This is a genomic window from Kitasatospora sp. A2-31, assembly GCF_022288725.1.
In the GTDB taxonomy this organism is placed as follows: domain Bacteria; phylum Actinomycetota; class Actinomycetes; order Streptomycetales; family Streptomycetaceae; genus Kitasatospora.
The window spans coordinates 56281-112903 of the sequence record NZ_JAKNTA010000008.1 but is presented as its reverse complement, the minus strand read 5'-3'; the positions used below and the strand labels follow the sequence as shown (position 1 = coordinate 112903).

Annotated in this window: 56 protein-coding genes, 1 tRNA gene and 2 pseudogenes (1 of these 59 cut by a window edge); 44 read left to right on the top strand and 15 right to left on the bottom strand. The window is 73.5% G+C overall.

From position 1 onward, the window contains the following. Positions 1-226: 226 nt before the first annotated feature. The 3 genes from MCM47_RS22915 to MCM47_RS22905 all read right to left on the bottom strand — a co-directional run bounded on the left by MCM47_RS22915 (position 227) and on the right by MCM47_RS22905 (position 1887). The gene (locus MCM47_RS22915) at positions 227-493 is read right to left on the bottom strand and encodes a hypothetical protein (protein WP_238863562.1); all 267 of its coding nucleotides are present in this window, start codon (positions 491-493) and stop codon (positions 227-229) included. A gap of 112 nt (positions 494-605) precedes the next feature. Next, entirely contained in the window at positions 606-872 is a 267-nt protein-coding gene (locus MCM47_RS22910; RefSeq protein ID WP_238863561.1) for a UBP-type zinc finger domain-containing protein, read from the bottom strand. Positions 873-927: 55 nt separating this feature from the next. Beyond that, positions 928-1887, bottom strand: coding sequence for a helix-turn-helix transcriptional regulator (locus MCM47_RS22905; RefSeq protein ID WP_308222411.1), 960 nt, complete (start codon positions 1885-1887; stop codon positions 928-930). Positions 1888-2137: 250 nt separating this feature from the next. On the opposite strand from MCM47_RS22905, the gene MCM47_RS22900 reads away from it, so the two are divergent. Then, positions 2138-2899: an SDR family oxidoreductase gene (locus MCM47_RS22900; RefSeq protein WP_238863560.1), complete on the top strand. Its 762-nt coding sequence runs from the start codon at positions 2138-2140 to the stop codon at positions 2897-2899. 164 nt (positions 2900-3063) lie between these two features. Beyond that, positions 3064-5589 carry a lysylphosphatidylglycerol synthase domain-containing protein gene (locus MCM47_RS43370; protein ID WP_238863559.1) on the top strand — a complete coding sequence of 842 codons (2526 nt, stop codon included), beginning with the start codon at positions 3064-3066 and terminating at the stop codon, positions 5587-5589. A 70-nt stretch (positions 5590-5659) separates the two neighbouring features. Here the strand turns inward: MCM47_RS43370 and MCM47_RS22890 are convergent, their stop codons facing one another. Continuing rightward, positions 5660-5863 carry a hypothetical protein gene (locus tag MCM47_RS22890; RefSeq protein WP_238863558.1) on the bottom strand — a complete coding sequence of 68 codons (204 nt, stop codon included), beginning with the start codon at positions 5861-5863 and terminating at the stop codon, positions 5660-5662. 248 nt (positions 5864-6111) lie between these two features. Here MCM47_RS22890 and MCM47_RS22885 point away from each other — a divergent pair, with 248 nt between their 5' ends. Together MCM47_RS22885 and MCM47_RS22880 are read left to right on the top strand one after the other, a co-directional pair. Beyond that, complete coding sequence (locus MCM47_RS22885; RefSeq protein WP_238863557.1) at positions 6112-6753, top strand: class I SAM-dependent methyltransferase; 642 nt, start codon at positions 6112-6114, stop codon at positions 6751-6753. Next, a complete protein-coding gene (locus MCM47_RS22880) occupies positions 6750-7325 on the top strand; it encodes a TrmH family RNA methyltransferase (RefSeq protein WP_238863556.1) in 576 nt (191 codons plus the stop codon). Before MCM47_RS22885 ends, MCM47_RS22880 begins: the two co-directional genes overlap by 4 nt. Positions 7326-7446: 121 nt before the next feature. On the opposite strand, the gene MCM47_RS22875 is transcribed toward MCM47_RS22880, so the two are convergent. Continuing rightward, a complete protein-coding gene (locus tag MCM47_RS22875; protein WP_238863555.1) occupies positions 7447-9153 on the bottom strand; it encodes an NAD(P)/FAD-dependent oxidoreductase in 1707 nt (568 codons plus the stop codon). A 564-nt stretch (positions 9154-9717) separates the two neighbouring features. Further along, complete coding sequence (locus MCM47_RS22870) at positions 9718-10749, bottom strand: Lrp/AsnC family transcriptional regulator (RefSeq protein ID WP_238863554.1); 1032 nt, start codon at positions 10747-10749, stop codon at positions 9718-9720. Positions 10750-10877: 128 nt separating this feature from the next. Between MCM47_RS22870 and MCM47_RS22865 the strand changes: the two genes are divergently transcribed. After that, positions 10878-12392 (top strand): MFS transporter, encoded by a 1515-nt coding sequence (locus MCM47_RS22865; RefSeq protein ID WP_238863553.1) that lies wholly within the window; start codon positions 10878-10880, stop codon positions 12390-12392. 68 nt (positions 12393-12460) lie between these two features. Here the strand turns inward: MCM47_RS22865 and MCM47_RS22860 are convergent, their stop codons facing one another. Then, positions 12461-13264, bottom strand: coding sequence for a thioesterase II family protein (locus MCM47_RS22860; RefSeq protein ID WP_238863552.1), 804 nt, complete (start codon positions 13262-13264; stop codon positions 12461-12463). A 734-nt stretch (positions 13265-13998) separates the two neighbouring features. Here MCM47_RS22860 and MCM47_RS22855 point away from each other — a divergent pair. From MCM47_RS22855 to MCM47_RS22830, 6 genes and pseudogenes are all read left to right on the top strand, one after another. Further along, on the top strand, positions 13999-14325 hold the full coding sequence (locus MCM47_RS22855; protein WP_238863551.1) for a PIN domain-containing protein: 327 nt from the start codon (positions 13999-14001) through the stop codon (positions 14323-14325). 159 nt (positions 14326-14484) lie between these two features. Further along, positions 14485-16083: a TIGR02677 family protein gene (locus tag MCM47_RS22850; protein ID WP_238863550.1), complete on the top strand. Its 1599-nt coding sequence runs from the start codon at positions 14485-14487 to the stop codon at positions 16081-16083. Continuing rightward, positions 16076-17350, top strand: a complete 1275-nt coding sequence (locus MCM47_RS22845) for a TIGR02678 family protein (RefSeq protein WP_238863549.1) — start codon at positions 16076-16078, stop codon at positions 17348-17350. Before MCM47_RS22850 ends, MCM47_RS22845 begins: the two co-directional genes overlap by 8 nt. Continuing rightward, positions 17347-21450: a TIGR02680 family protein gene (locus MCM47_RS22840; protein WP_238863548.1), complete on the top strand. Its 4104-nt coding sequence runs from the start codon at positions 17347-17349 to the stop codon at positions 21448-21450. The genes MCM47_RS22845 and MCM47_RS22840 overlap by 4 nt, the downstream gene beginning before the upstream one ends. A gap of 14 nt (positions 21451-21464) precedes the next feature. Further along, positions 21465-22718: a TIGR02679 family protein gene (locus MCM47_RS22835; RefSeq protein WP_238863547.1), complete on the top strand. Its 1254-nt coding sequence runs from the start codon at positions 21465-21467 to the stop codon at positions 22716-22718. Between the two features lie 47 nt (positions 22719-22765). Continuing rightward, positions 22766-23071, top strand: a pseudogene (locus MCM47_RS22830) (alpha/beta hydrolase fold domain-containing protein); the annotation flags it as partial. Between the two features lie 449 nt (positions 23072-23520). On the opposite strand, the gene MCM47_RS22825 reads toward MCM47_RS22830, so the two are convergent. Further along, positions 23521-23604 (bottom strand) — tRNA-Thr (locus MCM47_RS22825). Positions 23605-23853: 249 nt separating this feature from the next. Here MCM47_RS22825 and MCM47_RS22820 point away from each other — a divergent pair. Next, positions 23854-24681: an endonuclease/exonuclease/phosphatase family protein gene (locus MCM47_RS22820; RefSeq protein WP_238863546.1), complete on the top strand. Its 828-nt coding sequence runs from the start codon at positions 23854-23856 to the stop codon at positions 24679-24681. A gap of 7 nt (positions 24682-24688) precedes the next feature. On the opposite strand, the gene MCM47_RS22815 is transcribed toward MCM47_RS22820, so the two are convergent. Further along, on the bottom strand, positions 24689-25228 hold the full coding sequence (locus MCM47_RS22815; protein ID WP_238863545.1) for a hypothetical protein: 540 nt from the start codon (positions 25226-25228) through the stop codon (positions 24689-24691). 327 nt (positions 25229-25555) lie between these two features. On the opposite strand from MCM47_RS22815, the gene MCM47_RS22810 reads away from it, so the two are divergent. Next, complete coding sequence (locus MCM47_RS22810; RefSeq protein ID WP_238863544.1) at positions 25556-26479, top strand: DUF5655 domain-containing protein; 924 nt, start codon at positions 25556-25558, stop codon at positions 26477-26479. Between the two features lie 403 nt (positions 26480-26882). Here the strand turns inward: MCM47_RS22810 and MCM47_RS22805 are convergent, their stop codons facing one another. The 5 genes from MCM47_RS22805 to MCM47_RS22785 all read right to left on the bottom strand — a co-directional run bounded on the left by MCM47_RS22805 (position 26883) and on the right by MCM47_RS22785 (position 31879). Continuing rightward, the gene (locus MCM47_RS22805) at positions 26883-27695 is read right to left on the bottom strand and encodes a hypothetical protein (RefSeq protein ID WP_238863543.1); all 813 of its coding nucleotides are present in this window, start codon (positions 27693-27695) and stop codon (positions 26883-26885) included. 119 nt (positions 27696-27814) lie between these two features. Then, positions 27815-28690: a hypothetical protein gene (locus MCM47_RS22800; RefSeq protein ID WP_238863542.1), complete on the bottom strand. Its 876-nt coding sequence runs from the start codon at positions 28688-28690 to the stop codon at positions 27815-27817. A gap of 170 nt (positions 28691-28860) precedes the next feature. Then, entirely contained in the window at positions 28861-29748 is an 888-nt protein-coding gene (locus MCM47_RS22795) for a DUF317 domain-containing protein (RefSeq protein WP_238863541.1), read from the bottom strand. Positions 29749-29787: 39 nt separating this feature from the next. Then, complete coding sequence (locus MCM47_RS22790) at positions 29788-30993, bottom strand: DUF317 domain-containing protein (RefSeq protein ID WP_238863540.1); 1206 nt, start codon at positions 30991-30993, stop codon at positions 29788-29790. Positions 30994-31105: 112 nt separating this feature from the next. Further along, complete coding sequence (locus tag MCM47_RS22785) at positions 31106-31879, bottom strand: DNA methyltransferase (protein WP_051816684.1); 774 nt, start codon at positions 31877-31879, stop codon at positions 31106-31108. 703 nt (positions 31880-32582) lie between these two features. Here MCM47_RS22785 and MCM47_RS22780 point away from each other — a divergent pair. From MCM47_RS22780 to MCM47_RS22725, 12 genes are all read left to right on the top strand, one after another. After that, entirely contained in the window at positions 32583-33749 is a 1167-nt protein-coding gene (locus MCM47_RS22780; protein ID WP_238863539.1) for a C40 family peptidase, read from the top strand. Between the two features lie 96 nt (positions 33750-33845). Continuing rightward, a complete protein-coding gene (locus MCM47_RS22775) occupies positions 33846-34163 on the top strand; it encodes a DUF6112 family protein (RefSeq protein WP_030458901.1) in 318 nt (105 codons plus the stop codon). Further along, complete coding sequence (locus MCM47_RS22770) at positions 34163-34861, top strand: hypothetical protein (protein WP_238863538.1); 699 nt, start codon at positions 34163-34165, stop codon at positions 34859-34861. The genes MCM47_RS22775 and MCM47_RS22770 overlap by 1 nt, the downstream gene beginning before the upstream one ends. A gap of 278 nt (positions 34862-35139) precedes the next feature. Next, positions 35140-36357: a type IV secretion system protein gene (locus tag MCM47_RS22765; protein ID WP_238863537.1), complete on the top strand. Its 1218-nt coding sequence runs from the start codon at positions 35140-35142 to the stop codon at positions 36355-36357. 60 nt (positions 36358-36417) lie between these two features. Then, entirely contained in the window at positions 36418-37881 is a 1464-nt protein-coding gene (locus tag MCM47_RS22760; protein ID WP_238863536.1) for an SCO6880 family protein, read from the top strand. 13 nt (positions 37882-37894) lie between these two features. Then, positions 37895-38335: a DUF6238 family protein gene (locus tag MCM47_RS22755; RefSeq protein ID WP_238863535.1), complete on the top strand. Its 441-nt coding sequence runs from the start codon at positions 37895-37897 to the stop codon at positions 38333-38335. 14 nt (positions 38336-38349) lie between these two features. Beyond that, positions 38350-39864, top strand: a complete 1515-nt coding sequence (locus MCM47_RS22750; RefSeq protein WP_374209195.1) for a VirB4 family type IV secretion system protein — start codon at positions 38350-38352, stop codon at positions 39862-39864. Continuing rightward, complete coding sequence (locus MCM47_RS22745) at positions 39861-40091, top strand: hypothetical protein (RefSeq protein WP_238863533.1); 231 nt, start codon at positions 39861-39863, stop codon at positions 40089-40091. The genes MCM47_RS22750 and MCM47_RS22745 overlap by 4 nt, the downstream gene beginning before the upstream one ends. 39 nt (positions 40092-40130) lie before the next feature. Then, positions 40131-40793 (top strand): hypothetical protein, encoded by a 663-nt coding sequence (locus MCM47_RS22740; RefSeq protein WP_238863532.1) that lies wholly within the window; start codon positions 40131-40133, stop codon positions 40791-40793. A 48-nt stretch (positions 40794-40841) separates the two neighbouring features. Beyond that, the gene (locus MCM47_RS22735; RefSeq protein WP_238863531.1) at positions 40842-41249 is read left to right on the top strand and encodes a hypothetical protein; all 408 of its coding nucleotides are present in this window, start codon (positions 40842-40844) and stop codon (positions 41247-41249) included. Positions 41250-41259: 10 nt separating this feature from the next. After that, positions 41260-42024, top strand: a complete 765-nt coding sequence (locus MCM47_RS22730; RefSeq protein ID WP_238863530.1) for a hypothetical protein — start codon at positions 41260-41262, stop codon at positions 42022-42024. Positions 42025-42034: 10 nt separating this feature from the next. Next, positions 42035-42463, top strand: a complete 429-nt coding sequence (locus MCM47_RS22725) for a hypothetical protein (RefSeq protein WP_238863529.1) — start codon at positions 42035-42037, stop codon at positions 42461-42463. A gap of 104 nt (positions 42464-42567) precedes the next feature. On the opposite strand, the gene MCM47_RS22720 is transcribed toward MCM47_RS22725, so the two are convergent. Next, complete coding sequence (locus MCM47_RS22720) at positions 42568-42951, bottom strand: hypothetical protein (RefSeq protein ID WP_238863528.1); 384 nt, start codon at positions 42949-42951, stop codon at positions 42568-42570. 15 nt (positions 42952-42966) lie between these two features. On the opposite strand from MCM47_RS22720, the gene MCM47_RS22715 reads away from it, so the two are divergent. The 19 genes and pseudogenes from MCM47_RS22715 to MCM47_RS22625 all read left to right on the top strand — a co-directional run. After that, positions 42967-43674 (top strand): hypothetical protein, encoded by a 708-nt coding sequence (locus tag MCM47_RS22715; protein WP_238863527.1) that lies wholly within the window; start codon positions 42967-42969, stop codon positions 43672-43674. Next, positions 43644-44186: a hypothetical protein gene (locus MCM47_RS22710; RefSeq protein WP_308222410.1), complete on the top strand. Its 543-nt coding sequence runs from the start codon at positions 43644-43646 to the stop codon at positions 44184-44186. Before MCM47_RS22715 ends, MCM47_RS22710 begins: the two co-directional genes overlap by 31 nt. Positions 44187-44581: 395 nt before the next feature. Continuing rightward, positions 44582-44935 (top strand): hypothetical protein, encoded by a 354-nt coding sequence (locus tag MCM47_RS22705; RefSeq protein WP_238863526.1) that lies wholly within the window; start codon positions 44582-44584, stop codon positions 44933-44935. 89 nt (positions 44936-45024) lie between these two features. Continuing rightward, entirely contained in the window at positions 45025-45411 is a 387-nt protein-coding gene (locus tag MCM47_RS22700; protein WP_238863525.1) for a hypothetical protein, read from the top strand. Between the two features lies 1 nt (position 45412). Then, positions 45413-46012 carry a hypothetical protein gene (locus MCM47_RS22695; protein WP_238863524.1) on the top strand — a complete coding sequence of 200 codons (600 nt, stop codon included), beginning with the start codon at positions 45413-45415 and terminating at the stop codon, positions 46010-46012. Between the two features lie 14 nt (positions 46013-46026). Next, positions 46027-46482 carry a hypothetical protein gene (locus tag MCM47_RS22690; RefSeq protein ID WP_238863523.1) on the top strand — a complete coding sequence of 152 codons (456 nt, stop codon included), beginning with the start codon at positions 46027-46029 and terminating at the stop codon, positions 46480-46482. A 19-nt stretch (positions 46483-46501) separates the two neighbouring features. Next, positions 46502-47305 carry a DUF317 domain-containing protein gene (locus MCM47_RS22685; protein ID WP_238863522.1) on the top strand — a complete coding sequence of 268 codons (804 nt, stop codon included), beginning with the start codon at positions 46502-46504 and terminating at the stop codon, positions 47303-47305. A gap of 16 nt (positions 47306-47321) precedes the next feature. Further along, the gene (locus MCM47_RS22680; RefSeq protein WP_238863521.1) at positions 47322-48056 is read left to right on the top strand and encodes a hypothetical protein; all 735 of its coding nucleotides are present in this window, start codon (positions 47322-47324) and stop codon (positions 48054-48056) included. Between the two features lie 165 nt (positions 48057-48221). Then, positions 48222-49988 (top strand): type IV secretory system conjugative DNA transfer family protein, encoded by a 1767-nt coding sequence (locus tag MCM47_RS22675; protein WP_238863798.1) that lies wholly within the window; start codon positions 48222-48224, stop codon positions 49986-49988. Further along, complete coding sequence (locus MCM47_RS22670) at positions 49985-50887, top strand: hypothetical protein (RefSeq protein ID WP_238863520.1); 903 nt, start codon at positions 49985-49987, stop codon at positions 50885-50887. Before MCM47_RS22675 ends, MCM47_RS22670 begins: the two co-directional genes overlap by 4 nt. Before the next feature lie 152 nt (positions 50888-51039). Beyond that, positions 51040-51855: a hypothetical protein gene (locus tag MCM47_RS22665; protein ID WP_238863519.1), complete on the top strand. Its 816-nt coding sequence runs from the start codon at positions 51040-51042 to the stop codon at positions 51853-51855. 203 nt (positions 51856-52058) lie between these two features. Further along, positions 52059-53207: a DnaB-like helicase N-terminal domain-containing protein gene (locus tag MCM47_RS22660; RefSeq protein WP_238863518.1), complete on the top strand. Its 1149-nt coding sequence runs from the start codon at positions 52059-52061 to the stop codon at positions 53205-53207. Between the two features lie 52 nt (positions 53208-53259). Then, positions 53260-53832 (top strand): hypothetical protein, encoded by a 573-nt coding sequence (locus tag MCM47_RS22655; RefSeq protein ID WP_238863517.1) that lies wholly within the window; start codon positions 53260-53262, stop codon positions 53830-53832. Between the two features lie 35 nt (positions 53833-53867). Further along, positions 53868-54416, top strand: a complete 549-nt coding sequence (locus MCM47_RS22650) for a hypothetical protein (protein ID WP_238863516.1) — start codon at positions 53868-53870, stop codon at positions 54414-54416. Continuing rightward, positions 54413-55060, top strand: coding sequence for a hypothetical protein (locus MCM47_RS22645; protein WP_238863515.1), 648 nt, complete (start codon positions 54413-54415; stop codon positions 55058-55060). Before MCM47_RS22650 ends, MCM47_RS22645 begins: the two co-directional genes overlap by 4 nt. Positions 55061-55283: 223 nt before the next feature. Next, positions 55284-55730: a hypothetical protein gene (locus MCM47_RS22640; RefSeq protein ID WP_238863514.1), complete on the top strand. Its 447-nt coding sequence runs from the start codon at positions 55284-55286 to the stop codon at positions 55728-55730. Further along, the gene (locus MCM47_RS22635; RefSeq protein ID WP_238863513.1) at positions 55727-56380 is read left to right on the top strand and encodes a hypothetical protein; all 654 of its coding nucleotides are present in this window, start codon (positions 55727-55729) and stop codon (positions 56378-56380) included. The genes MCM47_RS22640 and MCM47_RS22635 overlap by 4 nt, the downstream gene beginning before the upstream one ends. Continuing rightward, the gene (locus MCM47_RS22630; RefSeq protein ID WP_238863512.1) at positions 56377-56568 is read left to right on the top strand and encodes a hypothetical protein; all 192 of its coding nucleotides are present in this window, start codon (positions 56377-56379) and stop codon (positions 56566-56568) included. Before MCM47_RS22635 ends, MCM47_RS22630 begins: the two co-directional genes overlap by 4 nt. Further along, a pseudogene (locus MCM47_RS22625) lies at positions 56555-56623 on the top strand (DNA cytosine methyltransferase) (its annotated part continues 288 nt past the right edge of the window); the annotation flags it as partial. The gene MCM47_RS22630 and the pseudogene MCM47_RS22625, both read left to right, overlap by 14 nt.

Here is a 56623-nt window from a genome sequence, read left to right as displayed (position 1 = left end):
GAGCCGGGCGCACCGGCCATCCGGGACGACCCCCCACGCGTCCCCGAGCCGACCCCGAGGCGGCCCGAGGGCGGTCGCCGAGCACGCGTCAGGGGCGGGAGCCGGTACCCGACTCCCGCCCCCGCGAGGGTGTGGGTCGTGTTGGTCCGCCGCCCGGACCGGTCCGGTCCTGCCGGGCGGGCCGGCGCGGACAGGCCGCTCGCCAATGCGCGGAGCGCTTCTCCCGCTAGTGCGCGGAGTGCTTCTCCGCACCGCGGTGGCGGTGGCCCTTGAGCTCGGCGTGCATCGCCGGGGCTGAGTGCAGGGACGCCACCTCGACGTCGCGCCCGCCGTGGCGGAAGGCGGCTCCGCCCGAGGACGCGCCGGTGGAGGACGGGGCGCCGGTCCGCAGCCGCGGGGGGAGCGGTCTCGGGCTCGTCGCCATGCCCCGCCGCTCCAGCAGGTCCTGGGTGCCCCGGCGGAGCTTGGTGCTCGGCATCGACTTGGCCATCATCGGCCTCCCTTCGGCGGTCGCCGGCCGGACACACGCCGGCCGGGAGGGCCGCACCGGCGTTATGTCCGGATTTCAGCCGGGTTACACCTGGGTCCGCCCACCCGGTCGGGGCTCAGCCGATGACCTCGTGCACGTAGCACCAGCGCCAGTCCTCCCCCGGCTCGTAGGAGCGCACCACCGGGTGGGAGGTGTTGTGGAAGTGCGCCGCGGCGTGCCGCTGCGGCGAGAAGTCGCAGCAGCCGATGTGGCCGCAGTCCAGGCAGATGCGCAGGTGCACCCAGTCCCGGCGCCCCTGGGCCAGGCAGTCGGCGCAGCCGTCGGCCGGCGGGAGGGGGTCGATGTCCAGGGGTGCCGCGGCTAGGTCTTCGCAGGCGCTCATGGACGCAGGGTAGTGACGGCGCCCCGGCCCGCGGGCCCAAGACACGCCCCGCAGGTCAGTCCACCGCGGGCCCGCCCGGGGCCCCTGTCCCCTCGGTCCGCGCCGCTCCGGCCCGCGTGTCGTCGGCCCGCGTGTCGTCGGCCCGCGTGTCGTCGGCCCGCCCGCTTTCGGTACGCGTGTCGCCGACCCGGCCGCCGTCGGCGTGCCAGCTCGCCAGCAGGGCGAGCTTCTCCGCCGTGGGCGACCCCACCGGTGCGGTGTACGCGACCAGCAGCTGGTCGGCCGCCCCGTTGACGGCCAGCGTCTCGTAGCCGAGGTCGAGCCCGCCCACCACCGGATGGTGGATCAGCTTGGTCCCGTGGGTCTTCTCCCGCACCTGGTGGTCCGCCCAGAGCCGACGGAACTCCTCGCTGCGCACGGAGAGTTCGCCCACCAGCGCGGCCAGCTTCGGGTCCTCCGGGTACCGTCCGGCGTCCAGCCGCAGATAGGACACGGTCTCGGCCGCCACCGCCTCCCACTGCCGGTAGAACTCCCGGGCGGCCGGGTCGAGGAAGGCGTGGCGGGCGGCGTTGACCTCGCCGCCCGGGCGCGCGGAGAAGCCGTTCACGGCGTCGCCGAGGGCGTTCCAGGCGAGCACGTCCATCCGCCGGCCGAGGACGAAGGCCGGCACGCCGGGCATCAGGTCCAGCAGCAGGCGGGTGCCGTCCCGCACCTGGCGGCGGCCGGGTCCGCCGTCGGCCCGGCGCGGGGGGCGGGCCAGCGCGCGCAGGTGCGCGGCCTCCACCTCGTCCAGCCGCAGCACCCGGGCCACCGCGTCCAGCACCGCGTCGGAGGCGCTGCCGCCGCGGCCCTGCTCCAGCCGGACGTAGTAGTCGACGCTGACCCCGGCGAGCTGGGCGACCTCCTCGCGGCGCAGCCCCTGCACCCGGCGGCGGCCGTGCGCGGGCAGGCCGACCTCCTCGGGCCGGATCCGGGAGCGGCGCGAACGGAGGAAGTCCCCCACGGTGTTCTCCATGCCCGGCAGCGTAGACCGGGACGACCCGACCGAGGGTGGTAACGGCTTTCCCAGGATGGCCTTTCCCGGGTTGCGCCGTCCCGGGTTGCGCCGTCCCGGGTCGGACGCAGCCCTGGGTGGCCGGTCGCGGCCCGAGCAGAGTGGATCCCGCCGGGCCGCCGCGGCCCGGCGGGACCGCCCCGCGGCGGCCCGCACCGGCCGATCCCGCCCGGCGTCCCGAGCGCCGGCAGCACCCGAACAGGAGCACCCGATGAGCTACCCCGCCCTCGCCACCCGCACCGCCGTCGTCACCGGAGCCGCCAGCGGCATGGGCGAGGCAACCGCCCGCCTGCTCGGCGCGGCCGGGGCCCGGGTCGCGCTGCTCGCCCGCCGGACCGAGCGCCTGGACGCGCTGGCCGCCGGGATCGGCGCCGCCGGCGGCCGGGCGCTCGCCGTCACCACCGACGTCACCGACCAGGCCTCCGTGGACGCCGCCGTCAAGGCCGTCCACGACGCGTTCGGCCCGGTCGACCTGGTGGTCAACAACGCGGGGGTGATGCTGCCCAACCCCGTCACCGACGGCCGGATCGACGAGTGGACGCGCATGATCGACACCAACCTCACCGGTGCGCTGCGGATCGTCCGTGCCTTCGCCGACGACCTCACCGACGCCGCCGCCGAGGGCCGGCCGGCCGACCTGGTCAACGTCTCCTCGATTGCCTCGCACGTCACCTTCCCCGACTACGCCGTCTACGGCGCGACCAAGGCCGCGCTGACCCAGCTCTCCACCGCGCTCCGCACCGAGTTCGGGCCGCGCGACGTCCGGGTCAGCGCGATCGAGCCCGGACTGACCGACACCGAGCTCGGCGGGCACATCGACAACCCGGTGCTGCGCGAGCAGCTCGGCGGGATGTTCGCCGTGATCCCGGCCCTGACCGCCGACGACATCGCGGACCTGATCGGCTACACCGTCACCCGACCCCGGCACGTCAACCTCCGCCACCTGGTCGCCCTGCCCACCCGCCAGGCCTGACCCGCCGAGCAGGCCTGACCCGCCGAGCAGGCCTGACCCACCGGCCCACCCCACAGGCCGGACCCACCCCACGGGCCGGTGGGCCCGGGCGCCCGGGCGCGCCCGACCGCCCGGACCAAGGGTTCTCCGCCGCGCCCGGGCCGGGCCATGGGAGCATGCCAACCGTGGCGATCGTGACGGGGAGAGTGGACAGCGACACGGGCGGTGCCCGGTCCGGCGGCATACCCGGGCCGAGCGGGCCCGGCGGGGACGCGCCGCCCGGGCCGGCCGCCACCGGCCGGGTCCGGCAGCCGGTGGCGCTGATCCGGCTGCTGGCCGGTGTCGCCGGGATCACCCTGACGCTGCTGCTCGCCGACTACGCGCGGGCCACCACCTCCGGCATCGCCAGCGACGTCGCCCAGGCCGCCGAACTGGTCCCGCGCACCCTGGCCGGACTCGCCGGGGGCCTGACCACCGCCGCCCTGCTGCTGGTCCCCGCCTACTCCGCGGCCCGCCGGCTGACCTCGGCCGCAGCCGACCGTCGGCGCACCCTCCAACACCTCTCCGACGGGCTGCTGGCCGCCGTCCTGGCCTACGGGGTCTCGCTCGCGCTCGACCTCTGGGTCGACGAGGCGGCGTCCCCGACCCTGGTCGCCGCGCTCACCCAACGGCTGCCCGGCGGCGGCCTGGCGCACACCGAACCGGTCTACGGCTACCTCGCCCCGGTGCTCGCCTTCCTGACCGCCTCCGGCGCCCGCGAGCGCCGGCTCCCCCGGCTCACCCTCGCGGCCTCCGCCCTCGCCGGCCTCGCCGCCGGGTACGCCACCCCCACCGCCCTCCTGCTCGGACTGCTGATCGGCTGGACCGCCGCCCACGGCACCAGCTACGCCGTCGGCACTCCCGACCCGCGGCCGAAGCCGGCGCAGCTCCTGCGCAGCCTGCGCGAGGCCGGCCTGCGCCCGGTCGCCGCCCGACCGGCCGGCCCGGACCGCTACCTGGTCACCCAGGAGCCCGGCCGCCCCGATCTCGACGTCCAGCTGCTCGACCGGCAGGCCGTCACCGCCGCCCTGGTCCAGCGCGCCTGGCGGCGGATGCGGCTGCGGACCGCCCCGCACCCCCGGGCGCTGCGTTCGCTGCGCACCGGGCTGGAGCACGAGGCACTGGTCTCGTACGCGGCCGTCGCGGCCGGCGTCCGCACCCGCCGGATCGCCGCCACCGCGGAGCTCGGCCGCGACACCGCGCTGGTCGCCTACGAGTACCTGCCCGGGCGCACGCTCGACCAGCTGGCCGACGAGGAGCTGACCGACGCGCTGCTCACCGACGCGTGGTCCCAGCTCGCGCTGCTGCACCGGCGGGAGATCTCGCACCGGGCCCTGGTCCCCTCCGCGCTGCTGGTGGACGACGCCGGCGCGGTGCACCTGGTGGACCTCGCCGACGGCGACATCGCCGCGAGCGACCTGGTGCTGCGCTGCGACACCGCCCAGCTGCTCGCCACGTTCGCCCTGCGCACCGGGGCCGAGCGCGCGGTGCGCACGGCCGTGGCGGTCCTCGGCTCGGACACGGTCGGCGCCGCCCTTCCGCTGCTCCAGCCGATCGCCCTCGCCGGTAGCACCCGGCGGGAGCTCCGGCGGGCGGCCGCGGCCGCCCGGGCCGCCGCGGCGGAGAGGGCGCAGCCGGCGACCGCCCCCGCGCCGCCGCCGGCGGAGCTGCTGGACGCCATCCGCGCCGAGGTCCTGCGCACCCAGCCGCAGGCGCCGGTCCGGGCGGTCAAGGTGGAGCGGCTGCGGCCGCGGACCCTGCTCGCCGTCGGCGGCGGCGTGATGGCCGGCTGGCTGCTGCTGCCGCAGCTGTTCGCGACCGAGCAGAACCCGATCGCCGCCGTCGCCGACGCCGACCCGCTCTGGCTGGTACTGGCCCTGCTGGCCGCCGCCGCCAGCCACGTCACGTCCGCGATGGGCTTCGTCGGCTTCGTCCCCGAGCGGCTGGACTTCCGCCCCGCGCTGTACGCGCAGGTCGCCGGCTCCTTCGTGAAGCTGGTCTCGCCCGGCGGCGTCGGCGGGGTGGCCCTGAACACGCGGTTCCTGCAGCGGGCCGGCATCCCGACCGCCCAGGCGCTGTCCAGCGTCGGCGTCGGCCAGCTCTTCGGGCTGGTGCTGCACCTGCTGCAGCTGGGCGCGTTCGTCTACCTGATGGGCATGGAGCCCGGCGGCTCGGAGCTGGAAGCGCTGCCCGCCGTGGTGGGCGGGCTCGTCGGGGCCGGCGTACTGCTGGCCCTGGTGTCCGCGGTGCCGCCGGCCCGCCGCTGGCTGGCCGCCCGGCTGCGGCCGCTGACCTCCGAGGTGCTGCCCCGCCTGGTGGAACTGCTGCGCAGTCCGGGGCGGCTGGCGGTCGGGGTCGCCGGCCAACTGCTGGTCTCGCTCTGCCTGGTCGCCTGTCTGTACTGCTGTGCCCGGGCGGTCGGGCGGGAGCCGGCCTTCGCCGCCGTCGCGGTGGTCTTCCTCATCGGCAACGCGGTCGGCAACGCGGCGCCGACCCCGGGCGGGGCCGGCGCCGTGGACAGCGCGCTGGTGACGCTGCTGGAGCACTCCGCGTCGATGGAGGAGGGCGGCGCCCTGGCCGCCGTGGCGCTCTACCGCCTGCTGACCCTGGTCCTGCCGGTGCTGCCGGGGTGGGCCGCCTTCGCCTGGCTGCAACGGCGCGGCGCGCTCTAGCGGACGGCCTCCACGGACGGCACGCCGTTGCGTCCTCGTCCGCGTGCGGCAGTCTCGGACCCTGCCGCGACTACTCGCGGTACTCGTCCTCGTCGAGCTCGACGATCCGGCTCTGCTCGGCGACGTCGGCGACCTCGGTGGCCGGGTCCGCCCCGAGCGCGCGACGCTCGGCGAGCTCGTCGTACTCGTCGTACTCCTCGTCCTCCTCGGGCTCCTCGTCCGGCTCCACCACCTCGGGGACCTCGTCCAGGTAGTCCTCGTGATTCTGCGGCATGGCATCCGTCCTTGCTGCTCGGAGGCTCCCACGGGCCCGCCCCGGGTACTGGAAGTATCCGCCGACCGCCGCCCGGGCGCGATGCGCCGACGGCCGCCCGGCGTGTTGCCGGGCCCGCACGACGGGCTCCGGACAGCCGGACGGAATCCGGGGTCCGGGCCGCCCGGGGGTACGATCAGTGCCGTACCAGCAGGGCTTACCCACACCCACCCGGTGGCCCCGAGGCCCTTACGAACGACGGGGAAATCATGTCCGGCTCGCACTACTTCACCGGTGCACCCGAGGTCGAGAGCGACCGCCGCCCGATCACGGTGACCCTCCCGGACCTCACCCTGGAACTGACCACCGACAGCGGGGTGTTCTCCCGCAGCCGGCTCGACCCGGGCACCCGGATCCTGCTGGAGCACGCACCGCCGCCGCGGGTCCGCGGCCCGATCCTGGACGTCGGCTGCGGCTACGGCCCGATCGCGCTGACCTGGGCGACCCGCCGCAAGCGGCTGCCGGTCTGGGCGGTGGACGTCAACACCCGCGCGCTGGAACTGGTCCGGCTCAACGCGGAGGCGCTCGGGCTGGGCAACGTGCAGGCGGCGCTGCCGGAGGACGTCCCGGCGGACCAGCGGTTCGCGGCGATCTACTCCAACCCGCCGATCCGGATCGGCAAGGCCGCCCTGCGCCGGCTGCTGCACCAGTGGCTCGGCCGGCTCACCCCGGACGGATCGGCGTTCCTGGTGGTGCAGAAGAACCTGGGCTCGGACTCGTTGCAGAAGTGGCTCAACGAGCAGGGCTACCCGACCACCCGGGTCACGTCGGTCAACGGGTTCCGGATTCTGGAAGCGCGGCCCAGCCCGGAGGGTGAGGGCCCCGAGAGTGGACGAGGTACGACGACGTGAAGCAGCTCCGCGGGACCGAACTGAAGCGGCTGCACCGCTCGTGGCGGCGCAGCAACGAGTTCCGGCTCGCGCTGATCCTGGAGAACCTGCAGTCGCCGTTCAACGTCGGCTCGGTCGTCCGGACCGCCGCCGCGATGGGCGCCGAGAAGCTCTACCTCACCGGCGACACCCCGTCGGTGCGCTCGGCCGGCGCGCAGAAGGCCGCGATGGGCACCGACAAGTACCTCAAGGTCGAGCACTTCGCCACCGTCGGCGAGGCGGTGGCCGCCGCCAAGGCGGACGCCTTCAAGGTGGTCGGCCTGGAGCTGGCGGACGAGGCGGTGCCGATGTTCGCCGCCCAGCTGACCCCGGCGGTCGCCTTCGTGCTGGGCCACGAAGACCGCGGCATCACGCCCGAGGCGCTGAGCCTCTGCGACCAGGTGGTGTTCGTCCCGCAGCTGGGCCGGGTCGGCTCGCTGAACGTCTCGGCCGCCGCGACGGTGGCGTGCTACGAGGCGCGCCGCCAGGGCTACGCGATCAGCGGCACCCCGGACGGCGACGTCGACGGCGGCACGGACTTCGACGAGGACTGACGGCGGCGGGTGACCGGCCGGCGGGAGGGCGGCTCCGGGCGCCCTCGAACCGGCCGGACCCGGCCCGGCTCGGCTCGGCTCGGACCGCCGGGACCGCCCGGACCGCCCCATTTGTCGGTCTTCATGCCAGGGCCCCTGTCGAATCGGTGGTGACGGGCGAGATCTCCTCGACGAGCTCGGCCGGTGGCGCCGGTGGTTCGACCGGGAGGATCCGATGGGTCGGCGGCGGCGAGGCGAGGTCGACCGAGGCGGTGAACTCCAGCCCGTCGTCCCGGCAGACGAACTGCACCACGTGCCGACCGGCCGCGGCGGCCCGGATCAGGCCTCCGGTGGTGGCCCAGACCCCGGAGAGGTAGAAGTCGGACAGCCCGGGCAGGACCGGGCCGTTCCGCTTGATCTCCTTCGCCACCGTCTCGGCGCCCTCGACGAACGGGTTCCAGCCCGGGATGGTGCCGTCGTGGACGCCGGTGTAGCGGACCTGGGTGAGCGGGGTGGAGACGTCCGCGACGGCCACCGCCCCGGCGACCCCGGGGAACCGCTCCTCGAGGAAGGCGACGATCCCGTTGCGGACCCGGCGCTTGGCCTCGGCGTACTCCCGGCCGTGCTCGACCGGCAGGGTGTGCAGTTCCTCACCGCGCCGCACCCGCGAGAGCTGCTCCGGGCCCCGGTGCAGCGCCCGCCAGGGGGCGATGTCCGAGAAGTAGGTGGCGAGTACCACGGTGGAGTCCCGGGGCGCCAGCTCCGGGTAGTACCGGGTGCGGAACTGCACGTTCATGCTGGGGCAGCGGATGCCGGTCAGGTCGGCGGTCTCCCGCTCGGAGAGCAGGTAGGTGGTGCTCGGGGCGCCCTGCGGGAACGGCCGGCGCAGGCCGAGGAAGAGCGCGACGCAGCCGGGCGAGACCTGGCCCGGCTCGTCGATCAGCGAGGTGTAGAGCCGCCGGTAGGTGTCGTTGAGGTAGCGGCCCTTGAGCAGCTTCATCACCGTGGTGCGACCGTCGGCGGCGGAGACCACGACGTCGGCGCGGAACTCGCGGCCGTCGCTCAGCCGGACGCCCACCGCCCGGTCGTCCTCGACCAGGATCTCCTCGACCCTGGCGTTGTACGTCACCTCGCCGCCGAGCCCGAGGTAGCGCTGCTCGATCGAGCGGGCCAGCGCCGGCGATCCGCCCTCCGGCACCCCGGCGGCCTGGTCGGCGTGCGCGGCGAGCTGGAAGTAGAACGGCAGGACGGGGTAGGCCGGGTGCTTCTCGTAGAGGATGAAGTTGAACGCCTCGCGCAGCAGCGGGTCGCGGAAGCGGAGCGCGTAGTCGGCCATCAGCACGCGGATCGACCTGCGAACGGTGCCGAGGTAGGGGAGGAACGAGGCGCGCATCCGCCAGCGCTCGGACCGGCGCATCAGCCCGACCGGCCTGAGGAACGGGTAGACCGCCAGCGCCTTCCGGAAGGTCCGGATGCCGTCGCAGAACTCCCCGATCGGGACGGCGTCGACCGGGGAGATGCCCAGCAGGTGGGACTGCAGCCGGTCGGGGTCGGAGTAGAAGCGGACCTCCCGTCCGTCCCGGCCCCGGACGATGTTGAAGACGTCGAAGTGCCGCATCTCCTTGCCCTGCAGCGCGCCGAGCTCCAGCCAGATCTGGTACATCTCGTTGCCCGGCCCGTTGCCGAGCAGCGAACTGATGCACCAGTCGAAGGTGAAGTCACCGCGGTCCCAGCCCGTGCAGGAGCCGCCGAGGATCTCGTGCATCTCGAGGATCCGGGTGCGGTAGCCGTTCATCCGGGCGTAGCAACCGGTGGCGAGCCCGCCGAGGCCGCCACCGATGATGATCATCGACTCCCGTCGGCGGTCTGGCGCCTTGTCCCGAGCCAATTCCCTGGCCTTCCTGCTCGTAGCCGTTGCGGTCGCGGAGTCCCGTCGCCCGCGGGGTGCCACGCGGCGGCATTGCGGGCGGCGACGGTATTGCGGGCGGCGGCGGAATGCGGGTGGCGGGATGCTGCGGGTGGGCGGCCCCGTTCACCCGGATTCGGACGCCAATCGACTTCGTACGGGATCGGCAATTCCAGGACCATCGGAAACCGATGATTCCGAGAGGAACGGCCGAGCGACCGGGCGGAGGTCCCGGCGCCGGCTCAGCGCGGAGACCGTATCGACATCATCAGGACCGGCAGACCCAGGTATGCGCCATGACGCGGCACGGCTCGCGACTGCCCACTCACGGCTACCCCCTTCGCGGCGCGGCCGGACGATCACCAAAACGACCATTGCGATACTAATGGCGACCGGAAGGGGATGCGAAGCATTTAGGAGGGGAATCGCGAGGGGTAATCCTTGTCCTATAATAGGTAGACAAACTATCTGATCGAGCCGGCGCCGAAACTGCGAGAATTCCGCGGATCATCTGATCAGCAGACCAGCCCGTTTGACGCTGCGGACGACCGGCGCCGACTCCAGGGTCACGACCCCCTCCAGCCCGCCCAACCGGTCCGTCAGATAGTCGTAGAACGCCTCGATGTCCCGGCAGACCAGGCCCGCCGCCAGGTTGGTCGGCCCGGTGGTCGCCGCGGCGAACCCCACCTCCGGGTGGTCCGCCACCGCCTGTGCGACGGCCGTCAGCCGCCCGGGGTGGACGGTCAGCCAACAGAACGCCTCGACCTCGAAACCGAGCAGCCGGGGCTGCACGTCCACGTCGAAGTGGAGCAGCCCGGACCGGGTCAGCGCGGCCAGCCGCCGCCGCACCGTCGCCTCGGATCCCCCGGTCCGGGAGGCGAGTTCGGCCAGCGGCGTCCGCCCGTCCACCGCCAGCGCCGCCAGCAGCCCGCGGTCCAGCCCGTCGAGCACCGCCGGCACGGGCCGCGCGGCCGGCACGGAGGCGGCCGGCCCGTCCACCGCCCCGTCCATCGGCCCGGCCCCGGCCCCGTCCCCTGCCCCGGCCTGCAGCCGGGCCACCTGCGCGGCGCTCAGCGCCGAGGTCCGTCCGCTCCACGCCGACGTCCCGCCGACGAAGGTCCGCAGCAGGTAGTGCGCGCTGACCGAGAGCACCTGCGGGGTCTTCGGCAGCTTCCCCAGCAGCAGTTCCTCCCGGTCCGGCCGGGCGGGCGAGCGGGTGTTGCAGATGATCTCGCCGCCGCCCGACAGCAGGCTCACCCAGGACGTCTCCGGCCGGCGGGCCAGCGCCTCCGCGATCGCCCCCGCCGCGTCCGGCACGCAGCGGACCCGCGTCAGCCAGTCGACCTCGCCGAGCATCCGGGCCCTGGTCCGCCCCACCACCCGCACGCCGTCGTCGGCCCGCAGCCGGTGGTAGCGCCGGGCCACCGTCTGGTCGGACACCCCGAGGACCTCCGCGATCCGCCGGAACGGCGCCCGGCCGTCCACGTGCAGGGCGTGCAGCAGCCCCCGGTCCAGCTCGTCCAGAGTCAGGCTTTCCATCGACGGGATGCTACTCGGTGTCGGATTCCGTCACTTCGAGCCCGCCGAGCGGCGCAACCGCCTGCCCGCGGCGCAAAGTGACGGAGCCTCGGCCGGCCGGACCGGGCATCGGACGAAGGAGTACGGGGATGAGCAAGTGGTGGCCGCTGGTCGCGGTCAGCCTGGGGGTCTTCATGCTGCTGACCGACGTCAGCATCGTGATCGTGGCGCTGCCGGACATCGGCACCGGCCTGGGGATGGACTTCGCCGGGCTCCAATGGGTCCTGGACGGCTACGCCCTCGCCCTGGCGGCCCTGATGCTGGGCCTCGGTGCGCTGGCCGACCGGCGTGGCCGCCGCCGCGTCTACACCGCCGGGCTGGTGGTGTTCGCCCTCGCCTCGCTGGCCTGCGGGCTGGCGCCGAACGGTGCGGTGCTGATCGCCGCCCGGGTGGTCCAGGCCGGCGGCGGGGCGGCGATGTTCGCCACCGCGATGGCCCTGCTCAACCTCGCCTACCAGGGCCGCGACCGCGGTGTGGCCTTCGGTGTCTGGGGCGCCGTCAGCGGCGCCGCGGCCGCCACCGGCCCGGTGGCCGGGGGCGTGCTCACCGAGTACCTGGGCTGGCGGTCGATCTTCCTGGTCAACCTCCCGGTCAGCGTCGCCGCCGTGGCACTCACCCTGCGCACGCTGCCCGAGTCCCGCGACCCGCAGGCCCGCCGGATCGACCTGCCCGGCACCCTCGCGTTCACCGCGGCCGCCGGCGCGCTGGTCCTGATGCTGATCCGCGGCGGCACCGACGGCTGGACCTCGGCCCCGGTGCTCGCGCTGGCCGCGGTCGCCGTCGTCTCGCTCGCCGCCTTCGTCCTGGTCGAGGCGCGCAGCGCGCACCCGCTGCTGGACCTGGCGCTGTTCCGCAGCCCGACCTTCACCGGCGTCATGCTGTGCGGCCTGTTCTACTCCGCCGCCGCCTTCTCCTGCCTCCCCTACACCTCGCTCTGGCTGCAGTCGGTGCTCGGGCAGGGGCCGCTGGCCGCCGGCCTCGTCATGCTGCCGATGAGCGCCGTCGCCTTCGCGGTCTCCGCGGTGGCCGGCCGCCGGCTGTCCACGCTCCCGGCCGCGGTGCCGCTCGGCGGCGGCCTGGCCGTGATCGGCGTCGGCGGACTGCTCCAGTGCACGCTGGACGGCTCCTCCGGCTGGGTCGCGCTGCTGCCGGGTCTGGCGGTCGCCGGCCTCGGCGTCGGTGCGGTCAGCCCGGTCCTCGCATCGAGCGCGATGGCCGCCGTCCCGCGGGAACGCGGCGGCATGGCCGGCGGCGCACTCAACACCTTCCGCCAGCTCGGCCAGGCCCTCGGCATCGCGGTGTTCGGCCTGGTCCTCCACCACGGCCTGCGCAGCGGACTCGCCGACGCCCCCGCCGTCCCGGACCCCGAGGCCGCCGCCCGGGCCCTGAGCACCGGCCGGGTGCCGGCGGACACCCCGGAGGCGCTGGTCCGGACCGCCTTCGCCACGGCACTGGACCACACCCTGCTGGCCGCAGCCCTCACCGCCCTGGCCGGCGCCGCCCTGGTGGCCGTCCTCCTGCGCCCGCGCCCGCGGACCGGCACCGGCCCCGTGCCGGCACCGAGCCAGGACCGGGCGGCCGCCGAGCACCGCCAGGCCGCCTGAGCCGGCATCGGAGACCGCACGCCCCCGCCCGTCCGCCCCCCTTCCTCAGGGGCGGACGGGCGCCACTGTTACCGGCCCGACCGACCGCCCTGCCCGACCGACCGCCCCGACCGGACCACCGACTGCTGACCGGCGATGAACTCGCTGATCGCCCAGATCACCGACGAGACGTGGTCGTCGAGGAAGAAGTGCCCACCGGAGAAGGTCCGCAACGAGAACCCGCCCGTGGTGTGCGCGGCCCAGGCCGCCGCCTCCTCCTCGGTCACCTGCGGGTCCACGTCCCCGACCAGCGCCAGGATCGGCCGCGTGATCGAGTCGCTCCCCGGCCGGCTCCGGTACGTCTCGGCCGCCTTGTAGTCCCCGCGCACCGACGGCAGCACCATCGCCAGGATCTCCGGATCCCGCAACAGCGCCGGGTCCGTCCCGTTCAGCCGCACCATGTCCCGGATCAGCGCCTCGTCGTCCAGCCGGTGCACGTCCCGCTCCGCCGCACGCGGCCGCGACGGCGCCCGCCTCCCGGAGGCCACCACCCCCAGCAGCCCCATGCCCTCACGCTCCATCCGCACCGCCACCTCGAACGCCAGTGACGCCCCCAGGCTGTGCCCGAACAGCGTGAACGGCCGGTCCGCCCAGGGCCCCAGCTCCTCCACCACCAGGTCCGCGAGCTCGTGCACGTCCTCGACGCACGCCTCCCCCGCCCGGTCCTGACGGCCCGGATACTGCACCGCGAGCACGTCCACCGAAGCCGGCATCGCCCGCGCCACCGACAGGAAGTACCCCGCCGACCCACCGGCGTGCGGCAGGCACACCAGCTGCGACCCGGCCTCCGGCGCCGGCTGGAACCGCCGCACCCAGAGACTGCTGCGCTCCATCCCCGTTCCCCCCATCCCCTCACCGTCCCGGGGCACCACGCCCCGCCCCCATTCAAACCCCACCCCCGCTCCCCCGACGGCAAGATCCCCGAACCCGTCGACCACCCCGCTCCCCAAACGCCGAAGGCCCGAGCCACGTCCAGCGTGACCCGGGCGGAGGTTTGCTGCTTCCAGGCCCGCCTGCCGTCCGGATCGGCTAGTGTCCGCTCCGAGTCACCGAACCGACTGCATTCGCGGGGAGCTGGCATGGCAGGCCCATGGGAGATCGCTTCGAGCGTTGGCGCCATGGGTTCGGTTGCGGGCGCCTGGGCGGTCTACCGGGGGCAGACGCGCTTCCCACCCAGGAGGAACCGGCCTCCGCCCCGTGACTCCCGACGCTGGGCCTGCCTCCAAGAGGACTTGGCGGCCGGACCCCGAAGGGCACCGCCACGGCAGCATCAGCACGACCGCCCTCCCCGTCGCCACGAGTAGGCACCAAAAAGCCCGGTCAGAGGTCTGAGCCTTTAGCATTCTGAGCCACCTGCGGGATTCGAACCCGCGAGCTACGCATTACGAGACCATGAGGGTTCGTGATGCGCCGTGCCGTATCGTGCCACCTCCTGACGTTTTGCCTGATCAGCGCGCATGCGGCAGGTTAGGCGATGCCGTCCCGTGCTGCACCGTCCAAAGGCGTCCGTCCACCGGCTGTCCACCGGGAGACCCTGAACCGACTTCAGTCTCCCGAAAGCCGCGACTTGTCCACCTTCGACAACGGCGTCGGCCGAGACGAAGCCAGGGCTGCTAGGCAGCCGTGTCAGCCCATCGTTAAGGACCTCTCCGCCGCCGACGCGGTCCGCGCCGCCGAGCTCCGCCACTTCTCATACATCACCCGCTCCCGCTGGACTGACGAAGATCTCCATCACACCCGCACCGCCAGGCCAGGCACCCTCTCCACCGCTGATGCGCTGTGCATCGCCGTCGCCGAACGTCATGGTCTCCCGGTCCTGACCACCGACCGAGCCTGGTCGGTCATCGAGCGCCTCATCGGCGGATTCACCGCCAAGACGATCTGCATCCGCTGAACACGGCCCAGATGATGGCGGGCGGTCAGTCGGTGCGCCATCGGCCTCCTGTGCGGCAGCGGCTGGAGCGCGCGGCATGGTAGGGCAGCCCGGGGCACCGAGCCGTCCGATTCGACCGAACCGACCGAACGCACTCGGCCATCCGGCACAATGGCGTGCATGACCAGCGCCGACGACCCGCATGCGAGCTCGCCGGTCGGCGACACCGGCCGCGGGGACGGGCCGTACCAGCCGTTCGCCCACCTCACCACAGAGCACTGCGCCCTCTACCGCCGGGTGATGGGGGTGTTCGTCCGGGCCAAGCAGGAGTTCACCGTCCACCTGCGCCCGGAGGACGTGCACCTGGGGCTGCCATCGGAAGGGCGGCCGCCGCTCGAAGGGGTGGCGACCGCGCTGGAGCGGCTCGCGAGATGGGGCAACCTCCGGGCCGACCCTGACACCAGCCGGGTCACCGCGCTGGAGGACTTCTACCGCTCCCGCCACATCTACCAGCTCTCCCGCGCGGGCGAGGCCGCCGAGGAGGCGCTGGCCGCGTACGACGAGGCGCTCGGTCGGCGCGGTGAGCTGCAGGCGGTGGCGCTGGCGGACATCACGGTGCAGCTGCGGGCGCTGCTGGCGCTGGCCGGGCAGCCCGGACCCGACCCGGCCGTGGTGCACCTGTCGCTGCTGGCGCTGGTGGACCGCTTCTCGGGCCTGGCGGAGAACGCGCGGGCGTTCATGAACTCGCTGCAACGGACGGTCGACCTGCACGAGGCCGAAGTCGAGGTGTTCCTCGCCTACAAGCAGCGGCTGATCGAGTATCTGGAGCGGTTCATCGAGGACTTGGTCACCCGGGGAGCCGAGATCGCCGGTCTGTTGACGGAGTTGGGCACGCCTGAGGCGGGTCCGGTCGGGCCGCTGCTGCGGGTGGCCGCCGAGCGCGAGGCATCCGACGCGGCCCCGGACGCCGCCGCCGAGGCCCTGGCCGGCTCCGAACGCCGCTGGGAGGGGCGCTGGGAAGGCCTGCGGGCGTGGTTCCTGAGCGTGCCGGGGCGCAACTCCCAGGCCAAGCTCCTGCGTTCGGCCGCCCGCCAGGCCATTCCACAAATGCTCGCCGTCGTCCAGGCATTGAACGAGCGCCGGGCCGGCCGGTCGGACCGCTCAGCCGACTTCCGGGAGCTGGCCCGCTGGTTCGCCGAGGCGCCCGACGACGAGGCCCGCCACCGACTGTGGCGATCCGCGTTCGGGCTGTACTCGGCACGTCATCTGACCATCGACCAGGAGGCATTGGCCGAACGGGACGCCGAGCCGGTGCCGCCCTCCGCGTCCTGGTACGACGCACCGGGCGTGCGGATCAGCCCGCAGCTGCGCCGGACGGGTTCGTACGAGCGGCGCGGCCGGAACAGGGCGGTGCAGGACCGTGCCGAGGCCAAGGCGCACCTGGCCGAGCTGGCACGCAAGCAGGCCGAGCAGACCGCCGCCGCCCGGGCCCGGCTGGCTACCCGCGGGGAGGTCCGGTTGAGCGACCTCGACGAGTTGGACCGGGATTCCTTCCGGTTGTTCCTGCAGTTGCTCGGGGACGCCCTGGCGAAGTGGCGGCCTGGCGCGGAGTCGGTGTCCACCACCACCAACGACGGGACGATGGAGATCAGGCTGACCGGCTTCCCGGGCGGCGGGATCGCCGAGATCCACACCCTCGACGGCATCCTCCGGGGTCCCGAGCACCTGGTCGAGATCATCGACCTCACCGCCGAACCGGCGGGAGCGGGCCGTGCGTGACAACCGCCTGGGCGATGTCCTCGCCGCGCAGCGGGCGGAGGAGTTCCGCAAGGCCGCGCGGGCACTGCTGCGCCGACCGCTGCTGCGCGCGGGCGGTCCCCACTCCGACGAGTTCCGCCTGGTCCGACAGCACGCGGCCGAACTGCGCACCTGGTTCGAACGGAACACCGGCTGGGCCTTGCTGGTGGACTCCGAGGTGGCCCGGCTGCGCCGCATCCCGGGCCTGGACAGCGATCCCACCCACCCGGCACGGGACCAGCGCACCGGACTCCCGTTCTCCCGGCGGCGCTACGTCCTGGTCTGCCTGTGCCTGGCGGTGCTGGAGCGTGCCGAGCACCAGATCGCGCTGGGGCGGCTGGCCGAGCAGGTGGTCCTCGCGGCTGCGGACCCGGCGCTGGAGAGTACCGGAATAGACTTCGCCCTCTCCGACCGCGAGCAGCGCACCGACCTGGTGGCGGTGGTCCGGCTGCTGCTGGAGTGGGGCGTGTTGGCCAAGGTCGCCGGCGACGAGGACGCGTTTCTCAAGTCGGCCGGTGACGCCCTGTACGACGTGGACCGCCGGGTGTTGGCCGGGCTGCTGGTCTCCCGGCGCGGGCCCAGCACCGTACGCGCCGACGGCTTCGCGGAGCGGCTGGCCGAACTCAACGCCGAGGTGCTGCCGGACAGCGACGAATTGCGCAACCGCGCGCTGCGACACACGCTGACCCGGCGGCTGCTGGACGATCCGGTGCTGTACGCCGACGGACTGTCGGAGGCCGAGAGCGCCTATCTCGCCTCCCAGCGCGGTGCGTTGACCCGCCGGATCAGTGAACTCACCGGACTGGTCCCGGAGGTGCGGGCCGAAGGCATCGCCATGGTGGACCCGGACGACGACCTGACCGATCTCCGAATGCCGGAGCAGGGCACCGACGGCCATGTGGCACTCCTGCTCGCCGAGTACCTGGCCGGGAAGGGCGGTAGCGTCCCGCTCTCCGAGCTGCACCGCCAGGTGGCGGGCTGGGCGCTGGAGCACGCCGGGTTCTGGCGGCGTAGCGCCACCGTACCCGGCGCCGAGACCGAGCTGACCGAACAGGCCGTCGAACGGCTGGTCGCGCTCGGGCTGCTGGAGCGCGCGGCGACCCCGGACGGCACCCCCGCCGTCCGTCCCCGCCCAGCGCTGGACCGCTACCGGGTCGGCGAGACGATCCTGCTGGAGCCCGGCCAGAGCGCCCCCCGCAAGTCCTCCCAGAAGTCCGCGAAGAGCACGAAAGGCAAGAGGACCCGATGAACCCGACTGTCGCGCTGCCGTCCGCCGGCCGCACCCGCTGGCAGCCGCTGCGGGTCGGCCTGGTCGACCTCTTCTACTACGACGTCGAGGAGTTCCACTTCCGCGACGGCCGCCTCCTGTTCCGCGGCAACAACGGCACTGGCAAGTCCAAGGTGCTGGCCCTGACCCTGCCCTTCCTGCTGGACGGGGACCTCTCACCGCATCGGGTCGAGCCGGACGCCGACCCGAAGAAGCGCATGGAGTGGAACCTCCTGCTCGGCGGCGAGCACCCGCACCCCGAACGGCTCGGCTACACCTGGATCGAGTTCGGCCGCCTGGACGAGGACGGCACCTCGCACTACACCACCCTGGGCTGCGGTCTCAAGGCAGTCAGCGGGAGGGGTATCGCCCGGCACTGGTACTTCGTCACCGACCGGCGGATCGGCCCCGAGCTGCGGCTGCTGGACTCCACCGGCGCCGCGATCACCCGCGACCGGCTGGCCGAGGCGCTGGACGGGCGCGGCCTGGTGTACGACTCGGCACGGGCGTACCGCCGAGCGGTGGACGAAGCGCTGTTCGGCCTCGGCGAGCAGCGCTACGCGGCCCTGGTCGACCTGCTGGTCCAGCTGCGCCAACCGCAACTGTCCAAGCGGCCCAGCGAGAAGGCGCTCTCCCAGGCGCTCACCGAGTCGCTGCCGCCGATGGACCAGGCCGTGATCGCGGACGTCGCCGAGGCGTTCCGCTCGCTCGACGAGGAGAAGGAGCAGCTCGCGGTCATGGTGGCCGCCGAGCGCGCCGCCACCGGCTTCCTGGAGCACTACCGCCGGTACGCCCGGGTGGCCGCGCGGCGCAAGGCCCGCGCGCCCCGGGCGCAGCACTCCCGCTACGAGGCACTGCGCACCGAACTGAACACCGCCGAGCAGGACTTCGAGGCGGCAGGGGTCGCACTGGAGGCGGCCGAGGCCCGACTGGAAGAGCTGGACCGGCTGCGCTCCGGCCTGCGGGCCAGGGACGAGGCCCTGCGGGCCGGCCCGGAGATGCGCAGCGCCCGCGAGCTGGAGCAGGCCGCCGACCTCGCCGGACGCACCGCCCGAGACGCCGAACGCGCCGAGGGGGACCGCACCCGCGCCGAGGACGAGCTGACCCGGTACGTCACCCGGCTCGGCGCGGCGCGTTCGCGCGCCGAAGCCGCCGACCGGGCACAGGAGGCCGCCCTGGCCAGGGCCTCAGAGGCGGCCGCGTCCGCCGGAGTGGAGCGGGAGCACACTGACCGGGTCAGCCTCCCGCTCGCAGCGGGGGATCCGCCCGAGGCCACTCAGCGGAGCTGCGCCGAGTTCACCGACCGGCGGCTGCGCTCGGTCGTCCTGGTCGAGGAGCAGCTGGCCGCAGCCCAGGACGCGCTTCGTGAACTCGACCGGAAACGGCGGCAGTTGGCGGATGCCGACGAGGACCTGACCCGCCGGGCCGACCTGCGGACCGAGGCCGAGGAGAACGCCGCGCAGGCAGGCCGGGACTACCTCTCAGCCGTGCGCGCCCACTTCACCTCCTGCACGCTGCTCCGCCCCGCCGACCCCGAGGGCATGCTCGACGAACTCGCCCAGTGGGTCGAGACGCTGAACGGCCCCGACCCCTCCCGTACCGCGGCGCAGCAGACCGCCTCCGCAGTCGGCGCCGAACTCGCCTCCCGGCGCGCCGCACTGGACCTCCAGCAGCGCGAGCTGCACACCCGTACGGAAGAACTGCGCGCCGAACTGGCGGAGTTGACCTCCGGCGGCCAGCGAGGTCCGCAGGCGCCGCACACCCGCTCCCCCGAGGCCCGGCAGGACCGCCCGGGCGCGCCGCTCTGGCGCCTGGTCGACTTCAGGGATCAGCTGCCGGACCACCGGACCGCTGGGCTGGAAGCCGCCCTGGAGGCGTCCGGTCTGCTCGATGCCTGGGTCGGCCCGGACGGCTCACTGGCCGCCGCCGATACCTGGGACACCCTGCTGACCGCCGGCCCGCCGGTGGACGGGCGCTCGCTGGCCGGCGTCCTGCGCCCGGCGGTCGACCGCGCCGACCCGGCCGCCGCCGCCCTGCCGGACGAACTGGTCTCGCGGCTGCTGAGCGGGATCGGCCTGCTCGACGTGGACGACGATCTCCCGGACACCGGCAGCTGGGTGGGCCTGGACGGCCGCTTCCGCCTCGGAGCACTCACCGGCGCCTGGTCCAAGCCGACCGCCGAGTACCTGGGCGAGAGCACGCGCGAACAGGCCAGGCGCGCCCGGATCGCCGCCGTCAACGCCGAACTCGACCACCTCGCAGGGCGGCTGCAGGACCTGGCGGACCGGTCCGAGAGCACGGCGGCCGACGCACGCACCCTCGCGGCGGAGCAGGCCGCGCTGCCGGACGACTCCGCCCTGCGCGCCGCCCAGGCCGGGGTCGCGGCGGCCCAGCAGGAGCACACCCGGGCCGCCGAGCGCCGCACCGCCGCCGACCGGGCCGCCGCCGACGCCGCCGCCGACGCCGACCGGGCGACGGAAGAACTCCAGTCCATCGCCGCCGAGCTGGGGTTGCCGACCAGCAGCACCGGCCTGCGCGGCATCCGCGAGGCGCTCGGCTCCTACCGCGAGGCCCTGGCGGCACTCTGGCCGGCCGTGCGCGAGACCCGCGCGGCCCGTACCGCACTGGCCACCGAGGAGGCCGACCACACCCGCGCCGTCGAGCACGCCGCCGAACTCGCCGAGCGCTCCCGCGCGGCGGCCCGGGAGGCCGTCGCGGCCGGCGAACGCCACGAGACGCTCAAGGCCACCGTGGGCGCGGCCGTCGCCGAGCTGCAACGCCAACTCGACCAGGTCAAGGCCGCCCTGCGCGACTGCGAGGAGGCCGAGCGGGCCACCCGCCGCGAGCAGAACGCCGCCACCGGCCGCCAGGCCGCCGCCGACGCCCTGCGCACCCGGGTACGCGGTGAGATCGAGGACACCGTCCGCACCCGGGAGGAGGCGATCGACGCGCTGCGCCGCTTCGCCGCCACCGGCCTGCTCGCTGTCGCCCTGCCCGAGCTCGAGCACGCCTCCGACTCCTGGGCTCCCGAGCCGGCCGTCCGGCTCGCCCGCACCGTCGAACGCGAGCTGGAGTCCGTCGACGACTCCGACCCGGCGTGGGAGCGCGTCCAGCGCAGGATCACCGAAGAGCTCAAGGACCTCTCCGACGCCCTGGCCCGCCACGGGCACACGGCCGCCGCCCGCATGATGGACGACGGTCTGGTCGTCGACGTCGTCTTCCAAGGCCGGGAACGCTCCGTCCCCGCGCTCGCCGCCGCCCTGACCGCAGAGGTGGCCGACCGCCAGCAGCTGCTCTCCGCCCGCGAGCAGGAGATCCTGGAGAATCACCTGATCACCGAGGTGGCCGGGACCCTCCAGGAGCTCGTCAGCGCCGCCGAGCACCAGGTGCTGAAGATGAACGAGGAACTGAAGGACCGCCCGACCAGCACCGGCATGCTGCTCCGCCTGGTCTGGCGGCCCGCGCGCAACGCGCCCGGCGGCCTGACCGCCGCCCGCGACCGCCTGCTGCGCCAGTCCTCCGACGCCTGGACCGCCGCCGACCGCACCGCCCTCGGCGAGTTCCTCCAGGCCCAGATCGACCGCGCCCGCACCGACAACCCCGCCGGCACCTGGCTCGAACACCTCAGCACCGCTCTGGACTACCGCTCCTGGCACGAGTTCGGCATCGAGCGCCACCAGCACGGCCGGTGGCAGTCCGCCACCGGCCCGGCCTCCGGAGGCGAGCGGGTGCTCTCCGTCTCCCTGCCCCTGTTCGCCGCCGCCTCCTCGCACTACGCCTCCGCCGGCAACCCGCACGCCCCGCGCCTGGTCACCCTGGACGAGGCCTTCGCCGGCGTCGACGACGACTCCCGGGCCAAGTCGCTCGGACTGCTCACCGCCTTCGACCTGGACGTGGTCATGACCTCCGAGCGCGAATGGGGCTGCTACCCGCAGGTGCCGGGCCTCGCCATCGCCCAGCTCTCCCGCGTCGACGAGATCGCCGCCGTCCTGGTCACCCGCTGGGAGTGGGACGGCCGGCACCGCACCCTGGTGACCGACGGCGAGGTTCCGCCGCAACGCCAGGAAGGACTCTTCGCCTGACCATGGACCTCCCCATGGACCTCCCCCGCCTCCAGCGTCTGCTCGGCGCACCCGAGCTCGCCTGGCTGCTCGACCGCGCCCGCCGACGCCTGGAATCCGGGCGGCCCCTCGACGGCACGGTCTCCCTGACCGAGGCCGACGACGCCGCACGGGCGGCCGTCGCCCGCCTTCTGGGCCGGCCTCCGCGCCCCGGCCGGTCACTGTCCGTCTCGCTGGCCGCCGTCGACCGCACGCTCCGGGCCAGCGGCGCCAGCCCGGACGGGCTCGCCGCGGCCGTGGTGGCGCTGACCGGCCCGGTCACCGACAAGCGCGCGCAGGATGCAGCCCTGGCCACCGCGTGGCAGCGCGCGCTCTCCGAGCTCGAGCACCCCGCCGTCACCGAGCGGCCCGAACTCGCCTCCTGGAAGGCCAAGGTGGCGGCCAACGGCCTCCTCAGGCGGCTCGCGGGCGGCGACCCGGCCACGGGCCGTCGGCTGGCCGCCGACGCCGTACGGGTCCTCGCCCGGCTCCCCGCCGACGGACTCACGCTGCCCGTCCTCGCCGCCCGCACCCTCGGCGACGCCCACGCCCTGGACCAGGGCCGTCCGCTCAGCGCGCTCGTCCACTCCGCCGTCCGGGCCCTGGCCGCCACCGAGCTGCCCAGCGGCGCCGAAGGCCGCCGGGCGGCCTGGGCGGCCGCCGGCGTGGCCCTGGACGAACTCTCCTCGCGCGTCCTCGTCCTCGGCCTGCCCGGTTCCACCAGCAGCACCACCGGGCGCATCCTCGCCGCCGCCCACGAGGGCGGTGAACCCTGCCTGCTGACACTGCGCCAGCTCACCCGACAGCAGCCCGCACTCGGCCTCGCCGAGCGCACTGTCCACGTCTGCGAGAACCCCGCCGTCCTCGCGGCCGCCGCCGACGAACTGGGTTCCGACTGCCCGCCGCTGGTGTGTGTCGAAGGCCAACTGTCCGTCGCCGCCCGCACTCTGCTGGGTCACCTCGCCGACCAGGGCTGCCGGCTCGCGTACCACGGCGACTTCGACTGGGGCGGTATCCGCATCGCCTCCGGCGTCCTCCGCCTCCCCGGCGCCCTCCCCTGGCGCTACGACAGCGCCTCCTACCTCACCGCCGTCGAAAGCGGCCTCGGCACCCCGCTCACCACCGGCATCCCGACCCCCACCCCCTGGGACCCTGGCCTCGCTCCGGCCATCACCGAGCACGCCGTCCGCATCGAGGAGGAGCACCTGCTCGACCAACTGCTCACCGACCTCCGTCGGCAGACCGCATAGCCGGGAGAGGGTGCCCACCGGACGACTCCTGACCCGCCGGTCATCGCGACCGGCTGGTGCGGGAGCTGGCGGTCGGTGCGCAGGCCGCGGTGGTCTTCCCCGAGTACGATCTGTCGCCCGAGGCGCGCTACCCCGTGGCCGCCGAGCAGAACCACGCGGTCGCCCGCTGGGTCGTCACCGCCGGTGCCACCAAAAACCTGGACGGCACCCGGCTGGCGGCGGCGGGCGACTCGGTCGGCGGCAACACGGCCGCCGCGCTGACGCTGATGGAAAAGGAGCGCTGCGATGTCGCGCTCGTCCAGCAGGTGCTCCTCTACCCGGTCACCGACGCCGCGTTCGACACCCCGTCCTACTGCCTCACTCCGCCGCAGCCAACTCACCTCAACGTCCCAGCCGAGGCCGCCCACCAGCTCGCGGACGCCGCCCGGTCCCCACCCATGACGAGTTGAGCATGCCGCGTCGACCTCCGGAGCCCCTCCCCCGAACGACAAGCCGCCGACCCCTCACTTGTCGACAGCGGACAGCCCGTCCAAGACTGACGCGCCCGCTCACGACCATCCATCCGCACCCTCGATGCGCGCTCGTCCACCGGCTGTCCACCAAGACCCTCCGCCAGCGGGTGGCCCGACTTGTCCTTCTGGACAAAACCCCAGGTCAAGAAGGTTTCCCAAGGAGTCGATAACCTCAGCGAACCGGCGACCTACGCATTGCGATGCATAGAGTCCGGGTGTCCGATTTCCCGATTCCCATGGTCACGGAAACGGAAAAACCCCAGGTCAGAAGCCTGACCTGGGGTTCACCATGGAGCCGCCTGCGGGATTCGAACCCGCGACCTACGCATTACGAGCGCGCTCGGTCCCGTGCCCACCAGTCCCAACAGGCGGGCCCGAGTCCCAGTTTCGCCTGATCACAGCACATGCACCCCTGACGGCTAGTCCCAGGTGGGGCGGTGAGTCCCACGGGTGCCCGAACGTCCCGGGCACTTCGCGGGCACCCCGGCGGCTGAGGAATGTCCTAACGTCCAGCTTAGACGACCCGGCCTCGATCGTCACTCTCGGCAACGCCCGTTCGGCGGACGGCGGGCCCGTCCGCTCAGTAGGCTCCAGGACATGGCCACCACCACCGAGGAGGCGCTGTGGCAGAGCTGCGGATCGCCACGTTCAACACGCTGTTCGGTGGTCGGGATGACGACGGGTACGGCGACGACCGCCGCTGGCAGCAGCAGGCCCGGTTCCTGCGCTCCCTGGAGGCCGATGCCTACGCCCTCCAGGAGTGCAACGTGTGGGACGCGCTCGGCGGCCGGCGCCTGCACCAGGCCCGCCGCCAGCTCGGCATGACCAGCGCGTTCCTCGCCTTCGCCAACGAGACCACCACCGGGCACCGCTTCCACACTGCGATGCTGTTCGGCCCGCGGCTCAGCGTGCTGGCCGAGGACGGGGACGGGGCCCGCTACCACCACGTCCTGGGCTGGGCGACTGTTGAGGTCGACGGCGACCCTGCGCCATGGGCCTTCCGCAACGTGCACTTGGATCCGTTCGACCCGCTCAACCGGGCCCGCGAGGTCCAGCCGCTCCAGACCCTCGCGGACCCCGGCCGCCGGTCCGTGGTGCTCGGCGACTTCAACAACCTCGGCTTCGGGCACCCGGAGCCCAACTGGGCACCGCTGCCGCCACACCTGCGCAACGCCCAGCTCGGGCTCGCCGAGCCGCGCTCGGCGCAGCGGACGGCGATGGACCTGCTGGAAGCGGCCGGCTTCACCGACGTCGCCCACGCCAGCGGGGACGACCGGTTCACCGGCGGCTTCGGCGCGGGCGACGTGCCGCGCCGCCAGGACCTGGTACTGCTCTCACCCGCACTCGCCTCGGCGGTGGTCGGTTACGAGGTGCACGACGACCCGGTTACGGACGGGTTCAGCGACCACGCCGCGGTGGTCGTGACTATCGACCTGGACCGGATCGCCTGACGTCAAGTCAGGCGATGGTGCTGAGGTAGTGCCGGGTCAGCAGGCCCTCGGCCCACTCGGCACCGGTAACCAGAAGCGTTCCGCCCGGGAATTGCTCAAGGGAGGGCAGCTCGGTGCCTGACGCCGTGCTCCTCACGGGCTCGTGGTCGTCAGTGAGCTCGGCGAACAACCTGCCGATCGGGTTCCCGTCCACCAACTGGTTGTAGCGCTCCAACCCCGCCCGGACCCTGCCCGGCAGGCCGGTCCGGTCGGCGACCTGCTCGATGATCCACTCTGCCGTTACCCCGTCGAGGGGCTTGGGCCAGCTGGCCTCCTCGCGGTCCGGATCGCGGTCGGGATCGCGGTCCCGCGCGGTGTAGACGAGCAGCGCGACGGTCGGCAGCGCGTACGTCCACGGGCCGCTGCTGTAACCCTCCGGGGTGCTGGTCGGCTGTAGAAGGGTGGCTGCCCGGCGGACCGAGTCGTGCCATCGTTGCTCCAGCCACCCCGCGGCCGGCATGTCGTACGCCAGTCGGCCCGCCCGCCACCACAAGCTCTGAACGTCCATGCCACAAACCGTAGGTCCCGCAGATGGCCCTGGGAGCCGGAACGCGGAAACATCCGGCTCGGATCGAGGTGCTTCGGCGCCGCTTCGACTGAGACGAGACGGTGCACTGGGATGGCGACCGGCGTGTGCCGGCCGAGCGGGGCTCCGCACCGGAGCAGGGCCGCCCGAGCAAGCCAGCGCCTGTCGGCACCCGCTTCTTGCGTCTGCTGTATTCCCATCTGCGCAAAGTGCGATAAACGCAACAAGACCTAGATTGTCCTGCTTCTGGCATGTATGTTGTCCCGCTCATCCCCCGGGTGGTCCGGTGGATGGTGTGCTGGGGGGTACGTGGCGGGTCTGCAGGTGTTCCGCGTTTCGGATGGGGATGTTCGTCGTGTCGAGGGCGACACCGTAGAGCTGGAGCGTCACCTCCAGGCTCTCGTCGAGGCGAACATGGAGGAGATGCTGGGCGGCGTCCGCTTCCTGGCGAGCGAGTACTCCACCGGTCCGGTGCACCGGGGCCGGATCGACAGCCTCGGCCTGGACGAGGACGGCAGCCCGGTGCTGATCGAGTACAAGCGCCAGCGCAGCGAGTCGGTCCTCGCGCAGGGGCTGTTCTACCTCTCGTGGCTGGTGGAGAACCGCGCCGAGTTCGAGGCCCTCGTCGAGCAACGGCTCGGCGCCGAGGCCGCCGAGCAGGTGGACTGGAGCAACCCGCGGGTGGTGTGCATCGCGGCGGACTTCACCCGGTACGACCTGGTGGCGGCCGGGATGTCCCACCACCGGATCGACATGGTGGTCTACCGGCGTTACGGGGACGACTTGGTGACGCTGGAGCTGGCGGCGTCGGTCGCCGGCGGGTGCGGCGCCCTTCCGGGTCGGCGGACCGAGCTTGCCCGCCCGGTCGCGGCCAGCCGTCGGACGGTCACCGACGTCCTCGCGCAGGCCAGCGGTGAGGTCCGCGGGCTGTACGAAGAACTCGACGCCCGCCTGCTCGACTTGGGCGAGGGCCACGCGGTGCCGCTGCAGCACTACGTTGCCTACCGCCGCCGGCGGAACTTCGCCTGCGTCCGGGTGCTGGCGCAGGCGCAGGCTCTGGTCGTCTTCCTGCGTGTCGACCCGACGACGGTGCAGCTGGTCCCGGGCTGGACTCGGGACGTCCGGAGAATCGGGCACCTCGGGACGGGCGAGCTGGAGGTCCGTATCGGGTCGGTGGAGGACCTCGATCGGTCGATGGCGCTGCTGCGTACGAGCTACGCCGCTGCCGCGTAGTTCGTCAACGGCGATGGGCCGCACCCCTTTCGAGGGGTGCGGCCCATCGCCGTTGGTGGCCCGCTTGTTCAAGGGCTGGGTCCGCGTAGCGGACCGGGGCCCAGCGGTGCCGGGTTGGCCAGAGTGCGGTTACCGTCGTCGGGACTGCGAAGGCGGGGGTGGTGCGGCGGCGGTCGGTTCGCTCGCCCGCGGGGTGGAGGCGGAGTTGATGGCCTGCTGGATGTGGGCGCGGCGGGCGGCCCAGCGGCTCAGGTCCCGCTGATAGGTCCGGCTTTCCTCCCCGCCGGCAAGGATCGGGTGCGGGGCGGCAGGCTGACGGTCCTGGGGGTTCGGCTGTTCGATGTGTCGGTCCTTTGCGTCAGGGGGGTGGCGGCCCCGAGGTCGGGGCCGGGGCCGAGCGGGGTCAGTCTCCGCGGTGGGGCCGCGGGTCTCGGGCCATCGCGGTGATCAGCGCGCGTTCACGGACGAGGTCGGCGTGGACGTCGGGCTGGTTCGGGTCGAGGGCTTCGACGGCGCTGTGGATCGCGTCGAGGGCTTCGGATCGGCGGCCGAGGCTTCGCCAGGCGGCGGCGGTGCGGAAGAGCATGATCGGGTCGGCATCGTCGAAGGTGGGCCAGGCGGCCAGCTCGAGGATCCGCTCGGCCTGGTCGGGCAGTCCGTCTCCGAGCCAGAGGCCGTGGAGCAGGGCGTGGCAGACCTGGGGGTTGTCGCCGGCCTCGGCGAGGCAGCGGTCGAGGGCTTCGAGGGCGCCGGGGGCGGAGCTTCCGAGGAGGGCGAACGCTGCGAGGGCGCGGGTGTACGGATCCCAGCGGGCTCGCTCGCTCACCGGGACTTGGTCCAGCAGGTGCTGGATGCTGCGGCACCGGAAGTCGAAGCGCAAGGTGCCGAGGTGGATGTGCCGGAGCGCTTGGGCGTGGACGCGGTCGGTGCCGGGCTGGTTGAGGTGGTCGGTGCCGGCGAGGTGGGCGAGGGCGCTGTTGCGTCGGCTGCGGGCGTACCAGGCGAGGTGGTTGGCCAGCGCCGCGCTGGTCTGCCAGTCCGCGCTGGCGCGACTGAGCCAGCGAGCGGCTTCGGAGGGCCAGGGCCGGCCCGCGTCGATGTCCTGTTCGATGAGAGAGCGGATGGCGGCCAGTGCGGTCGGGCGCAGGTCGTCGCGGTGGACGGCGGCGGCCAGGGCGGCGTACGAGCCGGGGGTGTCGAGCAGCCCGCGGATCATGATCCGCTGGGTCGGCGGGTAGGCGGCAGCGCGGGCGATCCGTTCGATGGTGCCGAGAGCGGTGGTGGTGGTCAGGCCGTGTCCCTTGTGGAGTCTGTTCCTTGGTGGCGGTGGTGGGTTCAGCGGGTCCGACGGGTGTCGGCCGAACGGGGCTGGGCGGGCGTCGGAGTCGCGCCCAGCGTGGTGTTCGGGGAGTTCGAGGAGGTGCGGCGGGCGACCTCGACTCGGCGGGCGGAGCTGCTGCGTTCGGACGCCTGGGCGGTGGCAGCTGCGGGCGGCAGGGGCTGCCGGGGATCGCGGGTCCACTCATCGGCGGATTCGTAATCGGGGAAGGCGCCTTCGGTGAGGGTGTAGGTGCCGGCCGGGTAGTCGACGTCCTCGAACAGCACCCGGACGGGGCTGCCGGGCGGGGCCAGGGGATCGTCGAAGATCACCCAGGTGTACCAGTCGTGCACGAGGTAGTCGTCTCCTCGCCACGCTTCCCCCGGCTTCCAGCCCGGATCCCAGGTCCGGTTCCTGGTGTACGAGGCGTCACTCCTGAGCACGTTGCCGCTGGAGCGGATCCGGTGCTCCAGCGCGATGGTCTCCGCGTTCGCCGGCACGCTGTGGTGGCCGGCCAGGGCTGCGATGGCGGTGACGTCGGCGCCGCGCTGGATGAGCCAGTGCTGGGCGAGGACGGGCAGCGGGTGGGGTGAGGTTTCGAAGTGGAAGAGCCCGGCGGTCCGGTCCCGCCGGATGTGGATGGCCATGTAGTGCGGGTCACCGGGCATGCCGATGGCGGCCGAGTCGTCGCGCACCACGAGGTAGCTGTTGTTCACGCTGGTGTCCGCCGGCTGCCCGTAGGCGTGGTGTTGGGAGATCACGGTGTAGCTGGCCGCGCTCAGCCCACTGCTGTACTCCGCTTCCGCGTCGTCCGCGGTGGCCGGGGTCAGGCCGTCGAGGTCGAGCAGCTCGTCGAAGCCGGTGTTGATGGGCACTCCTGTTGAGAGGGGCATGTGCCGTCCGCGGTGGTTAGCGGGCTGGCTGCCGAGGCTGGTCGGGTGGGTTCGTGGGGGTGGTCGAGCGGCTGGTGGCCAGTGCGGGCGGCGAGAGGACGACGCGGGTGCGGGCAGCCAGGGCCCGCGCGGACGGACCGGACGCTGCCCTGGAGGCGAGGGGGCGGTGTTCAGCGGGAGCGAGGCCCCGGCCCGGCTGCCGGCTGCGGGGAGGTCGCGGGTGCCGAGAAGGCGGTCCGGGTGGAGTCGGCGGCGGCGCGGGTCGGGGAGGTCGTGCGGGCGGCCTGGGCGCGGTGGACGTCCAGCGGCGTGGGGCTGGAGGGGATCTCGGTCAGTTCGGCGGCGCCGATGACCGCCGCGCCGACGGCCAGGTCGCCGAGGTCCCCGATGTCGCGGACGGCGGGGGCGAGCATCGCGCTGACCATGGTGTGCAGGATGGAGTCCGGCGTGGAGGTGCTGGCTGCGGCGGACCAGCCGTCGAAGTCGCTGGCGATGTCGACGCTCCAGAAAGCGTCCTGCCCAGCCTCCTCCCACTCCTCGGGGTCCGGGAAGGCCCGGGTGTTGAGGACGATCGTGTCCTGCGGGCTGTACACCGAGCACGCCGTCTCGGTGCCCGTCGCGGCGTCCCAGGTGAGGGTCCACCCGTTGGCGTGGAGGGGGGTGCGCCACTCGGGGTCGGCGGCGGCCTCGGTCAGCCGTCCACCGGTGCGCAGCCGGTTGGCCAGGTCGGTGGTGATGGCCTCTACGACTTCGATCGGTGTGTTCTCGGTGAGGCTGACGGTCCACAGCGGAGGGAGGAAGGGGCGTTCGTGGACGGCGATCTTCCACACCACGCCATACTCCTGCGGCTCGTAGCCGAGCCGGACTCGGCCGTCGGTGGAGATGATCAGCTGGTTGCCGCAGCCGTCGTCGAGGCGGACGGCTCCCGCCTCGATCAGGGGGCGGATGGCGCGCTCGGTGTCCGGGGTGGGGCCGGCGTACAGGGCTGGGGTGATGCGGACCTGCTGCCAGGGCCGGTCGCGGGCCAGCTTGGCCCAGTGGGGATTGGCCGTGGTCAACTGCTGCTCCAAGTGGACGGTTTCATGCGGTGCGGGCGGTCATCGGGACCTCGGCTGCGGGCCGTCGCGGTCCGGCGCCCCGGTGTGGCCGAGCGGGCCGGTGGCCGGAGGAAGTGCGGTCGGGGTGGCTGCTGTGGTGCGGGTTCGGGCTGCTGCGGATCGCGGCGAGCAGTCGGTGCCGAGGCGTCCGACGGCGTGGTCGGCAGCCTCCCGGCCGGAGGCGACGATCTCGGCCGTCAGCCGGAGTGCTTCACCGGCGTCTCCGCCGACGCGGTGGTGGAGGGCCCAGCCGCCGGCCGCGCGCAGGGCCCGGGCACTGCGATCCAGCACGCCGCCCTCTGCGGTGATGACGCCGGCCACCCTGCGTGCCTCGGCCGGGTCGGTGGTGCGCAGCAGGTGGGTGGTGACCTCGTCGATGCGCTCGGCCAGCTGATCCGCGGCGTTGCTCGGTAGGCGATCTCCGGTGACCGCGTCCGGGTCGGCCCGGCCGACACCCCCAACGCGGCCGGCTGGCGCCTCGATCGGGCCTTCGCGGGCGGACTGCTGCCCAGTCCCACGTGGCAGGTTGCGGCGCGGGCGCGGCTCGAGATGGACCTGGGTGCGGTTGGCGGCGGGGATCTGGAGGCGCTGGCGGAGTGCCGGCAGGGGGTTGACGACCTCGTCGAGCGCGGCGCTGATGAGGGCGGAGGGGGTGTGGCCGGCGAAGGCGGCGTGCCAGCGCTCGCTGGGGTAGCCGCGGGGGCCGCCCCAGACGGTGACGGTCGGCCCGATCCCGCGGATGTCGCCGATGTTGTGGTTGACGGCGATGCCGGCGGTGGCGTCGGGTCGGGTGCAGCTGTAGACGCCGTGGATAGGGCTCGTCTCCCGCGACCACGGTTCGTCGGCGGCTTCCAGGTCGGCCGCGATGGTGTTGTCCAGCGACCGCCGCCCCCACAGCAGTTCGTCGCGCACCGTCTCGGTAGTCGCGGTCAGGGCGTGGGAGAGGCGCGCGGCCACCGCGGTGACGACCTCGACCGGGGTGCGGGTGCAGAAGGTGGCATGCCAGGTCCGCTTGCCGACGGGCGAGGCGTACGCGGCGATGGTCCAGCGGGGCCCGTTGGTGGTGTCGTGGTCGAGTTCGATCGCGGCGAGGAGGGACTCGTGCAGGGCGACGGTGGTGTCCTGCCCCGGGCTGTAGCGGCCCCAGGTGGGGGACGTTTCGAGGAACTGGGCGAGGGCTGCCTCGGCGTCGCCCGGTCCGGCCAAGTGGCCTGGTGTGACCACCACTTCGAGGTCGGAGGCGGGGGTGCTCAGGAGGTCTCCTTCGTGCTGGGGCGGGGCCGGGCCGCCCCGGTGGGGGCGGCCCGGCTGCCGGTGATCAGGCTTCGGCCTGTTCCTCGTCCGCAGTCTCGGGGTCGGTCGTGCCCTCCGCGATCTGCCGCTCGGTCTCCGCGAGGCGCAGCTCGGCGATGCCGGCGTAGTGCGGGGTGGCCTCGACGCCGATGAAGTTTCGGCCCTCCAGCAGGGCGGCGACTCCGGTACTGCCGCTGCCGGCGCAGAAGTCGAGGATGGTCCCCTCCGGGCGGCAGATCTTGACCAGCTCACGCATCACCGAGACCGGCTTCTGGGTGATGTGGACGCGGCCCGCCCGCGGCTGGGAGGCGGTGTAGAGGCCGGGGAGGTAGACAGGGTGGGCCTTGCCGTCGATCGGGCCCTTGCTGCCCCACAGCACGAATTCACAATGCTGCGTAAACCTTCCCATTTGCGGCCGGGCGGCGGGCTTGTACCAGGCGAGTGCGCCGCGCCATATCCAGCCGCCGGCCTGCAGCGCGTCGCTCGTGGCAGCCAGTTGGCGCCAATCCGTGAAAACGAGGGCGACGCCGCCGGTCTTGGTCGCGCGGTAGGACTCGGCGAGGAGCTGGGAAAGCCAGTAGGTGTAGCTCCTCTGGTCCTTGTTCTCGCCGGGGAAATCGGCGAGGGAGTGGGCGGCGTCGTTCGAGGTGTACTTCGCGCGGGCCGTTCGTCCGGTCCGCTCCTGGGCGGTGCGTCCGCCCGAGTTGTAGGGCGGGTCGGTGATGACGGCGTCGATGGAGTTCGAGGGGATCGCGGCGAGCCGGATGAGGGCGTCGCCCTGGTGGATTTCGTAGGGCAAGGGGCGGGCTGACCTCCTGGTCGGGGATGGGGCAGCAACGGCAACCGGCGGTCTGGCCTGGTCTTTCGGCAGGCGGCGGGAGGCCGGCGGGGCGGCTCCGGAGTGCTCGGGCTGCGGCTGCGTCAGGAACCTAGCCCGGGCGCGGCTCGCAACCTAAAACGCACCCCGGACCGGCCTTGCGAAGATCGTTTTGGGTAGCGAGTCGCACTCCGCCTATCGTCTGCCGCACCCCCGGAGATCGCCCGGCCCGGAATCCCGTTTTAGGTTCCGAGCCGGTCCGGTTCTACGGTGGGCACCCCGAAGGAACGCCGCCTTCTTTCTGCACGCCGACCGGATTCCCGTTTTTGGTTGCGAGCCGAGAAGGGGTTAGCGTCCGCCGGGCAAGCCGTCGACACACCCCGAGTTGCAGGAATCGCACCGTTTTAGGTTGCGAGCCCTCGATTCGCTACCGTCGGCCGCCGCAAGCGAATTCCACCCGACCCTTTCCAGGGGATACCCATGCCTTTTTCGAGATTACGAGCGCGGCTTGCTGCCGCTTCCGTCGGCCCGCCCGCCTACCGGCTGGGCGGGCCACCCGCACCCCGCCGCACGATCCGACAGGAGCCCCCGCCTTGCTCGCACTCACCGCACGGATGCGGATGCCCAAGCCCCGCCCGCCGGACCCCCGCGCCGCCGCGACCGGAGGTGACGTTCGGAGGGCGCGATGAGCTGGCAGAAGTGGGTCGGCGGCGGTCTCGCCGGCCTGCTCCTGGCACCGTTCGCCATCGCCTTCCCCGCCCTGGCGGTCACCGCCAACGACTCGACCAAGTCCGGCACTTGCACACCGGGCCCCGGTCCACAGCCTGTGGACAGCGCGGCCGTCGCCGCCCAGGTCAAGAAGATCCTGGACGGCTCGACCGGGCAGGTCGGACCCATCGCCGGCCTGGACAACCCGGCCGTGCAGATCCCCTTCGCGAAGACGATCGTGGCGACCGGCATGTCGATGAACGTGTCCGCCCGCGGGCAGGTCATCGCCCTGGCCACCGCGCTGCAGGAGTCGAACCTGCGCAACTTGTCCTACGGGGACCGGGATTCGCTCGGACTCTTCCAGCAGCGCCCGTCGCAGGGCTGGGGCACGGCCGAGCAGATCCAGGACCCGGTGTACGCCTCGACCCGGTTCTACAAGGCGCTGCTGGAGGTTCCCGGTTGGGAGCAGCTGCCGCTCACCGTGGCGGCGCAGAAGGTCCAGAGGTCCGGATTCCCGGATGCCTACGCCAAGTGGGAGCCGCTGTCCACCGCCTTGCAGCAGGCCATCTCCCAGGTGCTGTCCGGAAGTTCGACTCCCGGTCCCGCCCCTTCTCCGGGCACGACCCCGTCACCGAGCCCGTCCGCGCCGGCCACGCCGAGCGGCTGCGGCACGGGAGGCGACGACGGGACGAACTGGGGTGTCATCCCGCCCGGCGTCCTGCCGGCCGGCTACCAGATCCCGACCGACGTCCCGCCCGCCGTGCAGAGCGCCATCAAGTTCGCGCTCGGCCAGCTGGGCACGCCCTACCAGTGGGGCGGCACCTGCACCGACGCACACGGCCAGGACCCGATGGGCCGCTGCGACTGCAGCTCGTTGACGCAGCAGGCGTACAAGGCCGGCGGCATCACCATCGAGCGCCGGACCTACGAGCAGGTCCACAACGGCACCGCCGTGAGCGTCGACGCCATCCGCCCGGGCGACCTGCTGTACACCCGGCCCGGCCCGGACGGGCCGGAGCACGTGGGCATGGCGATTGGCCAGGGCCTCGTGGTGCACGCCCCCAAGACGGGCGACGTGGTCAAGATCGCCACGCTCGCGTCGTGGAAGCCGGACATCATCGCCGCCCGGCGCATCGCCCCCTGACGGCAACTGCCGTCCCTCTCAGCGCACTTCGCGCGCCCCACCCCTTCCGCGCGGGCCACCCGCGCATCTTCCTGCCCCTCTAGCCGTGGAGTGTGTTTGCTCACCTACTACCTCGCCGACGCCGCCACGCAGCTGGCGTACGACCCCGGCATCAAGCCGAGCGAAGGCGGCCTGCCCGGCCTGTCCGTCCTGAAGTCCACCGTGGGCTCGATCAACCTCTTCGCGATCATCGCGGTCGTCGGCGCGCTCTGCGTCAGCGGCATCGTCTGGGCCTGGGGCCACCACACCGGATCGCACGGCAGCGAGCAGAAGGGCAAGCAAGGCGCACTGGTCGCCGCCGGCTGCGCCCTCCTGCTGGGCGCCGCGAACGGCATCGTCAGCTTCTTCTCGACGGTGGGGACCAGCGTCCACTGATGCCGAAGTCCTCGCCGTTCACCGGCCAGTCCACCATGCTGCGCCGGCTGCTGATCGGCCTGGGCGTGCTCGTGATCGTCGCCCTGCTGGCCGGGCTCACCGCCCGGCTGGCGGGCGGCGATCACCGCACCCCGAGCGCCGCCAACTCCCCTTCCTCTCCTCCCGTCTCCGCGACTTCGACCGCTTCACCGCACGGCTCCGTCCCCAGCCCCTCGGCCGGAGCGACACCGGGCGCGTCCGCCGTCGCCGCTCCGCCGCACACCAGCGACCCCCTCAAGTTCGCGACGGCGTTCGCCACCGCGCTGTGGAGCTACGACACCCGCACCACCACCCAGCCCCAGCAGCTCGCCGGCCTCCGCAGCTGGCTCACCGGCGAGAGCAAGTACGCCGACCCGGACGCCCTCGCCGCCCAGCTGCCGGACCCGGTCCTGTGGAGCCGGATGCGCGACAACGGCCAGCACGCCACCGGCGAAGCCGCCGAGGCGCACCTGCCCGCCGCCTGGCAGCAGGCCATCGGCAAGGACCCCTCGCAGCTCACCATCGCCTACGTCTACGCGGTCACCGTCACCGGCAAGCAGACCATCTCCTGGCTCGACGGCGGCCGGGGAGCCGAGGACCGCGCCATCACCCTGGCCGTCCAGTGCCGGCCGGGCCGCGACTGCGCGCTCGCCTCCATCGCCACCACCGTCTACCCCTGACCTGCACCATCGGTCCCCACCAGAGGATGTGATCGCCCATCGGGTTCTGCGATATTCCCGGCTCCGGCCTACTCTGCGACGTCATCGTCGGCGGCGTCAGCGACTCCGTCACCGACTCCATCGGCAACTGGGTCGCGAAGAGCGCCGGCGACCTCGCCAAGTCCGCGGTCGACCTCGCCTCCCGTGCCGTCGACAAGACCACCAGCGTCGATCTGGGAGCGGAATGGTTCCGCACCAACTACGCGACGATCCTCCCGATCGCGTTGACGATGCTGGTGATGACCTTCATCCTCCAGCTGATCCGCGCCGCCTGGAGGCGCGACGGCCAGGCACTCGGCCAGGCCGTCACCGGGACCATCTCGGCGACCCTGTTCGCGATGACGGCGATCACCTTCACCGGCGTCTCCCTGGTCATCGTCGACGCCCTCAGCCGGGGGCTGTTCCAGATCGCCAACTCCAGCATGGACGACGCGGTCAGGCGCCTGGTCAAGGTGTCGATGATCGGCATCACGTCACCGCTGGGCTGGGCGATCCCGGCGCTGGTGGCGCTCGGCTGCGCGGCCGGGGCGATCCTCTACTGGGGCGCGATGGTCCTGCGCAAGGTGACGATCCTGGTGCTCGTCGTGCTCGCCCCCTTCGCGGCGGCTGGCGGAGCGTGGGAGCCGACCCGCGACTGGCGCCGCCGTTGGATCGAGGCCACCGCCACGGTCGTGTTCAGCAAGCTCATCATGACGATCATCATGCTCGTCGGCGTCTCCGCGCTCGGCCAGACCGACACCAAGGACGGCATCCAGGCCCTGTCGGACATCATCGCCGGCCTCGTCGTCATGGCCCTGGTGCTGCTGAGTCCGATGGCGATCTACAAGTTCGTCCACTGGGCGGGCGACGGCGGGCAGGGCCACGACCTGCACCGCAGTACCGCCACCGGTCTGCAGGTCGGCGCCGCGACCGCCCAGAAGGCCGGCCGGATGGCCGCGACCGCGGGTGCCGGCGGAGCGGGCGGCGCGGCGATGGGCGGAGCCGCCCCGCAGGGCCCGGCGCAGGTGCCCGGCCAGGATGCCCCGGCCGGCGGCAGCGGCGGAAACTCGGGCTCCGGCGAAGGCTCGTCCTCGTCGCAGAACACCTTCCGCTTCCCCGGCACCTCCTCCGGCGGCGACGCGGTCGGAAAGGCGCTGATCACCCGCCGCGCCCAGTCTGGAGGCGACCAGGGCCAGCCGCTGATCACCCGGGCCCCGGCCTCCGGCCAGTCCTCCGAGGGAGGGGCGAGCGAGGGAACAACCGCCAAGCCCACGAGCGCAGTTGCCGCCGCAGGCGGGGGCGGGGGTGCCGTGCCGCAGGTCGTCTTCAGCGCCGCACGTGGCGCGCGCGGCGCAGCTCAGGCGCCCGCTGGCCCGCCGGCGTCGGCCGCCGGGCCGGCCACCCCGTCGGTGGCCGCGACCGGCCCGGCCTCGGCACCGAGCAGCCCCGTCGGCCCCTCCACGCCGCCGACCTCCTGACCAGCACCGGCCGGGGCCACCGCTCGCCCCGGCCGGTGCCCCCGCCCCGACCGAAGGAGTTTGCCCCTGTCGGCCGACCTTCCCACACCGACCGTCCGCTTCCCCAGCCGATCCCGACGGGGAGTCCTGCTCGGGCTGACCGCCCCCCAGCTCACCGTCGTCGGCACCGCCGGCGCGATGCTCCTGGCCACCATGGTCGCCACCGGACTCGCCGGGGCTGCCCTCGCCACCCCGCTCTGGGCCCTGGCCGCCGCCCTCGTCCTCGTCCGCTTCCACAGCCGCTCCGTGGCAGATTGGGCCCCGATCCTCATCCGGTACTACCTCCGCCGCGCCAAGGGCCAGCTCGTCTGGCTCGCCCGGCCCGCCACCCGGCCCCGCCGCGACGGCCTGCTCCACCTGCCCGGCACCGAGGCGAGCCTGCGGGCCGTCACCGCCCCCGGCGGCACGCTCGGCGCGGTCCACGACCCCCAGAAGAGCACGCTCACCGCCGTCATCCGGGTCAGCTCCCGCGCGTTCGCCCTGCTGGACCCCGCCACCCAGGCCGGCAACGTGAGCGCCTGGGGCCGGTGCCTGGCCTCGCTCGCCCGCACCGGCTACATCACCACCGTCCAGGTGATCGAGCGCACCGTCCCCGACAGCGGCGACGCCCTCGCCCGGTACTGGGCCGAGAACGGCCGCCCCGAAGCTGCGGTCGCGGGCCCCGTCTACGAGGACCTCCTCGCCGCCGCCGGCCCGACCGCGGCCCCGCACGAGGCGTACATCGCCATCAGCCTCGACCTCAAGGGCGCCCGACGCCTGATCGGCGAGGCCGGCGGCGGCCTGTCCGGCGCGTTCAGCGTCCTGGCCCAGCTGGTGCCCGGCTTCGAGCAGTCGCTGCGCAACGCCGGCCTCAACCCACGCGGTTGGCTCAGCACCGGCGAGATCGCCGCCGTGATCCGATCGGCCTACGACCCCAAGGCCCTCGCCAACCTGGAGCAGTGGTCGGAATCGGGCGAGGCCACCGCTGACCCGGCCGCCGCCGGCCCGGTCGTGGTCGTCGAGGAGCCCGGCCGCCTGACCACCGACACCGCCTGCCACGCGGTGTACTGGATCGAGCAGTGGCCCCGCTCCGAGGTCACCCACGGGTTCCTCCACCCGCTGGTCTTCGCCGGCGGCGCCCGCCGGACCCTCTCCCTCACCTACGGCCCGCAGGCACTGGATGCCGCGCTCAAGGCGGTGCAGCGCACCAAGGCGTCGATCGTCGCGGACGCCGCCGAGCGGGTCCGCAAGGGCCAGGTCGACTCCGAGGCGGACTCGATGGAGTACGCCGATGCCAAGCAGCACGAACGCGAGCTGATCTCCGGCCACGCCGACGTCGACCTGACCGGCCTGGTGGTCGTCTCGGCCGACAACCCGGAAGAGCTGCGCCGCGCCTGCGCCTCGATCGAGACCGCCGCCGCCGGCACCGGCCTGGACCCGCGGCTCCTGCGCTGGCAGCAGGCCGAAGCCTTCGCCCAGGGCGCGCTCCCGCTCGCCCGCACCTGACGGGAGGCCAGCCGTGCACCACCCACCGACTGACCACCGTCTTCTGCGCTTCGCCACCGCCGGCATCGACGTCCACCACCACACCGCCATCCCTGAGCAGGAGCCTGTCTCCCGAGGCGAGTTGGACGCACTCCACGCTCACTGCGTCGCCCTGTTCGCGCTGCTCGACACCCACACCGGCACCACCCGGCCGCTCGCCCCGGCCGAGGCCGGCCACCTCCACGCCGCCCGCATCCGGCTCTGGCAGACGTGCGAAGCCCTCCACGACGCCTACCACCGCGCCCCGCGCGCCGACGGGCGCCGCCCAACCCGCGAGGCGTGCGCGCTGCGGCTGCCGGAGGGCGCCCCGGACATGGTGATCTGCCAGCGCCACAGCACCACCTCGGGCCGCGTCCGGGTGATCGCCACCCCCTCCGAGCTCCGCGGCACACCGACCACAGCCCCTCGCATCTGACAGGAGAAACGTTCCTGCGCCCCCGCTCCGCCAGTGCCACCCCCCTGTTCACCCCGACCCGCTCGGACCGCTCCGCCCGCCGTCAGGCCAAGCGCGACCTCACCGCCGCCCGCCGCGCCGCCCGCCAGGCCGGCCGCCCGCAGCGCCCGAAGAGCCGCCGCGAGGAGAACGCCGAACTCCTCCCCACCTACCCCGCCGCCGGGCGTCCCGGCCCCGCCTCCCTGCGCGGCGGCCGACTGCGGCTTCCAGCGCACCGCATGACCACCGCGACCGCCTCGGCCGCCTACCCCTTCCTCGCCGAGGGCGGCCTCGGGTCAGCGGGAGTCCTGATCGGCCGCGACGTCCACGCCGAGGCCAGCTTCGTCTTCGACCCGTTCGCCCTGTACGGGAAAGTTGAAAACTTTACAAACCCGAACACGCTGATCGCGGGCGTGATCGGCCAGGGGAAGTCGGCGCTGGCGAAGTCGATCGCCTTGCGCAGCACGGCATTTGGCTACCGCGTCTACGTTCCGTGCGACCCCAAGGGCGAGTGGACGTCGGTCGCGGAGGCGATCGGCGGGACCACGATCGCGCTGGGCCCGGGGCTTCCCGGCCGGCTCAACCCGCTCGATGCTCCGGCCCCTCCAACGGGCGTCGACCTGGCGGACTGGGCGGGCGAGGTCCGCAAGCGCCGGCTCCTGCTGCTCGGCTCGCTAGCCCGCACCGTGCTGCGGCGCGACCTGGCGCCGATGGAGTACACGGCGATGGACATCGCCCTGGACGCGGTGGTCGACCGCTCCGCGCGCACGGGCCAGGTCCCGCTGCTGGGCGACGTCGCTGCCGTCCTCGGGCAGCCCGCCGTCCTGGACGCCGCGCTCGGCGACCCCACCCGGCGCGTCGGCGCCGCCGCCCAGGACCTCGCCCACGCCCTGCGCCGATTGGTCAACGGCGACCTGGCGGGAATGTTCGACGCGCCGTCGACCGCCGAGTTCGACCCGCGCAGTCCGATGCTGACCATCGACCTCTCCCGGCTCGGCTCCTCCGGCGACGACACCGCGCTGACGCTCGCGATGACCTGCGCGTCCGCCTGGATGGAGGCGGCGCTCAGCGACCCCAACGGCGGACGCCGGTGGGTGATCTACGACGAGGCGTGGCGCGTGATGCGGCACGCGGCCCTGCTGGAACGCATGCAGAGCCAGTGGAAGCTGAGCCGCGGCCTGGGCATCGCGAACATGCTGATCATCCACCGCCTCAGCGACCTGTTGTCGGCCGGTGACGCCGGCTCCCGGACCCGGGCGCTCGCCGAGGGCCTGCTGACCGACTGCGCGACCCGCGTGATCTACCGGCAGGAGAGCGACCAGCTGGCCGCCACCGCCGGCCTGCTCGGCCTCAGCGGCGTCGAGACCGCCGCCATCGCAGCCCTCGGCAAGGGCCGCGGCCTGTGGAAGGTGGCAGGGCGTTCGTTCGTTGTCCAACATCTTCTGCATCGTGCCGAGTTGGCCCTGTTCGACACGGACGCCCGGATGCATGCGGCCCCGGATTCGGCATGATCACGCCCGGCCGGCTGCGGCTGTCTCGCGTGGTGACCGGCTCCGATCCGGCCGACCCCTGCAACGTCATCGTCGCACAGCCCGGCCTCGCCGCGGGCGTACTCCTGCAACACGCCGGACTGCATCCCGGATCCGGTGGCCGAGCGGCCACCGCGCCCGCCGGCGCTCAGGTCACCGCTCCCGGCTCAGCAGTGCCCGCCCTGGCCGGCACCACCCACCACCGCTGACCGCCAGGAGTTGTCATCGCGCACGTCACCATTGCCCACTTGCCCGACCGGGACACCATCGTCGCCGCCCCTCCCGACCGGCGCAGCGCGTACTGGCTGGAGCAGGCCGGATTCGTCCGCGACGACGCCCTGCGGCTGCACCGCATCCGCCGCGACACGAGCGCCTCCACCGCCGAGCGGCAGATCCGCGACGCCCGGCGGCTGCTCGCCTCCGCCGACTACGGGATCACCCGGGTGTACAGCGCGGACGAGCAGCGCCTACGCGCCGAGTCCCCACCGCCGCTGGGGACGTCGGCACCCCCAGGCCCGCCGCGGACGCTCGGCGACCGCACCGTCTGGGTGCACCTGGTGAGTGAGGACGTCGCCGCCGGCCACCTGGTGATCCACGCGCACCACCAGGACCCCGAGGGGTCGGTCGAGCTGCTCGTCGACTACCCCGGGGCCGGCGAGGCGGCGGTCCTCTACACCGAGCAGGGCAGTGGCCACTACGGCCCCAGCCGCCACGCCACCTTCGCCTCCGCGCGAACCGAGTGGACCTCGTACGGGTACGCGGCCGAGGCTCCAGTACCCGGCGCCCGGCGGGCCGCCGCCGCCCGCCGGACCTCCCCCGTGGTGCTCGGCCGCCCGGGAGCCCTCCCTGCTGAACCACGCCCGGTGATCCCTGCCGGGCTCGCCGGCCGGGGCCTGGAACCCCCGTTCTGACCTTCACCTCCCGCCAACTCTGCTGCCATTCCTACCTCTTGGAGATGCATGTCGACCATGACGCTCACCCGCCAGGACGCTCGCCTGGAGGCCGCCCTCGGCCAGAGCATCACCGCTCTGACCGCCGCCCAGGCCCGGATGGACGCGGAGACCACGCGGGTGCTCGACACGCACCGCGCGCTGGTGGCCGCCGAGACCGCGGTGTCCTTCCAGCGCGTGCGGCTGATCAACGTCGCCGCCGCCCAGCGGCGCGTCGACGACGCCGTCCTCGACGAGCTGGACGCGCAGCTGGAGAAGCTGGAGGAGGCGGCCGAGGAGCGCGACGTGCTGGAGGCCGACCTGGTGCGGCTGCTCCAGGCCCGCGAGGAGGCGGCGAAGCGGAAGGCCACCGAGGCTCCCCAGGCCACCGGCCCGGCCCCGGTGCCCGTGGCCACGGTCCCGGCCCGGCGCCGCTGACCGGAACCCGATGACCACCTCAACCAGCCCCGGCACCTCCAGCGGCCTGGTGGCGTTCGGCTGGGACTACGACCACGGCGAGTTCGTCGTGCTGAACGGCCAGGTGCCCCAGCCCGCCCGGGAAGCGATCTACCAGGCCGGGTTCTCGAGGCGCGGCGAAACGCTGGACTGCTGGCACCAACGCCGCAGCGTCGAACCGCACGAGCAGATCCGCAGGGCCGGGCGGCTCGTCGACCAGCTGGTCGCGGCCCGGGTGCCGGTCGCCAATTGGCACCACCCGGAGCAGCGCAACGGCGACCTGTCCGAGCACTACTGGTGGCTGCAGGACGAGGGCCCCTTTCCCGACGCCGACCGTGCCACGGAGGCGGCCTGGCAGGTCGTTTGCGCCGACCTGGCCACGGACCGCCTGGTCCACGCAGACCGGGGCCTCGCCCGAGCCGTTCTCTCCGGCGCCTTGGTTGTTGAGGCGATGCAGACCTTCGACGACGTCGACTGGTGGCTGGCCCGCGACGCGGGAGATCCCGACTCCTCCTCGTACGTGATGCTGCGCCACGACACCGGCAACGGCTTCCTCGGCGTCACCGACCACTGGGCCACCGGGTACGGGCCGCAGGCCCGCCGCGACTTCCGGGCGACGCACCTGCGGGACACCACCCACCCGCCCGCCGCTCGCGCCCAGGCCGCCCGCCCATCGCGTCGGGCACGGCTGGCAGCTGCCCCCTCCACCGCGCCGCTGCCGCCCGGACCGGATCCCCGCCGCTCCGCCGCCCGCTGACCGAACCCCCTTGGAGAACACCCGCTTGCCCCACCAGCAGCCCGCCGGCGTCACCTTTCGTCGCCTGGCCTCCGCCGGGATCACCGTCACCACTGCCAGCCGCGACCCGGCCGTCCTCGCCGCCCTGGCCGACGCCGGGTTCCGCCTCGGCCTTCCCGACGCACCGGAGCGCTACTCCCTGGCCGAGCGCGACCCGATCGCCCAGTCCAGGGTGGCGGCCCAACTCGCAGCAAATCTAAGGGAGATGGGAGTTCCGGTTGCTTCCCGGTCCGCCCAGCTGGCCGGCCTCGACGGTGCTGCCGTCACCGTCGCCCCCTCGGCGGCAGCACGGGCCGCAGCCGCCCTCACCGCTACCGCGGCACAGGCCCCAGTCGTATCCGACCAGTCCCGCCCCGCCGTGCCCACGTCCCCGTCGCCGGCACCGGCCGCCCGCCGCTGACCGCGTCCGCCATCTGCCCCGAGGAGCAGCGCATCACCCCCGAGCACGTCTCCATCACCCGCGACCCGCAGTTCGGCGTCGTCGCCGAGGTCGGCCCCGACGCCTCACCGACCGCCCACACGCTGCTCGCCCGCGCGGGCTTCCGCCAGCTGGCCGACGGGCGGCACGCCCTCGACCGCAGCGAGCAGAACATCTTCCTGCACGCCCGGCAGACCACCGCCGCCCTGCGCCGGGCCGGAGTCCAGGTCTCCGCGGACCCCGCCTTCGACTACAACGACGCGACCCGTCCCGGTCCCGACAGCCCGGCCGCCCGCGCCGCCGGCCCGGACGCCGTCGTCCAGGTCAGCGCCCCGGCTCCGCCCCGCGGCTTCGACGTCCACATCGGCCGCCACCCGCAGCTGGGCATCGTCGCCACCAACCCGCACAGCAACCCGGCCGCCGCGTACGCGCTCGCCGAGGCCGGCTTCACCACCACCGGCGGACGCCACCCGGGCCTCTACGTCATGGACGAGCCAGAGTTCGAGGGCGACAAGCGGGCCGCCACCGCCGTCTCCACGCTTCGGACCAAGGGGCTGCGGGTCGCCTCCGACCTCGCCTTCGAACCGCTCAGCGGCCCGTACGAGTCCACCGACCCGTTCGCCACCCGACTGATCGAGGAGATGAACCGCACCCCTCCCTCGGCCGCCGCAGAACCGGCCCGGGCCGCGCAGAACGACGACCCGTTCGAGACCCGCGTGTTCAAGGCCCCGGTCCTCGGACCCGTCACCCCGACGGCGCCGGACCCGTTCAACACGGTCGTTCATCCGCCGGCCGGACCGAGCCGGGACGACCAGCGAGCGGACGCCATGCTGCACGACCGGGCCGCGCTGAGCGCCGAGATCGCCTCCCGGCTTCGGGCCATCGAGGACCAGGTTCGCACCAACCCGGGCAGCGTCGACCTGACGCGGATCGAGGCCGTGGTCGCCGAGGCCACCACCGTGCTCGCCGGCGCGGGCAAGGACCTCGCCGCCGTCGCGGCCCGCCCCGCCGCCACACCGGCCGCCCGCACGAGCAGCGCTGCCAGCCCCCGCGCCCGCGCCGCACTCGCCACCAGCGGCCGACTCCGCTCCTCCGCCGCCCTGCACGCCACCGCCGCCGCGACCACGGCCGCGTCCGCCCCGGCCGTCGACCCCCGAATCGCGTGGGCCGCCGGAAAGACCAACTCCCGCTAACCACAAGGAGAATCGCCCTGGCCGTCAAGAAGAACTGGACCGTCGAGCACGACTGCGGACACGCGGTCGACCACGACCTGTCCTCCCGACCCGCCGACAAGCGCGCCAGCTACGCCCGCTGGCTCGCCACCCGCTCCTGCCGCGACTGCTGGCTCGCCGAGCGAAAGGAGGACACCGCCGAACGCGAGGCGTGGATCGCCGCCCGCCGCGCCGAGGAGCAGGAGGCCGCCACCGAGTGGGCCGCCCAGTTCGGCATGCCGCCGCTGGAGGGCCCCGAGCGGGCCATCGCCTGGGGCGAGCGCTGCCGGCACCAGCTCGTGACCACCGCCTACCAGGCCCTGGTGGTCGAGGGCACGATCACCGAGGAGGCGTGGCTCGCCGTCGAGGAGCAGCTGCGCACGCTGGACAAGGCCAGCTGGTGGATCGACCAGCGCGAGTCCGAGCCGGCCGACCTCCCCGAGCTGGCCGCCGCCGCCACCAGCGCGGACCGCGTCACCGAGAACCCGAACTGAGCACCGGGCCCGCCACTCCCACCCGGCGACCTGCCCTCCCATCCCTGGAGCCGACCCTGCCCACACCGGAAGCACCCACCGGCCACCGGCCCGAGCCGGTCGCGATCCGCCACGGTCTGTACGGCAGCATCGAGGCAGCGGGGCCGACCGACGCGCTCGCGCTTCTCGCACCGCTGCAATTCCGAGCGCCGACGGCCGAGGGCCACCCCGCCCGGCGGTCCGTCCCGGAGGGCCCGCTCGACCGGCAGGCGGCTGCAGCCGAGGCCGCGTCGCGGCTTCGGGACGGCCGGTGGAGCGTCGACCTCGACCCCGCGCTGCAGGGCTCTGCCCGCAGCACCGCCGTCCTGACAGCGCTGACCGACGTCTCCATCGCCCTCGCCGAAGTAGAGAACCTGGTGGGCGAGATGGAGGACGCGGGTGAGCTGGCCGACCTCCTCGGCCAGCTCACCATCGGCCCGGGCAACGCCATGAACGGCTTGGAACAGATCCTTCGGGCCTGCGCCGACCGGGTCCGCGCTACCACTGCCCCAGGTCACCACGACCTCGTCGACCGGATCCGCGCCGAGGCCGCCCGAACCAGCCTCGCCGCGGACAACCTCGCCCAGTGGTCCTCCGGCCTGGACGCCGTCCGCCGCTCTGCTCGGGCCGATGCCGCGACCACCGGGTCGCCGGGAAGGCAGCCGGCAGGAGCTGCCCCCTCCGCCGCGGCTGCGCTCCCGCGCCCCTCCCACCCCCCACGTTCCCGCTGACCCGACCCCCAGGAGACGCGCTGCCCCCCAACTCGGAACGCCTCTACCACTTCTACGTCGACGGCGCCACACACGGGCCCTATCCGGGCATGGTCGACCCCCGCGACACCACTGGCCTCATCGGGCCCTACTGCAGCCCGGCCTTCTCCCGGCCGGTCGCCGAGCGGATCGTCGTCGACCTGCACTCCGACAACTGCGGACTGACCGGCCGCTGGGACGGCGACGTGCTGGTCTTCGAGTGGTCGCCCGACTACGACGGGGACGGCGGCACGGAGACCGTCACCCCGGACGAGCAGTGCCGCTACCGGATCGGTGGCCGCTGGCCCTGGGACTATGACGGCCCGCTCGACGCTGCCGAGCGCCACCAGGCCGCACTCGCCCGCTCCGCCGCCCGTCTGGGAAGCAGCCCGCCTCTGGTCGAGGCGCCGGTGCTCGCCTCGGCCGGCCCCACGGTCGCACCGGCCCCGGGACGGTGACGTGCACCCCACGATCGCCCGGTACGCCTCCACCCGCGACCTGCTCGCCTCCGCCACGGCCGCCGCCGCCCAGCAGCGGCAGGACCTGCGTCTGATCGACGCCTGGCGCCCCGTCGCGGACCTGCCCCCGCTCCACCAGGCGGCGTTCGCCGCGGAACTGGCCGCGCACCTGCCACCGCCGGCCGGGCCCGCCGCCGCCCTGCGTACGAGGCTGGTGTGGCAGTGCACCCTGCGCACCGACCCCGACGCCGCAGGCCCTGCGGACCACCGCTTCCAGGAGACCGCCCGGCGCATCCTGGCCGCCACCGGGATCGCCACCGACGGAGACCCCGCCTCCTGCCGGTGGGCGCTGCTGCGGCTCGGCGGCCACGAGGCCCGCCTCGTCGCGCCTCTCGCCCGGCCGGACGGCAGCGTCGTGGACACCGGCCGCGACCGTTCCCTCGCCCTGGCCGTCTGCCAGCTCGCCGAGAGCCGCAACACCGGCACCGGTACCCGCCGCCCCCGCGCGGCGACGGCCGGCACCGCCGGCCACCGGCCCGGTCTCCTCTCCACCCCTTCTCCTGTCGTCTCCGCCGCGGCCCGAGCCGGTCGGCGCCCGTAGAAAGAGGACGACCGTTGTCCGATGCCCCCGCTGCCAGGCCCCTCGATGTCGCCGAGCAGGCCATCGCTCGTGCCGGCCGCGCGTTCGCCGAGATCATCGAAATCGCCCCGTCGCTGACGGCCCACGAGGCCGCCGAGGTGCTGCTGGGCCTCACCCTCATGCCCGGTGCGGTTCATCAACTCGCCGACGCCGTCACCGAGATCGGCCGTCAGGTCGCTCAGCAGTACGGCGACCGACCGCCGCTGTGGGAGCCGCTTCTCATGGAGGCCACCGCCATCGCCGCCGCCGGGTTCCGCACGGCCGCCACCGCCGACGCCATCGCCGAGGCTGCGGACGAGACCACCCGCAGCCGTGCTGCCACCGCCCAGTCCCCCGCCCTGCGGGCCGCCGGCGCCACGGCCGCGGTCCACCTCGCCCCAGCCGTCGCCGTGCCGCCGCACCCCCGCATCGTCGAGCCTCCCCACCGCTGACACTCCGAGGACCCCACCGTTGACCTCCTCACCTCCGGCCGCCTACCAGGACGAGGTGCTCGTCCGGCCGCGCCACCTCGCCGGCCCCGGCCCTCTGCCGGTCCTAGCACCGCTGCTCCACCTCCACTCGTGGCCGTACAGGGTCGACGAATCCCTGGCCCAGCTCGTCGCCTTCAGCCCGGACCGGCGGGTCGAGATCGCGATGGAGCCGCACCGGGTCTTCCACCTCTACCGGGTCAGCGTCCGCAAACACCCGACGGACGAAGTCCCGTACTGGCAGGCCACGTTCACTAAGGACACCCCAGGGGAGATCGTCGGCGCGTTCGTCCAGGCCATCGCCGCCGACGGCTACACGATGCCGGAGGAGATCGTCGCCGAGCCGACCGCCTCGCCGACGACCGCCTGGCGCCCCCTGTTGAAGGCCGGCTGGCAACTCCAGGACGACCCAGACTTCGTCCGCCTCACATCCCCGGATGGCACCACCGGCTTCACCTACTCACCCGCCTCCACCGACGACCGGTGCGGGGAGGGCGTGGGGGCCTGGATGGCACAAGCCACCTTCGGACCCGCCTGGAGCGACCAGTGGACGATCGTTCTCGGCCACTCAACACCCGTGCGGTACTTGGCGATTCTGGCCTCCGCCATCGCCGATCCCGCGCCCGTGGTCCGGCGCCGCAGCTCCCTGTCCGAGGCCGCGTTGCCGAAGCTGACCACCTGGCCCGCCCGGCCCGCCGATCCCATGCGCCAGTTCACCGCCGTCGAGTACGCGGGCGCAATGTTCAACCCCCGCCACCCCGGCCACGGCCACCCCCCACGCCGCTGACCAGGAAGGAGTCCCCGTGCCCGAACCCACCGAGATCGTCTTCGCCCGCTTCCCCAAGCGAGACGGCTCCACCACCACCGGCAGCGCCTGGGCCCAGGCCACCGACCTGGCCAGCCGGGCGCTCCTCGCCCGCGCCGGATTCGCCAACGACGGCCTCAGCGCGATCTTCACCGCCGAGGACGCCGGCCACGGCGACGTCAACCAGCGCATCCGCCTCGCCGAGCAACTCCTCACCGACGCCGGTTATCCCACCCGGGTGGTGCCCCCACTCCCGATCCGCAGGATCGAGAACACCTTCGGCGAAAGGGACTTGGCCTACCTGCAGTCCCGACTGGTGCAGGCGACCGCCCAGGTCCACCGGGCCACCACAGCGGAGGACGTCACCACAGTGGCGCTCGCGGTGATGGACCCGGAGACCGGCCTGCTGGAGCGGCTCACCGCACTGCTGGACACCGCCTCCCAGCGGCTGGAGACCCTCACCGACCAGGATCTGCTGTCCGGCTCGGCCATGGCCGCCGCTCTGCAAGACGCCAGTGCCCAGCTCACCACCGCGGGCTACCGCATCGCCGAGGCCCAGCTGGAACGCCTGGACGAGACCGACGAGCAGTTGCCCGCCCCGGCCACACCGCGGGCCACTGCCGCCCGCGCCCGCACGGCACCACCCTCGCCGCCCGCCGCCCTGACCGGTGCCACCCCCGCACCGCTCGCTTCCCTCGCACCTACGTCGGCCAAGGCGTCCGCCTCCCGCTGACCACGCAGCTCCCCGCCGGCTGACCACCCGCCGGCCGCCGGGCCGATCACCCACGTCTCGGGCCTCTGTCCCGCCGTGATCGCCGCCCGTTCCCCGCCCGCTCCGGGCCCCTGCCGCCGCGCGCCCCTGCCCGGCAGGCCGACACCCCCGTCAAGGAACCCGCCCCTGCCCGCCTCGCCCAAATCCCCTTCTGCCAGCCCCGGTTCGGACGCCCTCCTCTACGCGCTCATTGGCGCGGGCGTCGCCGTCGCCGTCTTCGGCACCTTCGCCTGGATCGGCGGCAACGCCGCCACCGCCGCGACCACCGACCACGTCCCGTGGGCCCCGTTCCAGCCGGTCGACGCCGCACTCCACCCCGACGTTGCCTTCCCTCACCTCAGCCCGCTCCTGCTGCTGATCAGCACCCGCGTCACCCCGGCGCTGCTGTCGATCGCGCTCACCGCCGCCGGCCTCCTGCTGTGGTCCAAGCACCGCCGCAAGCCCACCGGCCTCGCGGGCCGGGCCGACCTGACTCCGCTGCTGCCCGCCGAGATCACCGCCAAGGCCCGGGACCTGCGCCCCAGCCTCTCCAAGGCCAAGCCCCGCGAGATCAGCCCGGACGACACCGGCATCCTCCTCGGCGACCTCGCCCCCAGCGGGCCCGAGGTCCGCTCCAACTGGGAGGACGTCGCGGTCGCGATCATGGCACCGCGCTCCGGCAAGACCACCTCCATCGCCGTCCCGGCCATCCTGCGCGCCCCCGGCCCCGTCCTCCTCACCTCCAACAAGGCCGCGCGGGACGCCTACACGGCGTGCCTGGAAGCCCGGTCCGAGGTCGGGCGGGTGTGGACGATGGACCCGCAGCAGATCGCCCACACCCCGCAGGCGATGTGGTGGGACATCCTCGCCGACGCCAAGGACCTGCCGGGCGCGCGACGCCTCGCCGGCCACTTCGTCGCCGCGGCCGTCGACGAGTCCAGCCAGGGCGACTTCTGGTCCACCGCCGCCCAGAACACCCTGTGCGGGTTGTTCCTCGCCGCGGGCCGCGACGGCCGGCCGATCACGGACGTCCTCAAGTGGTTGGCCGTCCCCAGCGACCGCACCCCGGTCGACATTCTCCGCGCACACCAGCTGATCGCCATCGCGGACCAGCTCCAGGGAACCGTCTCCGGCGCGGTCGAAACCCGCGACGGCATTTACGAAACCGCCCGCCAATATGCGGCCTGCCTTCTCGATCCGCAGATCTCCAAGTGGGTCACGCCGAATCCCGACCTGCCGGAGTTCAAGCCGGAGGAGTTCGTCACCCGCAAGGACTCCCTGTTCCTGCTGTCCAAGGACGGCGGCGGATCGGCAAGCGCCCTGATCGCTGCTGCAGCGGATTCCGTGATGCGCACCGCGGTCATCGAGGCCGAGCGCGCCGGAGGCCGACTCGACCCGCCCCTCCTCGCCATTCTGGACGAGGCCGCAAATGTGTGCAAAATCGGCGACCTGCCAGACCTGTATTCCCACCTCGGGTCGCGTGGCGTAATCCCGATCACCATTCTGCAGAGCTACCGCCAGGGCCAGAAAGTCTGGGGCGAGGCGGGAATGGACGCCATGTGGAGCGCGGCCACCATCAAACTGGTCGGCTCCGGCATCGACGATGCCGATTTCGCCGACAAGCTCTCACGACTGGTCGGCGACCACGACGTGGAGACGGTTTCGCATTCCACGTCGGAATCGGGCCGATCCACCTCCGTCAGCATGCGCCAGGAGCGAATTCTCCCGCCCGACCAGATCCGTGCCCTGAAGAAGGGGACGGCGCTCCTCTTCGCCACCGGCCTGCGCCCCGCACTGCTGACTCTGCGCCCCTGGTACAAGGAGCCTGGTGCCGCCGAGGTCGGCGCAGCCTCCTCGCGGCAGACCGCTCTGATCACCGAACGGGCGATGGCCAAGGCCGGCGGTGCCGCATGATTTATACCACCGAACCGGCCACCCGAATTCTCTCGCTAGGCGCGGGTGTGCAATCCACTACGCTACTCCTACTGTCGGCCCTGGGCGAGCTTCCGAAACTCGATTACGCCATTTTCTCGGACACTGGCTGGGAACCGGCGAGGGTCTACGATCACCTCAACGAGGTGGAGCGGAAGATCGCCCGTCCGGCCAACATACCGATTCTGCGGGTCTCGTCCGGAAATATCCGCCGGGACGCCCTCGACCCCACCCATCGTTTCGCGTCGATGCCGCTCTACATTCTCAACCAGGACGGCAGCCCGGGAATGACTCGGCGGCAATGTACGGGCGAATATAAAATCAAGCCGATAAAGCGACAGGTGCGCCAACTCCTAGGGTACCCGCACCCCACCCGGGTACCGAATGGCGTGTACGCCGAGCAGTGGATCGGCATCAGCACCGATGAATTCCATCGCGCCAAGGACTCGGACGTCAAGTACACCCGGCACACCTTCCCGCTGATCGACCTCGGCATGTCTCGCACGGACTGTCTCAAGCTGCTCGCCGAGCACGGTTGGGGAGCCACGCCGAAGTCGAGCTGTCTGGGTTGTCCATTTCACGGAAATGCCCAGTGGCGGGAAATCCGCGACACCTCTCCCGAGGAATGGGCCGACGTCGTGGAATTCGACGCCGCGATCCGCGCCGGCAATGCCCGCGCCAACGCCGACGGGCGCCCGCTGCTCGGGCAGGCGTACCTGCACCGCTCTCGCCTGCCCCTCGACCAGGCGCCGATCGACAAGCTCAGCCGGATCGAACTCCGGGCACTGCAAGCGCAGTTGGACCTGGACGAGGACGAGCTGGAGAACGGGCCCGACGGCGGCTGCTCCCCGTTCAGCTGCCGCGGTGAGGCGGTCGCGTGACCCGACTTCACCATGCCGGTGCCCGTCAGCGCTGAACCGTCCACCACTACCAGGAGGTTGCTCTGTCTCCCTGGAGCAAGTCTGTCGACCGCGCGAAGGCGCTGCGGCTGATCTGTCCGCTGCCGGACGGCACCGTCACCGGCCTTCGGCAGGTGGCTCGGCGCGGCGACATGGTCGTCACCGCCGAATTGTCCCAGACCATCCGGGCGGACACCTGGAACGGTGTGCGGGTACGGATTGTCTCCCCGAGCGCCGGACCTGTCGACGCCAACTGGTTCGGCTTCGCCGAGCACCGCTTGTTCAACGAGGGGAACCGAGCGCCGTCCGCCCGGGACGGCGGCGCGGAACTGACCGCCTACAACGCGGAGTTCATGCTGACCTACGACGGCATCGACGCTGACCGCCTGCGGGACGCCGTCGCCGCCTACACCTCTGCCTTCGTGCCGGCGCCCGCGCCGGAGTTCACCGTCGCCGCCAAGCTGGGTGCCCTCCATGCGACGGCACGGCAGCTGGATCACCTCGGCTCCATCAATCCGCAGCACCTGGCCGGGCGCGCGTTCGCCCACGCCGAGGTCCTGCGGGAGGTGGTCGGCGAGATCCACCTCGGCCTGCTCCCCCTGGCGGGCGAGTGGCGGGGCGCGGACAGCTCGGCCGTCGAGCTGTCCGACGGGCTGGCCGCCCTGGGCACGGTCCGCACCGCGCTGACCGAACTCGCCTGCGGTGCCGAGGAGGCCGGCCACACCGGCCAGGCGCAGTTGTTCCGCGAGCACGCGCGGTCGCTGGACGCGATCGACGCCGAGATTTCGGCCGACCTGGCCGCCGACCGTGCCGCCGCCCCGCCGCCGAGTCGGAAGACCAGCCGAGCCGGAGCCGCCCGAACCGCGAACGCCGCGGTGGCGATGTCGGCACCCGCGACCGGTTCGGTGGCCCAGGCCGCACCCCGGCAGCACGCCCGGCCCTCCCGCTGACCACCTCCATCCTGCCTTCTGCGTAACGGAGTTGACATCAACCACGAACTTCCCTTTCTGCCGATCAACCGCGCGGACGGTACCTGGTACCTGGCGGCTGGTTCCGGCCGTCTGTGGATCCGCGACGAGGCCCTCGTCGAGGACCTGGACCGGCTGCGCGACCTGATGCTCCCCGCCGCCCTCCGCGAGGAGGTGGCGCCGCGGTGACGCCGGTCAGCCGGGACACGAGCCCGCAGCTGGAGGCCGAGCAGGCGGTGCTCGGCGCGTGCCTGCTCGATCCGTCCCGGGTCGGGCTGCTGGCCGGGTGGCTGGAGCCCCGGCACTTCTACCGTCCGGCCCACGAGCGTGTCTTCGCGATCCTGCTGGCCCAGTACGCCGCCGGCCACCCGGCTCTCGCCCCGGACGCCGGGGACGAGCAGCTGAGGGACTGGGCGCTGACGGCCATCGCCACCGCCGCCCGCGAGATCCCCGGCGTCACCGCCAGTTACGGCCACACCCTGATCTCGACCTGCCCCCGGTCCGAGCACGCCACCAGCTACGGCCGGATGGTGTTGGAGACGGCCGTGAGGAGGGCGCTCGACGAACACGCCCACCGGCTGCTCGCCGCGGTCCAGACCGCGTCAGTCGAGGCGACCGTCGAGCTGACCGGCGCGCTGCACTCCGTCATCCAGCGCCTCGCCGACGCCTGGGGCACGATCGACCAGCGCTCGCGCCGCCCGCTGCCCACCCCGCCGCCACCGGAGAACGCCTCCGCCGCGGTCGAGGCCGCCCGAGAGCACGAGCAGGCACTGCTCTCCAGCCTGCTCAGCGCGCCCGGGCGGATCTCCGAGGTCGCCGCCCAGCTGGTCGGCGAGGACTTCGTTGACCCCGGCCACCGCGCCGTCTACCTGGCGATGGCCGCGCTCGCGCACCGGCGCGAGCCCCTCGACGAGCTGACGGTGCTGTGGGAGGTCCAGCGGCGCGGGGCGCTCGCCGCCGGCGTGATCTCCGTGGCCCAGGTCCGGGAGATCTGCTCGGCCGGGATGCCGGGCGATCCCGCCTACTGGGCGGAGCACGTCCTGCGCGCCTCGCTGCTGCGCACCGCCGCCACCTCGGCCAGCATCGTGCGGGTGATGGCGCTGGACGCCTCCATCGCCGCCGGTCCGCTGCTCGGCTCGGCCGTCCAGGCGCTGGTCCCCGCGGACCGGGTGCAGGACCGGCTGCGCGCCGTGACCGCCGCCCCTGCGGAGCGTACCGGTCCGGTCGTCCTCGGCGCCGCCCGCCGCAAGGGCGCCCTGAGCCGAAGCCCCGCCCCACCGGCCGCCACCACCACCGACCGGGCGGGCGAGCCCGTCGCCCGCCCCCGCCGCTGACCTCCGGAGTACTCCACTGCCTCCCACCACCTCCCACCCCCGTGCCCAGTCCGTGCACCGGCTGCACGCGGCGGCCGACGCCATCGACTACCTCACGAACCAACTCCCGCGTGCGTACCGCGAGGAGGGCCTGCCGGGCCTAGAGGAACTGGCCGGGCACACCCGGGCGATCCGCGACTGCCAGGACGACGTGCTGCAGGTCACCGCGGCCCTGCACCACCCCCACGCCCAGAGCGCCGACCGCGCCGTCGTCCGTTCCCTGACCGCGGCGACCGCGCAGCTGGGCGAGGCACTGGGCGCACTGGGCCGGGCCGCCGCGATGGCCGGCCGCCTGTACGAGGTCGACGGCATAGGCGGCCCGCGCGCCGACGAGGTCCGCGAGCGCGGCTCCCAGCAGCTCAACCTCGCACTCTCCCGCACCCGCCTCGCCCTGACCGGCGCCAGCGAGAACCTGCGCCGCGATGCCCGCTCGCTCACCGGCCCCGTCGCCGTTCTCGCACACCGGCCGACCCCTCGGGCTTCAGCCGCCACCGCCCGTTCCGCCGCTGGGGCGGGAGCAGCAACTGTCGCCTCGCTGCCGGCCCGCACCGGAGCGAGCACCATCGTCGGCGGGCGGCGCCGTTGAGGGCCCCTGCCGCCGCCGCGACCTTCGGCGGGGCCGTGTCGGCAAGCTCTCGCCCCGACTACCGCAACGACCTGGCGGTGGTCGCCGGGATGCTGCGCGCCCTTGGGCGCAACGCCGCCGCCACCCCAAGCGGGCCGGTCCCCGGCATCCCCAGCCGCGACGCCCTGCTGGAGCATTGCCGCCAAGCGGCTGCGTTCATCCGGCACTGCGGCGACAACGCCGAGCACTACCGCCACCAGCTGGTCGCGGACAACCCCTCCGCGGCGGCACTGGCCGGCGCCTACGACGTCGCGATGAGCAGCGCGGCCACCGTCCACCGGCACCTGGGCGCCGCCCTCGACCTGTCGATCAAGTGCGCCACCACCGCCCCGGCCGAGCCCGGCAGCCCTGCCGAGAAGCTGCGACTGCGCCGAGCCGAGCACACGGTCGCCGCGCTGGACAGCGCGGACCAGTGTGCGACCGAGGGAGCCGAGGAAGTGCTCGCGTTCACCGCCCGCCTCGCCCCGGTCGCGCCGGCGGCGCCCGCCGAGGCCGCGCTCGTACTCGGCTCACCCGCCACCACCCCTGCCAGGAAGCGCCGTTGACCGCCGAACCCCCTCTCCCGCCCGCCGCGGTCGGGCTCAGCCAGCGCGACATCGACACGCTGGGCTCACTCGCCGAGCAACTGGCGGCCTTCAGCAAAGCCATCCCCGTGCCCGCCCCGTACGAGCCACTGCCCGAGGTCCGGGAGCTGGTCTGGCCGATGATCCGCTTGCACGAGCTGATCACGATCCCGCTGGACGAGACCTTCTTCCTCGCGACCAACACCGCCAGCCCCCCGGGGCTCGGCGTCTTCACCGCGACGACGACGGCCCTCACCCTCAGCCAGGCCGCGCTGGCCCGGGCGGCGAACCTGCTCACCGAGGCAGAGCCGACACCCGAGGCGCAGAGCAGCGCCCGCCGCTCCCTCGCCACCGCACGCGAAACCATCCGCTCGATGGCCGAGGAGCTGGGCAAGAGCGCGACCGCCGGCCCCGGGCCCAGCAGCGTCACCGCCCTCGCCTCCCGCCGCCAGCCGGCCTCGCCCCCCGAGAGCCACCCCCCGGCCGCAGGCGACTCCGAGCGCCGCGTGGACGCAGCCCTTCGCCGCTCACCCGCGCTCGTGCTCATCTCCCCGCCCGCCGAGCCCCCGGCACCGCCGGCCGCCCCCGCACCGCCGGCGACGGTCGTTCCGCTCCGGCGCACCTGACGGCCGACGAAGCTCCGAGCCTGCCCTCCGCCGGCAGATCCCGATCCGATGGAGTCCCACCACGCCTTCCACCCGCCCGACCTCCGAGGTCAAGGACCACCAGCGGCACCTGCGTGACGTCGCGCACCAGGCCGAGGCCCTGGCAGCGAAACTGCCCACCTCCCGCACGGCCTCCGCCGCCGGAGTGCCCAACGCCCGGGACGTCGCCGGTCACCTGCGCGCGATGCAGTCTCTGCAGACCAGCACGCTCGCCGCGGCCGAGTTCTCCGAGTGGTTCCCGACACACCCGACCACGATGACGGCCGCCCGGCTCACCGCTCTGTCGCTGGCCCGCGCCCACGCCGGGGTCACCGAAGCCACCCGGCACCTGTCCTACCTGCTCCAGCACGCTGTGAGCGCCGATGTCTGGGCCCTGCCCGACGCCCAGCCGGTCAACGCCGCCGCCGTCTACGGCGCCGCCTCCACCGAACTGCGGCGAACCGCAGGGCAGCTGCGGATCGACGCCGACCACCTCGCCTCGGCCGGCGTCTCCGCCGTCCCGGCCAGGCCCCGCCGGTCCGCCGCCCTCAGCGTCACCCAGCGCCTGCGCCGCGCACTGCCCGGCCGCCGGACCGACCCCCCCCCGATCGCCGCACTGCCCCGCAGCAGCGCCCCCGCCCCCCGCCGTTGACCCAAGGATCCACACTGACCACCATCTCCCCCGACACCCAGGCCCAGTGGCTGCTCCGCACCGCGGCCAACCTTCACTACTTCAGCGAAGAGCTGTTCAGCATCTACTGCCACCGCGATCCGCTGCCCGAGCGCCTCGGCGCCGTCCTGGACTCCATGTCCGAGGTGCAGAAGACCGTCCTGTCCAACGTCGTGGACGAGTACGACACCACCTCCCCCGAGTCCACCAGGCCCGAGGACATCGCCTGGCGGCGCGGCTCCCTCGCCTACGCCTACGCCGGCCTGCTGACCGCGAAGGCGATCCTGCGCGCCCAGCCCGCCGTCGTCGCGGTCGCGCTCAAGCGGATCAGCCCCGCGTCCGCCCCGTGGCCGCACCGCACCGCCTACTTCAAGTCCCTCTCCTCCTCCCGGGAAGTCCTCGAAGAGGCGGTCTGGAAGCTCAAGGAGGTCGCGGCGGACCTGACCGGCCCGGCACCGGACTTCCTTGCCCTCACCGGAGAGCAGGCGATCGTCCTCACCCGCTCCGCGGCCCTGTCCCAGCGGCCGGCCAAACCGCTCACGTCGCAGACGGCCGCCGGCCCCGGTGCCGCGGTGCAGGTGTCAGCGCCCGCCGCGCGCGCCGCGACGGCCTGCGACGGAGCGCGCCGATGACCGTGCCGGGCGGCGGGTGGCCGCGCATCGGCAGCATGTGCTCGGGCTACGGCGGCCTGGACCTTGGCGTCCAGGCCGTCCTCGGTGGCAGCGTGGCCTGGCACGCCGAGATGAACCCCAACGCCGCCGCGATCCTCGCCCACCACTGGCCTAGAGACGCCAAATCTTGGCGATATCAACGCAGTTGAATGGAGCGATGTCGAGCCGATCGACGTCCTCACGGCGGGATTCCCCTGCCAGGAC

Excerpts from the sequence above, each read along its gene's own strand:
- MCM47_RS22915 (WP_238863562.1), bottom strand. The coding sequence starts at position 493 with ATGATGGCCAAGTCGATGCCGAGCACCAAGCTCCGCCGGGGCACCCAG.
- MCM47_RS22910 (WP_238863561.1), bottom strand. The coding sequence starts at position 872 with ATGAGCGCCTGCGAAGACCTAGCCGCGGCACCCCTGGACATCGACCCC.
- MCM47_RS22905 (WP_308222411.1), bottom strand. The coding sequence starts at position 1,887 with ATGGAGAACACCGTGGGGGACTTCCTCCGTTCGCGCCGCTCCCGGATC.
- MCM47_RS22900 (WP_238863560.1), top strand. The coding sequence starts at position 2,138 with ATGAGCTACCCCGCCCTCGCCACCCGCACCGCCGTCGTCACCGGAGCC.
- MCM47_RS22890 (WP_238863558.1), bottom strand. The coding sequence starts at position 5,863 with ATGCCGCAGAATCACGAGGACTACCTGGACGAGGTCCCCGAGGTGGTG.
- MCM47_RS22885 (WP_238863557.1), top strand. The coding sequence starts at position 6,112 with ATGTCCGGCTCGCACTACTTCACCGGTGCACCCGAGGTCGAGAGCGAC.
- MCM47_RS22875 (WP_238863555.1), bottom strand. The coding sequence starts at position 9,153 with ATGATCATCATCGGTGGCGGCCTCGGCGGGCTCGCCACCGGTTGCTAC.
- MCM47_RS22870 (WP_238863554.1), bottom strand. The coding sequence starts at position 10,749 with ATGGAAAGCCTGACTCTGGACGAGCTGGACCGGGGGCTGCTGCACGCC.
- MCM47_RS22865 (WP_238863553.1), top strand. The coding sequence starts at position 10,878 with ATGAGCAAGTGGTGGCCGCTGGTCGCGGTCAGCCTGGGGGTCTTCATG.
- MCM47_RS22860 (WP_238863552.1), bottom strand. The coding sequence starts at position 13,264 with ATGGAGCGCAGCAGTCTCTGGGTGCGGCGGTTCCAGCCGGCGCCGGAG.
- MCM47_RS22850 (WP_238863550.1), top strand. The coding sequence starts at position 14,485 with ATGACCAGCGCCGACGACCCGCATGCGAGCTCGCCGGTCGGCGACACC.
- MCM47_RS22840 (WP_238863548.1), top strand. The coding sequence starts at position 17,347 with ATGAACCCGACTGTCGCGCTGCCGTCCGCCGGCCGCACCCGCTGGCAG.
- MCM47_RS22835 (WP_238863547.1), top strand. The coding sequence starts at position 21,465 with ATGGACCTCCCCCGCCTCCAGCGTCTGCTCGGCGCACCCGAGCTCGCC.
- MCM47_RS22815 (WP_238863545.1), bottom strand. The coding sequence starts at position 25,228 with ATGGACGTTCAGAGCTTGTGGTGGCGGGCGGGCCGACTGGCGTACGAC.
- MCM47_RS22805 (WP_238863543.1), bottom strand. The coding sequence starts at position 27,695 with ATGATCCGCGGGCTGCTCGACACCCCCGGCTCGTACGCCGCCCTGGCC.
- MCM47_RS22800 (WP_238863542.1), bottom strand. The coding sequence starts at position 28,690 with ATGCCCCTCTCAACAGGAGTGCCCATCAACACCGGCTTCGACGAGCTG.
- MCM47_RS22780 (WP_238863539.1), top strand. The coding sequence starts at position 32,583 with ATGAGCTGGCAGAAGTGGGTCGGCGGCGGTCTCGCCGGCCTGCTCCTG.
- MCM47_RS22770 (WP_238863538.1), top strand. The coding sequence starts at position 34,163 with ATGCCGAAGTCCTCGCCGTTCACCGGCCAGTCCACCATGCTGCGCCGG.
- MCM47_RS22765 (WP_238863537.1), top strand. The coding sequence starts at position 35,140 with ATGACCTTCATCCTCCAGCTGATCCGCGCCGCCTGGAGGCGCGACGGC.
- MCM47_RS22745 (WP_238863533.1), top strand. The coding sequence starts at position 39,861 with ATGATCACGCCCGGCCGGCTGCGGCTGTCTCGCGTGGTGACCGGCTCC.
- MCM47_RS22735 (WP_238863531.1), top strand. The coding sequence starts at position 40,842 with ATGTCGACCATGACGCTCACCCGCCAGGACGCTCGCCTGGAGGCCGCC.
- MCM47_RS22730 (WP_238863530.1), top strand. The coding sequence starts at position 41,260 with ATGACCACCTCAACCAGCCCCGGCACCTCCAGCGGCCTGGTGGCGTTC.
- MCM47_RS22715 (WP_238863527.1), top strand. The coding sequence starts at position 42,967 with ATGGACGAGCCAGAGTTCGAGGGCGACAAGCGGGCCGCCACCGCCGTC.
- MCM47_RS22700 (WP_238863525.1), top strand. The coding sequence starts at position 45,025 with ATGGTCGACCCCCGCGACACCACTGGCCTCATCGGGCCCTACTGCAGC.
- MCM47_RS22670 (WP_238863520.1), top strand. The coding sequence starts at position 49,985 with ATGATTTATACCACCGAACCGGCCACCCGAATTCTCTCGCTAGGCGCG.
- MCM47_RS22640 (WP_238863514.1), top strand. The coding sequence starts at position 55,284 with ATGCAGTCTCTGCAGACCAGCACGCTCGCCGCGGCCGAGTTCTCCGAG.
- MCM47_RS22630 (WP_238863512.1), top strand. The coding sequence starts at position 56,377 with ATGACCGTGCCGGGCGGCGGGTGGCCGCGCATCGGCAGCATGTGCTCG.